The 56350-nt window shown below is 65.5% G+C and carries 55 protein-coding genes (2 of these 55 only partly in view); 32 read left to right on the top strand and 23 right to left on the bottom strand.

All coding sequences use genetic code 11. The annotated features are described in order from the left end of the window. Positions 1-1627, bottom strand: partial view of a DNA mismatch repair endonuclease MutL gene (mutL, locus tag BM115_RS25215; protein ID WP_092301044.1) — the 5' portion only. Its footprint begins 332 nt before the window's first position; only the first 1627 of its 1959 coding nucleotides appear in the window; the start codon lies at positions 1625-1627; its stop codon lies off the left edge, out of view. Between the two features lie 110 nt (positions 1628-1737). On the opposite strand from mutL, the gene BM115_RS25210 reads away from it, so the two are divergent. Then, positions 1738-2403, top strand: a complete 666-nt coding sequence (locus tag BM115_RS25210) for a VTT domain-containing protein (protein ID WP_092301041.1) — start codon at positions 1738-1740, stop codon at positions 2401-2403. An 18-nt stretch (positions 2404-2421) separates the two neighbouring features. On the opposite strand, the gene BM115_RS25205 is transcribed toward BM115_RS25210, so the two are convergent. Next, complete coding sequence (locus BM115_RS25205; RefSeq protein ID WP_092301038.1) at positions 2422-3270, bottom strand: SirB1 family protein; 849 nt, start codon at positions 3268-3270, stop codon at positions 2422-2424. A 13-nt stretch (positions 3271-3283) separates the two neighbouring features. Next, positions 3284-4834: a murein biosynthesis integral membrane protein MurJ gene (murJ, locus tag BM115_RS25200; RefSeq protein WP_092301035.1), complete on the bottom strand. Its 1551-nt coding sequence runs from the start codon at positions 4832-4834 to the stop codon at positions 3284-3286. A gap of 285 nt (positions 4835-5119) precedes the next feature. Here murJ and rpsT point away from each other — a divergent pair, with 285 nt between their 5' ends. Continuing rightward, positions 5120-5386: a 30S ribosomal protein S20 gene (rpsT, locus tag BM115_RS25195; RefSeq protein WP_092301032.1), complete on the top strand. Its 267-nt coding sequence runs from the start codon at positions 5120-5122 to the stop codon at positions 5384-5386. A gap of 159 nt (positions 5387-5545) precedes the next feature. Here rpsT and BM115_RS25190 read toward each other — a convergent pair whose 3' ends face one another. Beyond that, on the bottom strand, positions 5546-5851 hold the full coding sequence (locus tag BM115_RS25190; protein WP_092301029.1) for a DUF3579 domain-containing protein: 306 nt from the start codon (positions 5849-5851) through the stop codon (positions 5546-5548). A 424-nt stretch (positions 5852-6275) separates the two neighbouring features. Here BM115_RS25190 and argF point away from each other — a divergent pair, with 424 nt between their 5' ends. Both argF and BM115_RS25180 read left to right on the top strand, forming a co-directional pair. Then, on the top strand, positions 6276-7199 hold the full coding sequence (gene argF / locus BM115_RS25185) for an ornithine carbamoyltransferase (protein WP_092301026.1): 924 nt from the start codon (positions 6276-6278) through the stop codon (positions 7197-7199). A 77-nt stretch (positions 7200-7276) separates the two neighbouring features. After that, on the top strand, positions 7277-7588 hold the full coding sequence (locus tag BM115_RS25180) for a pyrimidine/purine nucleoside phosphorylase (protein WP_092301023.1): 312 nt from the start codon (positions 7277-7279) through the stop codon (positions 7586-7588). A gap of 31 nt (positions 7589-7619) precedes the next feature. On the opposite strand, the gene murB is transcribed toward BM115_RS25180, so the two are convergent. Next, entirely contained in the window at positions 7620-8630 is a 1011-nt protein-coding gene (gene murB, locus BM115_RS25175; RefSeq protein WP_092301020.1) for a UDP-N-acetylmuramate dehydrogenase, read from the bottom strand. A gap of 78 nt (positions 8631-8708) precedes the next feature. Here murB and BM115_RS25170 point away from each other — a divergent pair, with 78 nt between their 5' ends. Next, the gene (locus BM115_RS25170; RefSeq protein WP_092301017.1) at positions 8709-9194 is read left to right on the top strand and encodes a YajQ family cyclic di-GMP-binding protein; all 486 of its coding nucleotides are present in this window, start codon (positions 8709-8711) and stop codon (positions 9192-9194) included. Between the two features lie 42 nt (positions 9195-9236). On the opposite strand, the gene BM115_RS25165 is transcribed toward BM115_RS25170, so the two are convergent. The 3 genes from BM115_RS25165 to BM115_RS25155 form a co-directional block, all read right to left on the bottom strand. Then, positions 9237-9698 carry a DUF192 domain-containing protein gene (locus BM115_RS25165; protein WP_092301014.1) on the bottom strand — a complete coding sequence of 154 codons (462 nt, stop codon included), beginning with the start codon at positions 9696-9698 and terminating at the stop codon, positions 9237-9239. Between the two features lie 168 nt (positions 9699-9866). After that, the gene (locus BM115_RS25160; protein WP_092301011.1) at positions 9867-10058 is read right to left on the bottom strand and encodes a hypothetical protein; all 192 of its coding nucleotides are present in this window, start codon (positions 10056-10058) and stop codon (positions 9867-9869) included. Between the two features lie 110 nt (positions 10059-10168). Then, positions 10169-10795 (bottom strand): pseudouridine synthase, encoded by a 627-nt coding sequence (locus BM115_RS25155; RefSeq protein WP_092301008.1) that lies wholly within the window; start codon positions 10793-10795, stop codon positions 10169-10171. A 238-nt stretch (positions 10796-11033) separates the two neighbouring features. On the opposite strand from BM115_RS25155, the gene icd reads away from it, so the two are divergent. Then, a complete protein-coding gene (gene icd, locus BM115_RS25150) occupies positions 11034-12284 on the top strand; it encodes an NADP-dependent isocitrate dehydrogenase (RefSeq protein WP_092301005.1) in 1251 nt (416 codons plus the stop codon). 90 nt (positions 12285-12374) lie between these two features. Here icd and BM115_RS25145 read toward each other — a convergent pair whose 3' ends face one another. After that, a complete protein-coding gene (locus BM115_RS25145) occupies positions 12375-13106 on the bottom strand; it encodes a carbonic anhydrase (RefSeq protein WP_092301002.1) in 732 nt (243 codons plus the stop codon). Between the two features lie 200 nt (positions 13107-13306). Between BM115_RS25145 and BM115_RS25140 the strand changes: the two genes are divergently transcribed. Next, positions 13307-13771 (top strand): VOC family protein, encoded by a 465-nt coding sequence (locus BM115_RS25140; RefSeq protein ID WP_092300999.1) that lies wholly within the window; start codon positions 13307-13309, stop codon positions 13769-13771. A gap of 206 nt (positions 13772-13977) precedes the next feature. Here BM115_RS25140 and BM115_RS25135 read toward each other — a convergent pair whose 3' ends face one another. Further along, positions 13978-14184, bottom strand: a complete 207-nt coding sequence (locus BM115_RS25135; protein WP_092300996.1) for a cold-shock protein — start codon at positions 14182-14184, stop codon at positions 13978-13980. 538 nt (positions 14185-14722) lie between these two features. Here BM115_RS25135 and clpS point away from each other — a divergent pair. The 4 genes from clpS (at position 14723) to BM115_RS25115 (ending at position 19384) form a co-directional block, all read left to right on the top strand. After that, positions 14723-15049, top strand: a complete 327-nt coding sequence (clpS, locus tag BM115_RS25130; RefSeq protein WP_008644942.1) for an ATP-dependent Clp protease adapter ClpS — start codon at positions 14723-14725, stop codon at positions 15047-15049. Beyond that, complete coding sequence (gene clpA, locus BM115_RS25125; protein WP_092300994.1) at positions 15046-17343, top strand: ATP-dependent Clp protease ATP-binding subunit ClpA; 2298 nt, start codon at positions 15046-15048, stop codon at positions 17341-17343. Before clpS ends, clpA begins: the two co-directional genes overlap by 4 nt. A 184-nt stretch (positions 17344-17527) precedes the next feature. Further along, a complete protein-coding gene (locus BM115_RS25120; RefSeq protein ID WP_092300991.1) occupies positions 17528-18535 on the top strand; it encodes a tripartite tricarboxylate transporter substrate binding protein in 1008 nt (335 codons plus the stop codon). Between the two features lie 3 nt (positions 18536-18538). Further along, positions 18539-19384 (top strand): VOC family protein, encoded by an 846-nt coding sequence (locus BM115_RS25115; RefSeq protein ID WP_092300988.1) that lies wholly within the window; start codon positions 18539-18541, stop codon positions 19382-19384. 22 nt (positions 19385-19406) lie between these two features. Here BM115_RS25115 and dut read toward each other — a convergent pair whose 3' ends face one another. The 6 genes from dut to BM115_RS25085 form a co-directional block, all read right to left on the bottom strand. Then, the gene (gene dut, locus BM115_RS25110) at positions 19407-19904 is read right to left on the bottom strand and encodes a dUTP diphosphatase (protein WP_092300984.1); all 498 of its coding nucleotides are present in this window, start codon (positions 19902-19904) and stop codon (positions 19407-19409) included. 84 nt (positions 19905-19988) lie between these two features. Then, the gene (locus BM115_RS25105) at positions 19989-21023 is read right to left on the bottom strand and encodes an LLM class flavin-dependent oxidoreductase (protein WP_092300981.1); all 1035 of its coding nucleotides are present in this window, start codon (positions 21021-21023) and stop codon (positions 19989-19991) included. 12 nt (positions 21024-21035) lie between these two features. Beyond that, a complete protein-coding gene (gene coaBC, locus BM115_RS25100) occupies positions 21036-22235 on the bottom strand; it encodes a bifunctional phosphopantothenoylcysteine decarboxylase/phosphopantothenate--cysteine ligase CoaBC (RefSeq protein WP_092300978.1) in 1200 nt (399 codons plus the stop codon). 22 nt (positions 22236-22257) lie between these two features. Then, entirely contained in the window at positions 22258-22800 is a 543-nt protein-coding gene (gene lspA / locus BM115_RS25095; protein ID WP_092300975.1) for a signal peptidase II, read from the bottom strand. Beyond that, entirely contained in the window at positions 22800-25679 is a 2880-nt protein-coding gene (gene ileS, locus BM115_RS25090) for an isoleucine--tRNA ligase (protein ID WP_092300972.1), read from the bottom strand. The genes lspA and ileS overlap by 1 nt, the downstream gene beginning before the upstream one ends. Before the next feature lie 113 nt (positions 25680-25792). Continuing rightward, positions 25793-26791 carry a bifunctional riboflavin kinase/FAD synthetase gene (locus BM115_RS25085; RefSeq protein ID WP_092300969.1) on the bottom strand — a complete coding sequence of 333 codons (999 nt, stop codon included), beginning with the start codon at positions 26789-26791 and terminating at the stop codon, positions 25793-25795. Between the two features lie 190 nt (positions 26792-26981). Between BM115_RS25085 and BM115_RS25080 the strand changes: the two genes are divergently transcribed. Further along, positions 26982-28787: an ATP-binding response regulator gene (locus BM115_RS25080; RefSeq protein WP_092301064.1), complete on the top strand. Its 1806-nt coding sequence runs from the start codon at positions 26982-26984 to the stop codon at positions 28785-28787. Between the two features lie 69 nt (positions 28788-28856). Here BM115_RS25080 and BM115_RS25075 read toward each other — a convergent pair whose 3' ends face one another. Further along, complete coding sequence (locus BM115_RS25075) at positions 28857-29516, bottom strand: response regulator (RefSeq protein ID WP_092300966.1); 660 nt, start codon at positions 29514-29516, stop codon at positions 28857-28859. A gap of 234 nt (positions 29517-29750) precedes the next feature. On the opposite strand from BM115_RS25075, the gene purN reads away from it, so the two are divergent. The 6 genes from purN (at position 29751) to nadC (ending at position 36780) form a co-directional block, all read left to right on the top strand. Beyond that, entirely contained in the window at positions 29751-30410 is a 660-nt protein-coding gene (gene purN, locus BM115_RS25070; protein ID WP_092300963.1) for a phosphoribosylglycinamide formyltransferase, read from the top strand. Beyond that, positions 30407-31807 carry an RsmB/NOP family class I SAM-dependent RNA methyltransferase gene (locus BM115_RS25065; RefSeq protein WP_092300960.1) on the top strand — a complete coding sequence of 467 codons (1401 nt, stop codon included), beginning with the start codon at positions 30407-30409 and terminating at the stop codon, positions 31805-31807. The genes purN and BM115_RS25065 overlap by 4 nt, the downstream gene beginning before the upstream one ends. 12 nt (positions 31808-31819) lie before the next feature. Further along, positions 31820-33133, top strand: a complete 1314-nt coding sequence (locus tag BM115_RS25060; protein WP_092300957.1) for a mechanosensitive ion channel family protein — start codon at positions 31820-31822, stop codon at positions 33131-33133. A gap of 302 nt (positions 33134-33435) precedes the next feature. Continuing rightward, positions 33436-34626 carry a DesA family fatty acid desaturase gene (locus BM115_RS25055; protein WP_092300954.1) on the top strand — a complete coding sequence of 397 codons (1191 nt, stop codon included), beginning with the start codon at positions 33436-33438 and terminating at the stop codon, positions 34624-34626. Between the two features lie 139 nt (positions 34627-34765). Beyond that, positions 34766-35920, top strand: a complete 1155-nt coding sequence (gene nadA, locus BM115_RS25050; RefSeq protein ID WP_092300951.1) for a quinolinate synthase NadA — start codon at positions 34766-34768, stop codon at positions 35918-35920. Next, complete coding sequence (nadC, locus tag BM115_RS25045; RefSeq protein ID WP_092300948.1) at positions 35917-36780, top strand: carboxylating nicotinate-nucleotide diphosphorylase; 864 nt, start codon at positions 35917-35919, stop codon at positions 36778-36780. The genes nadA and nadC overlap by 4 nt, the downstream gene beginning before the upstream one ends. A 58-nt stretch (positions 36781-36838) precedes the next feature. On the opposite strand, the gene nadB is transcribed toward nadC, so the two are convergent. The 4 genes from nadB to radC form a co-directional block, all read right to left on the bottom strand. Then, positions 36839-38458, bottom strand: coding sequence for an L-aspartate oxidase (gene nadB / locus BM115_RS25040; RefSeq protein ID WP_092300945.1), 1620 nt, complete (start codon positions 38456-38458; stop codon positions 36839-36841). A gap of 180 nt (positions 38459-38638) precedes the next feature. Then, positions 38639-38809 (bottom strand): 50S ribosomal protein L33, encoded by a 171-nt coding sequence (gene rpmG, locus BM115_RS25035; RefSeq protein WP_008644909.1) that lies wholly within the window; start codon positions 38807-38809, stop codon positions 38639-38641. A gap of 13 nt (positions 38810-38822) precedes the next feature. Then, a complete protein-coding gene (rpmB, locus tag BM115_RS25030) occupies positions 38823-39056 on the bottom strand; it encodes a 50S ribosomal protein L28 (RefSeq protein ID WP_006575661.1) in 234 nt (77 codons plus the stop codon). A gap of 204 nt (positions 39057-39260) precedes the next feature. Next, complete coding sequence (gene radC, locus BM115_RS25025) at positions 39261-39953, bottom strand: RadC family protein (RefSeq protein ID WP_092301061.1); 693 nt, start codon at positions 39951-39953, stop codon at positions 39261-39263. Positions 39954-40071: 118 nt separating this feature from the next. Between radC and BM115_RS25020 the strand changes: the two genes are divergently transcribed. From BM115_RS25020 to BM115_RS24990, 7 genes are all read left to right on the top strand, one after another. After that, positions 40072-40563: an FKBP-type peptidyl-prolyl cis-trans isomerase gene (locus BM115_RS25020; RefSeq protein ID WP_092300942.1), complete on the top strand. Its 492-nt coding sequence runs from the start codon at positions 40072-40074 to the stop codon at positions 40561-40563. Between the two features lie 26 nt (positions 40564-40589). Next, entirely contained in the window at positions 40590-41555 is a 966-nt protein-coding gene (gene ispH / locus BM115_RS25015; RefSeq protein ID WP_177220010.1) for a 4-hydroxy-3-methylbut-2-enyl diphosphate reductase, read from the top strand. Between the two features lie 677 nt (positions 41556-42232). Continuing rightward, a complete protein-coding gene (locus tag BM115_RS25010; protein WP_092300936.1) occupies positions 42233-43435 on the top strand; it encodes a branched-chain amino acid ABC transporter substrate-binding protein in 1203 nt (400 codons plus the stop codon). Between the two features lie 218 nt (positions 43436-43653). Continuing rightward, the gene (locus BM115_RS25005) at positions 43654-44589 is read left to right on the top strand and encodes a branched-chain amino acid ABC transporter permease (protein WP_092300933.1); all 936 of its coding nucleotides are present in this window, start codon (positions 43654-43656) and stop codon (positions 44587-44589) included. Positions 44590-44602: 13 nt separating this feature from the next. Further along, a complete protein-coding gene (locus BM115_RS25000; RefSeq protein WP_092300930.1) occupies positions 44603-45757 on the top strand; it encodes an ABC transporter permease subunit in 1155 nt (384 codons plus the stop codon). Positions 45758-45770: 13 nt separating this feature from the next. Beyond that, positions 45771-46547 (top strand): ABC transporter ATP-binding protein, encoded by a 777-nt coding sequence (locus tag BM115_RS24995; protein ID WP_092300927.1) that lies wholly within the window; start codon positions 45771-45773, stop codon positions 46545-46547. Positions 46548-46564: 17 nt separating this feature from the next. Beyond that, entirely contained in the window at positions 46565-47281 is a 717-nt protein-coding gene (locus BM115_RS24990; protein WP_092300924.1) for an ABC transporter ATP-binding protein, read from the top strand. 78 nt (positions 47282-47359) lie between these two features. On the opposite strand, the gene BM115_RS24985 is transcribed toward BM115_RS24990, so the two are convergent. Both BM115_RS24985 and BM115_RS24980 read right to left on the bottom strand, forming a co-directional pair. Next, complete coding sequence (locus BM115_RS24985) at positions 47360-48547, bottom strand: acetylornithine transaminase (protein ID WP_092300921.1); 1188 nt, start codon at positions 48545-48547, stop codon at positions 47360-47362. A gap of 278 nt (positions 48548-48825) precedes the next feature. Next, positions 48826-49881 (bottom strand): CDP-6-deoxy-delta-3,4-glucoseen reductase, encoded by a 1056-nt coding sequence (locus BM115_RS24980; RefSeq protein ID WP_092300918.1) that lies wholly within the window; start codon positions 49879-49881, stop codon positions 48826-48828. 10 nt (positions 49882-49891) lie between these two features. Here BM115_RS24980 and BM115_RS24975 point away from each other — a divergent pair, with 10 nt between their 5' ends. The 7 genes from BM115_RS24975 to hutU form a co-directional block, all read left to right on the top strand. Next, entirely contained in the window at positions 49892-50920 is a 1029-nt protein-coding gene (locus BM115_RS24975) for an NAD-dependent epimerase/dehydratase family protein (protein WP_092300915.1), read from the top strand. Between the two features lie 217 nt (positions 50921-51137). Next, on the top strand, positions 51138-52100 hold the full coding sequence (locus tag BM115_RS24970; RefSeq protein ID WP_092300912.1) for an ABC transporter substrate-binding protein: 963 nt from the start codon (positions 51138-51140) through the stop codon (positions 52098-52100). 52 nt (positions 52101-52152) lie between these two features. Then, positions 52153-52998: an ABC transporter permease gene (locus BM115_RS24965; protein WP_092301058.1), complete on the top strand. Its 846-nt coding sequence runs from the start codon at positions 52153-52155 to the stop codon at positions 52996-52998. Next, entirely contained in the window at positions 52995-53774 is a 780-nt protein-coding gene (locus tag BM115_RS24960) for an ABC transporter ATP-binding protein (RefSeq protein ID WP_092300909.1), read from the top strand. Before BM115_RS24965 ends, BM115_RS24960 begins: the two co-directional genes overlap by 4 nt. A 5-nt stretch (positions 53775-53779) precedes the next feature. Further along, positions 53780-54553 carry a histidine utilization repressor gene (gene hutC / locus BM115_RS24955; protein WP_092300906.1) on the top strand — a complete coding sequence of 258 codons (774 nt, stop codon included), beginning with the start codon at positions 53780-53782 and terminating at the stop codon, positions 54551-54553. 145 nt (positions 54554-54698) lie between these two features. Continuing rightward, positions 54699-56261: a histidine ammonia-lyase gene (gene hutH, locus BM115_RS24950; protein WP_092301056.1), complete on the top strand. Its 1563-nt coding sequence runs from the start codon at positions 54699-54701 to the stop codon at positions 56259-56261. 57 nt (positions 56262-56318) lie between these two features. Then, positions 56319-56350 carry the 5' portion of a urocanate hydratase gene (gene hutU, locus BM115_RS24945; protein ID WP_092300903.1) on the top strand. It continues 1663 nt past the right edge of the window, so only the first 32 of its 1695 coding nucleotides appear in the window; it begins with the start codon at positions 56319-56321; its stop codon lies off the right edge, out of view.

The raw sequence follows: 56350 nt of genomic DNA, 5'->3' as shown, positions 1-56350 counted from the left end.
TGTCGAAACCGAGCAGGGTCAGCGTTTCCTGATGTTCCTCGGCCGCGCCGATCTCGACCGGGCTGGCCGGCAGCGTGACCGGGATCAGCAGCGGCTGTACGGCCAGTTCACGCGCTTCGAGTGCCATCTTGATCTGCTCGTACAGGATGCGTTCGTGCGCGGCATGCATGTCCACCAGCACCAGCCCGCGCGCGTTCTGCGCCAGCACGTAGATGCCGTGGAGCTGGGCCACCGCGTAGCCGAGCGGGTGATCGGCCTCGGCGCCGTCCGTATCGTGCTGGACGAAGGGCGAGGAGGTGCCCATCGGCAGGCGATCGAGCAGGCTGGGCGGTTCGTCGGCCCGGGCGGCCTGGGCATCGGCCAGCCAGGCGGGCGGCTGCGCGGACGGCTGCCAGGCGCGGCCGGCGCCATCGCCGGTGGCCTCGCGCACCATGCCGAGATAGGCCTGACGCGGCTGAGCGATGCCGAGTTCGGTCTGGCGGCCTGCGGAGTAGTTAACCCACTGCGGCGCCGCGCCGGGTACGCCGCCGGCCATGCCGCTGCCCCCGATCGGGCTTGCGTTCGGCATCATGGCGCCATCCGCTGCATCGGTATGCAGGCTGTCGCCCTGTTCGCCGGCCTGCCGCGCCAGGCAGCGCTGCACGGCGTGGTAGACGAACTGGTGCACCGCGCGGGATTCGCGGAAGCGCACCTCGATCTTCGACGGATGCACGTTCACATCGACCATTTCCGGCGGCAGGTCCAGGCACAGCACGTACGACGGGAAGCGGTCGCCATGCAGGACGTCCTGATAGGCGCTACGCACGGCGTGGTTGAGCAGCTTGTCGCGCACAAAACGGCCGTTGACGAAGAAGTACTGCTGGTCCGGCCGCCCCCGGGACGCCGTGGGCAGCCCCGCGAAGCCATAGAGGTGCAGCGTGCCGGCTTCCTCGTCCAGCGCGAGTCGGGCGCGTGCGAAGTCGGTGCCGAGCACCTGCGCGGTGCGCGTGGCCACGTCGCCGCCGTTCCAGTGCTCGAGCGGCTTGCCGTTGTGATGGACCGAAATTGTGACATCGGGCCGCGCCAGCGCCGCCCGCCGGATCATCTCCAGGCAGTGTCCCAGCTCGGTTTGTTCCGTTTTAAGGAACTTTCGGCGCGCTGGCGTGTTGAAGTACAGGTGCTGCACATCGACCATCGTGCCGACCCCGCCCGAGGCGGGCTGGAGATGGCCGGTGTCGGCGCTGACCTGGGTGGCATGGGCGGCATCGGCGGTGCGGCTGGTCAGCACGAGGTGCGAGACCGAGGCGATGGACGCGAGCGCCTCGCCCCGGAAGCCCAGCGTGAGCACCGACTCCAGTTCGTCGAGCGAGGCGATCTTGCTGGTGGCGTGGCGCGTCAGCGCGACGGGCAGTTCGTCGGCGGGAATGCCGCAGCCGTTGTCCGTGATGACCATGCGCCGCACGCCGCCTTCTTCGAGCCGGATGGCCAGCTGCGTGGCGCCGGCATCGAGTGCATTTTCGAGCAATTCCTTGACCACCGAGGCGGGCCGTTCCACCACCTCGCCGGCGGCGATCTGGCTGATCAACTGGTCCGGCAGGGCGCGGATGGGGCGGCTGGGCTGGGTGGTGCGGAGGGCGTCGGCAGGCATGCGGCGATTATACGTGCGGCCGGACACCTTTTCGGCACACTTGGGCCGCCCGGGTGACGGACGCGCCCGGCGGCTCTTGTATCATGGGGACCTTCTTCTAGGGGATCAGTTTGGACACCGTATTGCAACTGCTGGACATGGTCCTGCACATCGACAAATTCCTCGGCCAGTTCGTTCAGGACTATGGCGTCTGGGTGTACGGCATCCTGTTCGCCATCGTCTTCGCCGAGACCGGCCTGGTGGTGCTGCCGTTCCTGCCCGGCGACTCCCTGCTGTTCATTGCCGGCGCCATGTGCGCCACCGGCGCGATGAACGAGTGGGTGCTTTGCGGCCTGCTGTTGGTGGCCGCGATCACGGGCAACACGGTCAACTACTTCGTGGGGAGCTGGATCGGGCCGAAGGTGTTCGACCACCAATGGCGCTTCCTGGACCAGAAGGCGCTGCGCAAGACGCACGACTTCTACGAGCGCCACGGTGGCAAGACGCTGGTGATGGCGCGTTTCATCCCGATCGTGCGGACTTTCGCGCCGTTCGTGGCGGGGGTGTCGCAGATGACGTTCGCGCGCTTCCAGATGTTCAACGTGCTTGGCGCGGTGGCCTGGGTCTGCGGACTGGTGTTCGCCGGCTACTTCTTCGGCAATTTGCCCTTCATCAAGCAGTACCTGAACCTGATCGTGCTGGCGGGCATTGGTGCGGCGGTGGTGCCGCTGGTGCTGGGCGGGCTGTGGAAGCTGGTACGCGGCAAGCCGCGCACCCGTGCGGATCTCAAGGACTGATGGGGATGAGCCCAGCGATTAGCTGAGGCTCCGGCTCATCATCCGCAGCGCCGGCATGCGGTCGCGGATCTGGGTCGTATCGGCCGCATCGGGACGGGCCTGGACGTAGGCTTCCAGGTCCTCCAGCGCCGGCCGGAAGCACTCCAGGTTGGCGTACGCCAGCCCCCGATCGCGCACTTCCTCGATCGAATTCGGCAACAGGATCACCAGGCGGTTCTGCACCGCCAGCAGCCGTTGCCAGCGCGATTCCTGCAGGTAGATCGCCTTCAGGTTGCGCAGCAGGCGGGCGACGATCTCGCGGTGGCTCGCCACCTGCAGAAACAGCCCCAGCGGCACCTGGTTCGGGTCCGAAATCCCCTCCCGTTCGAGGTAGGGGTCCAGCATCTCCTGCAGTTGCTCCTTCGACAGCGTCTCCCCGGTGAGCGGGTCCAGCACCACCTCGCCGGCGGGGATGGTCATGCGCACGAGGAAATGATTCGGGAACGACACGCCCTTGAGCGGCAGCCCGATCTGCTGCCCCAACTCCATATAGAGCACGGCCAGCGTGATCGGAATGCCGCGCCGCTGGCGCAGCACCACGTTCAGGTAGGAATTGTCCGGATCGTAGTAGTCGTTGGCGTTGGCGCCGAAACCGAGATCGCGGTAGAAGAAATGATTGAGCAGGCGCAGGCGCTGGATGGCGGGCGTGCCCTCGGCAATCCGCCGCTTGAGCCGCAGCGCGAGTACGTCGAGGGAGGCCAGTTCGGCTTGGAGGTCGAGGTCCGGGTACGCGTCCTGGGCGATGGAGAGCGCGGTTTCCGTCAGCGGGATGCCGTTTTCGTCGGCCACGAGGCTGGCGAAGTAATCCAGGACTTTCGTGGATGTCATTGCGGGTTCCTGACTAGCCGGCGCGGCGCCGGAAGGCGGCGTAACGCAGCCCCATGATCCACAGTGTACCGAAGTAGACCACCGCCGCAAGTACCAGGCACGACGCCATCAGCGCGATGCGCGCAAGCGGCGTGGCGCCCATCGCCACCCAGTCGAAGTTCCGGGCGAACCACAGCAGCATGCCCGCCAGGATCAGCACCGCCGCGAGCAGCCGGGCGAGAAACAGGCCCCAGCCCGGGGCCGGCCGGTAGAAGCCGCGCCGGCGCAGGCCGAAGAACAGCAGCAGGGCGTTGACGGTGGCGCCGAAGCTGATCGACAGCGCCAGCCCGGCGTGGCCCAGCAGCGGCACGAAGACGTAGTTCGACGCCTGCGTGATGACCAGCACCAGCAGCGCGATCTTCACCGGCGTGCGGATGTCCTGCCGCGCGTAGAAGCCCGGCGTCAGGATCTTGATCAGGATCAGCGCCACCAGGCCGGTGCCGTACGACACCAGCGCCTGGCGCGTCATTTCCACCGCGTGGGCGTCGAACTTGCCGTAGTGGAACAGCACGGCCGTCAGCGGCGTGCCGAACACGAACAGGCCCACAGCGGCGGGCACGGCCAGCAGGAAGGTCAGGCGCAGGCCCCAGTCGAGCAGGCCCGAGTACTCCTCGCGGTCGTCCGTGGCGCTGGCGCGCGAGAGGCTCGGCAGCAGGATGGTGCCCAGCGCCACGCCCAGCAGCGCGGTCGGGAATTCCATCAGGCGGTCCGCATAGGTCAGGTACGAGACGCTGCCGGCGGCCAGGTGCGAGGCGATATTCGTGTTGATGATCAGGCTGATCTGCGCCACCGACACGGCCAGCAGCGCCGGCAGCATCTGACGGATCACGCGCCGCACGCCGGCGTCCGACCAGGCCGCGCGCAGGTTGAACGAGAGCCGCGGCATCACGCCGAGCCGGCGCAGCGCCGGCACCTGGATGACTAGCTGGAGCACGCCGCCCGCCAGCACGCCCCAGGCCTGGGCATAGATCGGCTGGCTCATGTGCGGGCCGACGAACAGCGCCGCCACGATCAGGCAAAGGTTCAGCAGCACCGGCGTGAAGGCCGGCACGGCGAAGTTGCGCCAGGTATTGAGGATGCCCGACGCCAGCGCCACCATCGAGATCAGGCCGATGTACGGGAACATGACGCGCGTCATGAACACTGCCGAGTTGTAGGTCTCGGAGTCGCCCCGGAAGCCGGTGGCCACCACCGTCATCACCACCGGGGCGCCGATCACGCCCAGCACGGACACCGCCACGAGCACCCAGGACATCACCGTGGCCACCGCGTCGATCAGGTGGTGGGTCTCGTCCGGCCCGCGCTTGCCGTGGTATTCGTTCAGGATCGGGACGAAAGCCTGCGAGAATGCGCCCTCGGCAAAGACCCGGCGCAGCAGGTTAGGTATGCGAAACGCCACATTGAAGGCGTCGGTCATGTCCGAGGCGCCGAACGCCCGGGCAATCAGGATTTCGCGCACCAGCCCCGTGATGCGGGAGAGCATGGTCAGGCTGCTGATGGTGGCGAGCGCTTTGAGCAGGTTCAAGATGGGCCGTGAAAGTTGCTGCGGCGCCACGTATGAGGCGGGGGCCGGCTGGGAATGTGGCGGCTATTATACGGATCGGGCCGCGCGGCACGCTCAGGATGCGGCAGGTGCGTATCGGTCTTGCCCACCGTGCCGGCATGTGTGTATAATCGCCGATTCGCAAAGGACAGTCGCGTTCCGGATTCGTGTGTCAGAGCATCCCGGGTCGCACGATGTGACTTAATTGTTGCGTCCCAAATTATTGCGTCGCCCCGGGCGCGCATTCTGAATTCAGGAAGAAATTACATGGCAAATTCCGCACAAGCCCGCAAGCGCGCGCGCCAGGCCGTCGCCCAGAACGCTCACAACTCGAGCCTGCGTTCGCGTCTGCGCACCGCCGTCAAGGCCGTTCGCAAGGCAATCAACGCTGGTGACAAGGCCGCCGCTGCCGAGATCTTCAAGCAGTCGCAGACCGTGATCGACAGCATCGCCGACAAGAAGATCGTGCACAAGAACAAGGCTGCACGTCACAAGTCGCGCCTGTCGGCTGCCATCAAGTCGATGGCTGCCTGATTGCCGCACGGGCCGCTTCGGCGGTCCTGTAGCAGTCCGAGTGGTACCGCAGTGCGCCGGATCGGCATCGGTCCGGCATGAAAAAAGCTCGTCAATGCGACGAGCTTTTTTGCGTTCTGACGCCAGCTTGGCCCGGGTGTCCGGGCCGGGCAGGGATCTTCAGTCGTTCAGGAAGCAGGCTTCCACCACCTGGAGGTTGTTGTCGCGGGCGAAGTTGAGGACGAAGTCGAGCGCCTTCGGCTCGATGTCGCGCAGGCGGGTGTCGACCACCACGTTCTTCACGCCGGCCACGATCACGGGCCGCACATAGGGCGAGTAGGTCAGGCGGGGATCGCCAGTGTCGCCCTCGGGGCGAAATTGCGCCATCACGCCACACAGCCGCTCCGCCCAATCGCTCGGTCGAAAGGTCTTGCCTTCCTTGGTGACGCCTTGGATGAAGTATTCGCGAACGTTGGGGGTGGTCATGGGACTGCGGGGATAAGACGGTGACTCGACGGTAAACCCGCTGGACGGGCGCCCGTTTGACGTGTCCGGCCGGCGATTGGTTCGCACGCATCCGGATGGGAGAGCGGGGCGCTTTGTCTGCGGGGGCACTTTTGATGCCGACGGCGGGCGGTGGCATGGGTATGCCGGGGCCCCGCGTGAATCAGCGAGTATTATATCTTATATAAGACCTGCGCATAGGGGCGAATCCTGTCGGGAAGCTGTCAGCGCGAGCATGCGGGCCGATCTGCCCGGGCTCGCCAAAGCTGGAATAATCCCTTATGATTCTTGCAATTACATTGCGTAAGCGACGCGAAAGGCGGCTCCGCGACACGCTCCGACCCTCAGGGACAGCCAGTACCGGCTTCCGGGTTGCGTGTCCTGATCGAGCCGCCTTCTTTGTTTTATGAGCCCAACCCCGATCAAGCATTACCTCCAGTTCAGCGATTTCGGACCCGAAGAGTACGAATACCTGCTGGACCGCGCGCGGATCCTCAAGGCCAAGTTCAAGAACTACGAGACATGGCACCCGCTGCACGACCGCACGCTGGCCATGATCTTCGAGAAGAATTCCACGCGCACGCGCCTGTCGTTCGAAGCCGGCATCCACCAGCTCGGCGGCCATGCGGTGTTCCTGAACACGCGTGACTCCCAGCTGGGCCGCGGCGAGCCGATCGAGGACGCCGCGCAGGTGATCTCGCGCATGGTCGACATCATCATGATCCGCACGTTCGGCCAGGAGATCCTGGAGCGTTTTGCCGCGCATTCGCGCGTGCCGGTCATCAACGGGCTCACCAACGAATACCACCCGTGCCAGGTGCTGGCCGATATCTTCACCTACATCGAGCAGCGCGGCAGCATTGCCGGCAAGACGGTGGCGTGGATCGGCGATGCCAACAACATGGCGTACACCTGGATCCAGGCCGCCGAGCGCCTGGGTTTCACGTTCCATTTCTCGGCGCCGCCGGGATACCAGCTCGATCCGGCCATGGTGCCGGCCACGGCCGCACACCTCGTCAAGGTGTTCGATAATCCGCTCGATGCCTGCCAGGGCGCGCACCTGGTGACCACCGATGTCTGGACCAGCATGGGCTTCGAGGCCGAGAACGACGTGCGCAAGCGCGCGTTCCAGGACTGGATGGTGACCACGGCGATGATGGACCGCGCCACCGATGACGCGCTGTTCATGCACTGCCTGCCCGCCCACCGTGGCGAGGAAGTGGAAGCGGCGGTCATCGACGGCCCGCGCAGCGTGGTCTGGGAGGAAGCCGAGAACCGCCTCCACGTGCAGAAGGCGCTGATGGAATTCCTGCTCTGCGGCCGCTACTGAACACCGCGCCACACCCGACGAAATGGGGCCTGCAAGGGCCCCGTTTTTACGTCCAAATCCCTGAGGAGAATGAACAAATGAGTCAGTTCGACAATGTTTCCGTCGTCAAGAAGGCCAACCTGTACTTCGACGGCAAGTGCGTGAGCCACACGGTGGTGTTTCCCGATGGCACGCGCAAGACGCTGGGCGTGATCTTCCCGGCCACGCTGAACTTCAATACCGGCGCGCCGGAGATCATGGAGATCAACGGCGGTAGCTGCCGCGTGCGTCTGGCCGGTTCGGAGGAATGGAAGACCTATGCTGCGGGCCAGCAGTTCGACGTGCCAGGCAACAGCAATTTCGATATCGAAGTGACCGAGACGCTGGACTACGTCTGCCAATTTGGCTGATTTGCCGGGGTGAGGGGGCCGCGCAGCGGCCTCAGAGGATCACCGGCTCCGGCTCGATCCGCACGCCGAAGCGCGCCTGGACCGTATCGACGATGCGGTCCGCCAGCTTCAGCAGCGCGGCACCCGTGCCGCCGCCGTGGTGTACCAGCACCAGCGCCTGTTTACCGTAGACGCCCACCGGGCCGTCGTCCAACCCCTTGAACCCGCACTGATCGATCAGCCAGCCCGCCGCGAGCTTGTAGCCGCCATCGGGCTGTGGATAACTGACCAGCGACGGGTGCGCGGCCAGCAGCGCGTTGCGCAGCGCGGCATCGACCACAGGATTCTTGAAGAAACTGCCAGCGTTGCCGATCTTGGCCGGGTCCGGCAGCTTGCGCGAGCGAATGGCCACCACGGCATCGCGGACCCGGGCCGCATCGGGCGCCGCCACGGGGTCCAACTCGCGCGCCAGTTCGCCATAGTTGAGCACCGGCACCCATGCCTTCGGCAGGCGCAGCGTGACGGCGGTGATCAGGTAGCGCTCGCGCCCCTCGCGCTTGAACAGGCTGTCCCGGTAGCCGAATGCGCACTGTTCGCGATCCAGGGTGACGAAGACGCCAGTCTGGCGGTCATAGGCGCGCAGGCTGGCGAAGCGCTCGCGCAACTCCACGCCATAGGCGCCGATGTTCTGGATCGGCGCCGCGCCGGCCGTGCCGGGGATCAGGGCGAGGTTTTCCAGCCCGGGGTGGCCGTCCGCGATGGTGCGGCCCACCAGCCCGTGCCAGTTCTCGCCGGCGCCGGCGGTGACCAGCCAGTCGTCGCCGTCTTCCGCCACCGCGTAGCCGGGAATTTCCATCAGCAGCACCAGCGCGTCGAGGTCGCCAGTCAGCACCACGTTGCTGCCGCCGCCCAGCACCACCAGCGGCAGGCCCTGCGCGCGCGGGTCGGCCAGCGCGGCCAGCAGGTCGGCTTCGGAGCGAATGTGGGCCGCGAGGCGCGCCCGGACATCGAAACCGAATGTATTGTGCCGGCGCAGGGGATAGAATTCGTGGAAATCTGCCATCAAGGGAAGGGTTTGCGGCCGCCGCGGCGGGCGACCCGGACTGCGGGGTAGGCCCGATTATACGTAGGAGAATCGAAAATGCCGTCGTTCGACGTAGTGTGTGAAGCCAATATGGTGGAAGTGAAGAACGCCGTGGAGCAGTCCAACAAGGAAATCTCCACGCGCTTCGACTTCAAGGGCTCCGACGCCCGTGTGGAGCAGAAGGAAGGCGAGCTGACCGCGTTTGCCGACGATGACTTCAAGCTCGGCCAGGTCAAGGACGTACTCATCAACAAGATGGCCAAGCGCAACGTGGACGTGCGCTTCCTCGACTACGGCAAGACCGAGAAGATGAGCGGCGACAAGCTCAAGCAGGTCATCACGATCAAGAAGGGCGTGACTGGCGACCTGGCCAAGAAGATCGTCCGCATGATCAAGGACAGCAAGATCAAGGTGCAGGCCAGCATCCAGGGCGACGCCGTGCGCGTCTCCGGCACCAAGCGCGACGACCTGCAGTCGGTGATCGCGCTGCTGCGCAAGGATGTTTCCGACGCGCCGCTGGACTTCAACAACTTCCGCGACTAAGCGCCCGCCGGCGCGGCGGCATGCGCCGCGCCGAGACCTGTCTTATTGCGCCTGCCGCGCCTGCTGCGGCAGGCCGCCAATCTTCGCGCCCGGCTTGATGCCCTTCTGCGCGAACCATCCCTTGTTCATCTCGAGCGCATAGCGCACCGCCGCGCGCGGGCAGTGGTTGTCTTCGCTCTGCGGGGCCATGTCCTCGATGTTCACGATGCTGCCGTCGTCGGCCAGGAAGGCGATCGAGAGCGGCAGGTTCGTGTTCTTCATCCAGAAGCAGTGACCCGCCTTCTCATCGAAGACGAACAGCATGCCGGCGTTGGCGGGCATGGTCTTGCGATACATCAGGCCACGCTCGCGCGCCTCCGGGGAGGCGGCCACTTCGGCCTGGATGGCATACATGCCGGCCGTCAGCGGGATCACGGGCAGCGCGGCCTGCGCCTGGGCGAGGCTGGCGAAGGACGTCAGCGCGGCGGCGCCGGCGGCCAGCAGAATCTTGGGCACGAGTTGCATGGCTTGGGAGAGGATTTGGATGTTCGACCGCCGAGAGCATAGCGCAGCCCGGCGCCACCGCGCTTGCGCGGACACATCGGCGCAAGAAAAAAGGCAGGCCGCCGATGCGCGCCTGCCTTTCCGAGGGGTGGCGCGCCGGGCTTGCGCCGGGCCGCCGCAGCACCGCCCTTACTGGGTGGTGGTTGCCGAAGCTGCCTTCTTGGTGGAGGCGTGCTTCGTGTGCTTTTTCTTGCTGGTCTTCGCGGGCTTGGTGGCTTCCTTGGCGGCCGGTGCAGCGTCCGTGGCGGGAGCGGCCGGAGCCTGGGCAAACGCGCCAGTGGCGAACAGTCCGACAACCAGGGCAGCGATCAGTTTTTTCATTGCGAGTACCTCAAAGTGGGTTCTGCGTAGGGAAATCGACGGGACCGTGGCTGTCCCGTCTGCCCTCTGAAACGGCGCGCGCAATCGCGCCGTTGACGTCGCGCTTGTCACTATTTGTAACGGCGCCTTACCGGTGGACGAGCCTGCGGGCGAGGGGATGGCCTTGGCGACGACTGCGGCAGGCCGAGCACGGCCGGGTCGATCTCGCACCAGGCGCCAGGCGCCAGTCCCAGCTCGGGCAAGGCCAGCGCGCCGATGCCCACGCGCACCAGCCGCAGCGTGGGAAACCCCACGGCGGCGGTCATCCGCCTGACCTGGCGATTCTTGCCCTCGCGGATCTGCAATTCCACCCAGGTGGTGGGGATGGCCGCGCGGAACCGGATTGGCGGATCGCGGGTCCAGAGCCAGTTGGGTTCGTCGACGATGCGCGCCGAGGCGGGCAGCGTGCGGAAATCGCCAAGATCGACGCCGGCGCGCAGCGTGGCCAGCGCGGCGGCATCCGGCACCCCTTCGACCTGCGCCAGGTAGGTCTTGGCCAGCTTGTGGTGCGGGTCCGCGATGCGGGCCTGGAGCGCGCCATCATCGGTCAGCAGCAGCAGGCCCTCGCTGTCGGCATCCAGCCGGCCGGCCGGATAGACGCCGGGCACGCGCACGCAGTCGGCCAGCGTCGGCCGCGTAGGGTGCGCGGAGAACTGGCTCATCGTGTTGAACGGCTTGTTCAGGGCAATCAAGGTCATGGGCGCGAAGTATGCCAGCGCGGGCGGACTGCGGACAGCGGCCCGATTTGGCGAATCCCAAATCCATGTTGCATAATAATAAGACTAGTCTTATGTCTTATATAAGACTCATTTGACAATATCCATGCGAACCGAGCAGCGAGGCGGGCTTCCCCTCTACAATGCCTCGCATCAGTCACGCATTGGCGTTGCCGGGCACCGGCCGGGCAGCGGACACAACCCGCAAGTGGAGACGTTCATGTACCAGCACATCAAGGTCCCGGCAGGCGAGAAGATCACGGTCAACGCCGACTCCTCGCTCAACGTGCCGGACAATCCCATCATTCCGTATATCGAGGGCGACGGCACGGGTGTGGATATCACCCCGGTGATGCTCAAGGTGGTGGACGCAGCCGTGGAAAAGGCCTACGGCGGCAAGCGCAAGCTGGCCTGGATGGAGATCTACGCCGGCGAGAAGTCCACGCGCCTCTACGGCCCGGACGTGTGGCTGCCGGACGAGACGTTGCAGGTGGTGAAGGACTACGTGGTGTCGATCAAGGGTCCGCTGACCACGCCGGTGGGCGGCGGCATCCGCTCCCTGAACGTGGCGCTGCGCCAGCAGCTCGACCTTTACCTCTGCCTGCGCCCGGTACGCTACTTCAAGGGCGTGCCCTCGCCGGTGCGCGAGCCGGAGAAGATCGACATGGTGATCTTCCGCGAGAATTCGGAAGATATCTATGCCGGCATCGAGTGGGAGGCTGGCAGCGAAGGCGCCAAGAAGCTGATCAAGTTCCTGCAGGACGAGATGGGCGTCAAGAAAATCCGATTCCCGGAGACGTCGGGCATCGGCGTGAAGCCGGTTTCGCGCGAGGGCACGCAGCGGCTGGTGCGCAAGGCGATCCAGTATGCAATCGACAACGACAAGCCGTCGGTCACGCTGGTGCACAAGGGCAACATCATGAAGTTCACCGAGGGTGGCTTCCGTGACTGGGGCTATGAGCTGGCGCTGCAGGAATTCGGCGCGGAGCTGGTCGACGGCGGCCCGTGGTGCAAGCTGAAGAATCCGAAGACGGGCCGCGATATCGTCATCAAGGACGCGATTGCCGATGCCTTCCTGCAGCAGATCCTGCTGCGTCCGGCCGAGTATTCGGTCATCGCCACGCTGAACCTGAACGGCGATTATGTCTCTGACGCGCTGGCGGCCCAGGTGGGCGGCATCGGCATTGCGCCGGGCGCGAATATGTCCGACACCGTGGCCATGTTCGAAGCCACCCACGGCACTGCGCCGAAATATGCCGGCAAGGATTATGTGAATCCAGGCTCGGAAATCCTCTCGGCAGAAATGATGCTGCGCCACATGGGCTGGACCGAAGCGGCCGACCTGATCATCCGGTCGATGGAAAAATCGATCCAGTCGAAAAAGGTGACCTACGACTTCGCGCGGCTGCTGGAAGGCGCCACGCAGGTGTCCTGCTCGGGGTTCGGACAGGTGATGATCGACAATATGTAAGGGCGGTTCCGGCCTCACTGGCCGAAGTCGAAGACAAAACCCCGGTGGCTGAAAGGCCGCCGGGGTTTTTTGTTGGATTGCGGGTACCCCTTACTGACTCAATCCAATCGTCCGCCCATTCAACGGCTGTACCGGCCGGGCGTTCATTGGATAAAGCGCCTTGAATGCCGCGATCTGCGCCGCCGAGATTCCTACCGGCTGCTTTATCACGTGCCACAGCACGCCCTCGCTGCATGGCGGCGTGGTCAAGCTGCCGGTGTAGGCAAAATAGGTGCGATCCTTCGGCAGCAATGCCTCCGGGTTCAACGTGCCAGCCAGTTTCACCGGCTCGGCGCCGTGGGCCGGCATGGACGAGAAAACCTGTTCGATGATTGGATTGGCGCCGCCCTCCTCGAATAGCACGGCCACGACGGCGAGTTGCCCGGTACTGTTCATATGGACCATGTGCGCGACCATCGGATAGGTCTTGCCGTCGATGACCTCTTCGCTCGGGGTATGGAAGTGGAACTGGATGAGTTCGTAGTCGCCCGAAGGCAGGTGCGCCTTGCTGCCGCTCTCTGGCCGGACGGCGATGGTGTGGCCGTTGTTGAGCACCTTGGCACTGCCGGCGGCGTACGCGAAGCGGATCGGCTTGAACCCGCCGGGCACGGCACCGCGGATGTCAATCGGCGATTGTTCCTTGCCGAGCTTGCAAGTCGCGTATTCGGCGTCCAGGTCGCCCCAGGCGGGGCTTTCGTAGGTCCACGGTGCGTGATGCGGCGCTGCCGCAATCGCGCTCAAGGCGCACGTGGATAAGAGGGCGGCGGACAGCAACTGTTTCATGTGAAATTCCGTTTCTGAGGGGCGCGGCGCGCAGTCTACCGGCTCGCGTGCCGGACCAGAACGTCAAGACGGTATTTTCAGAAATGCACGATGTGCATGCCGCCGCGCCATATGCATTGCACCGCGACATGGACCCTTCTGGCGATTGACCTCGCCATCCGCTACAACATCAGAACTCAGTGTTTTACGAGGAGACCTTCATGGATGACCCGTTTGGAAGACGCGCGCTCGGGGCGGCGCTCTTCTACAAGGATCCGCTGACCGCGCTCGACTGGCTCGAACGCGCGTTTGGCTTCGAGCGCGTGATGGTGATTACCGACAAGGAGGGCCATCTCGTGCATTCGGAGATGCGCTATCGCGACAGTTACCTGATGGTGGGGAGCGAGTGGGCCGACTACACGGCCAGCCCGGCGTCGGTTGGCGGCAAGAACACGCAGGCGGTGCACGTGCACATGCCGGACGGTCTCGACGACCATTGCGAGCGGGCGCGCGCCGCCGGCGCGGTGATCGTGCGCGAGCCGGAAGACCAGTTCTACGGCGATCGCGTCTATTCGGCGCGCGACCCGGAGGGCCATGTCTGGAGTTTCGGGCAGTCGGTGCGCAAGGTCAGCCGCGAGGCGGCCGAGCTGTCCAGCGGGCTGAATATCGAGGGGTGGACTGGCTGACGCATGCCGCGCCGACCGTGCAAAACAAGAAGCCCGGTTTTCACCGGGCTTCTTGTTGGATGCGTGGCGTGTCGCTTGTGAACCGCTACTGCAGCGTGCCGCGCTGGCGGACCAGCGTGGCACAGGATCCCGTTCCGGGGGAGCGCGTCCCCCCGCATCCGTTTGACCGCCGCGGCTCTGAGGCCCGTACGGTCGCGGCGCGACTTTTACTGCGCGTCCTGGATATTCGTGGCCTGCTTGCCCTTAGGGCCCTGCACCACCTCGAACTCCACGCGCTGGCCTTCCTTCAGCGTCTTGAAACCCGCCATCTGGATTGCCGAAAAGTGCGCAAACAGTTCTTCCTCGCCATCGTCCGGCTTGATAAAACCGAAACCCTTGGCGTCATTGAACCATTTGACGATACCGCTAGCCATAAACTCCCCCAACGAAAAAACAGATTTTCAAGCGGGGAAACCTGTGGCCAGCCGCATGACGCCGGCGCGCCCGCCGGGCCGATCCTTGTCGGATTCGGCCGGTGGAATCGCCGGGTCTTGTGGAGCGCGTGGCAAGACATTGCGATCCGCCTGATAATCAGGTGGAAAACGTCGTGCCGACGCCGGTCGTGGGCCTCCCTGCTCACGGAATCATCCGGGCCGGCCTTGTACGTTTGGCTCGCCGGTCGGGCCTGGATGTGCGACCGATTTTTCTGGCAAACCACCATACTGTCAAGCTGGCAGATTCCCCACTCGGCGTAGGGTGTGGCGGGATTGAAACGGCGCGGAATGGTACCTTTGCGACAGGCGTGCAGCCTGCCCGAAGGCCGGGCGCGCCGTGCACCACGGACGTGCGGCGTAAGTCGTTTGCGGCATTTCCGTGCGTTCGGACACGTTGGAACTTTCCGAAGGTGTGGCCCTTGAATACGTGGCCATTTCCCCAAATTGCAGACTTGTGAGTAAGGGTTAGAATAAAGCCATGGCGACACGGCTGGCGAATACCCCACAACGCGAGACAGGCACCGTCATCGAACGGAAGGAGCAACAGCTCAAACCCCCGGCGATGTACAAGGTGGTCCTGCTCAACGACGACTACACACCGATGGAGTTCGTCGTGATGATCCTGCAGCAGTATTTCAGCAGGGACCGGGAAACGGCGACGCAGATCATGCTCACCGTCCACCGGGAAGGCAAGGGCGTTTGCGGTATCTACACGCGGGATATCGCGGCGACCAAGGTCGAGCTTGTATCAACCCATGCGCGGCAGGCGGGCCACCCGTTGCAGTGCGTGATGGAGGAAGCATGATTGCGCAAGAATTGGAAGTAAGCCTGCACATGGCTTTTGTCGAAGCCCGCCAGGCGCGCCACGAGTTCATTACCGTGGAACACCTGCTGCTGGCGTTGCTCGACAACCCGACGGCAGCCGAAGTGCTGCGCGCGTGCGCAGCCAATATCGAGGACTTGCGCACCAGCCTGAAGAACTTCATTGCCGATAACACCCCAGTCGTACCGGGGTCGGACGAGGTGGACACGCAACCCACGCTGGGCTTCCAGCGGGTGATCCAGCGCGCCATCATGCACGTGCAGTCCACGTCCAACGGCAAGAAGGAAGTCACTGGCGCCAATGTTCTGGTGGCTATCTTCGGCGAAAAGGACTCACATGCGGTCTACTACCTGCAACAGCAGGGAGTGACGCGCCTCGATGTCGTCAATTTCATCAGCCACGGCATCCGCAAGGACCAGTCCGAGCCGGCCAAGCACGGCGAGGGTAATGCCGAGGGCGAGGGTGGCGACGGCAAGGAAAGTCCGCTCGAGCAGTACACCCAGAACCTGAACGCCCTGGCCAAGGCCGGCAAGATCGATCCACTGATTGGCCGGGATTCCGAGGTGGAGCGCGTGGTGCAGGTGCTGTGCCGCCGACGCAAGAACAACCCGCTGCTGGTGGGCGAGGCTGGCGTGGGCAAGACCGCCATCGCCGAGGGTCTGGCGTGGCGCATCACCAAGAACGAGGTGCCTGACATCCTGGAAAAGGCTGTCGTGTACTCGCTCGACATGGGCGCGCTGCTGGCCGGCACCAAGTATCGGGGCGATTTCGAACAACGCCTGAAGGGCGTGCTGAAGTCGCTCAAGGACAATCCGAACGCGATCCTGTTCATCGACGAAATCCACACGCTGATCGGCGCAGGCGCCGCCTCGGGCGGCACGCTGGACGCCAGCAACCTGCTCAAGCCGGCGCTGTCGTCTGGGGCGCTCAAGTGCGTCGGTGCGACCACGTTCACCGAATATCGCGGCATTTTCGAGAAAGATGCGGCCTTGTCGCGGCGTTTCCAGAAGATCGACGTGGTCGAGCCCTCGGTAGACCAGACCGTGCAGATCCTGCGTGGCCTGAAGTCGCGGTTCGAGGAGCACCACGGCGTCAAGTACGCCGCCGCGGCACTGACTGCTGCAGCCGAACTGTCGGCGCGCTTCATCACCGACCGTCATCTGCCGGACAAGGCGATTGATGTGATCGATGAGGCAGGTGCTGCGCAGCGCATCCTGCCGAAGTCGAAGCAGAAGAAGACCATTGGCAAGGGCGAGATCGAGGACATCGTCTCGCGCATCGCGCGGATCCCGCCGCAGAGCGTGAACCAGGACGATCGCAGCAAGCTGCAGACGCTGGATCGCGACCTGAAGTCGGTGGTGTTCGGGCAAGACCCGGCCATCGAGGCGCTGTCGTCGGCCATCAAGATGTCGCGGGCTGGCCTGGGCAAGACGGACAAGCCGATCGGCTCGTTCCTGTTCTCGGGCCCGACCGGTGTCGGCAAGACCGAAGTCGCCAAGCAGCTCGCCTTCATCATGGGCATCGAGTTGCTCCGCTTCGACATGTCCGAATACATGGAGCGCCACGCGGTCAGCCGCCTGATCGGTGCGCCTCCGGGCTATGTCGGCTTCGATCAGGGTGGTTTGCTGACCGAGGCGGTGACGAAGAAGCCGCACTGCGTGCTGCTGCTCGATGAGATCGAAAAGGCGCATCCGGATATTTTCAATATCCTGCTGCAGGTGATGGACCATGGGGCGCTGACCGATAACAACGGCCGGCGCGCTGACTTCCGCAACGTGATCATCATCATGACCACGAACGCGGGGGCGGAGACCATGAACCGCGCCACGATCGGCTTCACGAGCGCGCGCGAGCAGGGCGACGAAATGGCGGACATCAAGCGTATGTTCACGCCGGAGTTCCGCAACCGCCTGGACGCGACCATCAGCTTCCGTTCGCTGGATGAGGAAATCATCCTGCGCGTGGTGGACAAGTTCCTGATGCAACTGGAAGAGCAGTTGCACGAGAAGAAGGTGGAAGCGAGCTTCACCGAGACCCTGCGCAAGTTCCTGGCCAAGAAGGGCTTCGATCCGCTGATGGGTGCGCGGCCGATGCAGCGCCTGATCCAGGACATGATCCGCAAGGCACTTGCCGACGAACTGCTGTTCGGCAAGCTGGTGACCGGCGGCAAGGTGGTCGTGGACCTGGACGAGGGCGATCAGATCAAGCTGACGTTCTCCGAGGCCGATCCGGAACCGCCGGAGGCACCGGAAAGCGAACAGCGCGCCGAGGCCTGAACCTGACGAGGCGTTGCGGGCCGGCCTCAGTGCCGGCCCGTTTGTTCCTGGATTGTTCCATTTCTGGGCGATCAACGATGCCCGCGCCAGCAACGTGGGCGATCATCGGGCAAAATAGAGGGTGGCGGCGTGCCGCCCTTTCTTTTTTGTACGCGGTCGGTTGACCGCCCAGCCTGAGTTATCGATGTCTTCTCCCGAACGCGCGCGGCTCCGCCGCCTGCTGCTCAAGACGCTGCCGATGGGGGCCATGCCCGCGTCCCTGGCGTCCTTCGCTGCCGTGACCCATGCCGACACCGGTATCGGCAACCGGCCGATTGCGATGGTGTTGCCGTTCCCACCGGGTGGCAGCGTGGACATCGTCGCGCGCCAGCTGCAACCGGGGCTGAAGACTGGCCTCGGCCAGACCGTCGTGGTCGACAACAAGCCCGGCGCGGGCGGCCTGATCGCCAGCAGCACCGTGGCGCGCGCCAAGCCGGACGGCACGACGCTGCTGATGGCGTTCGATACGCACGCGATCAACCCATTTGCGTACAAGAACCTCCCGTACGACACCTTCAAAGACTTCACGCCGATTACCCAGTTGGTGCGTTTTCCGCTGGTCATTGCCGCGAACCCGGGCGTGGGTGCATCGAACGTCAAGGAATTGATCGAGCTGGCCAAGGCCAAGCCGGGCGGCATCCGCTACGCCTCGTCGGGCATCGGCAGCCTGAATCAGCTTGCCGCCGAGGCGCTGGCCACCGAGGCGGGCGTGCAGTTCCTCCACGTGCCCTACAAGGGCGGCGGCCCTGCCGTGCAGGCCGTGCTGGCGGGCGAGGTGGACGTGTTCTTCAGCAGCTTCGCGGCAGTGCAGGCGCACGTCGCGGCCAAGACCATCAAGGTGCTTGGCGTGACTGGCACGAGCCGCATCCGCCAGTTGCCGCAGGTGCCGACCGTGGCCGAGCAGGGCTTCAAGGGCTTCGAGGCCTATTCGTGGATCGGCGTGTTCGGCCCGGCCGGCATGCAGCCCGCCACGGTGATGCGACTGCACGACGCGTTGGCGGAATCGATCCGTCAGCCCAAGGTGGTCGAGGCGCTGTCGGCACAGGGGTTCGAGATCGCCGTGGGTACGCCGGCGGACCTCGGCAACCTGGTGCGGCACGAGCACGACAAATGGCAGGCCGTGGCCCGCAAGGCCAATATCCAGTTCGAATAAGCGATGACGGCTGTCTCCGAACCGTTCGATCACGCCGTGGTGGTCTGCGGCGATCTTGATGCCGCCGCCGCCAATTGGCGTGCACTCGGCTTCACATTGACCCCGCGCGGCTATCACACGCTTGGTTCGCAGAACCACTGCATCATGCTGGCGCGCGATTATCTCGAGCTGCTCCACGTGACCGCGCCGAGCCCGAGCCGCCAGTATTACTGGGACGCCCAGCAGCGCGGCGACGGTTGCGCGGCGATGTCCTGCAAGAGCCGCGATGCGTTTGCCACGGCGGCACGACTGCGTGCGGCGGGCTACAAGACATCCGATCCGATCGAATTCTCTCGGCCGGTGCGGCTGGACAATGGTTCGGAGCATCCGGCCACCTTCCGCGTGACGGCCCTCGACGACGCCCCCGGCGCGCGTTACTTCGTCTGCGAGCACCGCACGCCCGAGCTGCTGTGGCGTCCGGAATGGCTGGCGCACGCAAACGGCGCCACCGCCATCGAGGCAGCCTACTTGGTTGTGGAAGCGGGGCAGGTGGGGGCGGCGGCTGCCGCCTATGTGGAGATCACGGCCGGCAAGCTGATTGCCGCCGATGATCGCGTCGCGCGCATCGCGGTGGATGGCGCCGAACTGGTTATCTCGACGGCCGACGCGCTCGCCGAGGTGACGGGTACGCTACAAATCACCGCCGAATCGACGGGCTATGCCGCGATCCGGCTCAGGACCTCGGATCTGGCGAAAGCGCGCACTTACTGGGGCACGCAGTCGATTGCCACCGTGGACCTTGGCCCGCAGGCCACACTGATCCCGGCGGCCAGCGCCAACGGCGTGGCGCTGATCTTCGCGCAGGCCTGATCGAGCCTTACAGGTTCGGCGCTCAGCCGGCCTTGGCGTGATGCACGCCGGTCGAGCCGAAGCCGCCCGCGCCGCGGGCGGTGTCCGCCGAGAACTCGGTCACGGTCGTGAATACGGGCCGCAGCACCGGCACGAACATCATCTGGGCGATGCGCTCGCCGGGCTGGATCACGATCGGCTCGGTGCCGGGCGCATTGCGATTCCACACACTCACCATGATTTGGCCTTGGTAATCGGCGTCGATCACCCCGATCGTATTGCCGAGCACGAGACCTTTCTTATGTCCCAGGCCCGAACGCGGCACGATGGTGGCGGCCATGTACGGATTGCCCATGTGCACGGCGATGCCGGCCGGCACCAGTTGCGCGGCGGTGCCGGGGGCGATGCTGACCGGGCCGTCCACGCAAGCATGCAGGTCGATGGCGGCGGCCATGTCGCTCTGGTAGGCCGGCAGGCCCCAGTCATTGAGGCGGGTGTCCAGGACCTTGATTTCGACGGCGGGGTTCAGGGGTGCGGTCATGTGCAAATCCGGGTAGTTGGCTCAGGAAAGAGCCAGGAAAGTATCTGAAGAAGGCGGGATGGGATGATACCGCGCGTGCGCGGCTCAGCCGGCCGACGCGCCGGAGAGGTCGAACGCCTCGGCGAGCAACTGGTAGGTGCGCAGCCGCGCCGCGTACGAAGCCGTCACGCTCAGCACCACCAGCTCATCGGCCGCGAAGCGCTCGCGCAGCGCCAGCATGCGCTCGGCCACCACCTCGGGCGTGCCGCAGATGGTGCGCGGACGTTCGCGCTCGATGATCATGCGATCGCGCTCGCTCGGCGTGAAATCGGCCGCCTGGGCCAGCGAGGGGATCGGCGCGTTGACGCCATACGCCATCTGCAGGCGGCGGATGTCCACGGCGCGCTCCAGTTCTGCCGCTTCCGCCTCGGTATCGGCGCAGATCACGAAGACCGCCGCCGCGCTGTAGGGGGCATCCTCATAGCCGGGTTCGAAGCCGGCCCGGTACTGCTGCGCCACGGCGTGCCCGCCATGGGCATTGATGAAGTGGGCGAAGGCAAAGCGGAGGCCGAGCTTGGCGGCCAGCGCGCCGCCGAAATCGCTTGAGCCGAGCACCCAGAGTTCGGGCCGGGTGTCGATGGCCGGCTGCAGCAGCACGCCTTCGGCCACGTGGCCGGGCGGCACCTCGCCGCGCAGCAGCCAGGCCAGGTCCTGCACCTGCTGGGGAAACTGGTCGCCCCGGTTGTACTGGCCCATGGACACGGCCTGCGCCGTGCGCATGTCGCCGCCGGGCGCGCGGCCCACGCCCAGATCGATCCGGTTCGGGAACAGGCCTTCGAGCATGCGGAACTGCTCGGCCACCTTGAAGGGGCTGTAGTAGGGCAGCATCACGCCGCCCGAGCCGAGCCGGATACGGTTTGTCACACTGCCGAGCCGCGCCAGCATGACCTCGGGCGCCGGGTTGCACACGCCCTGCAGGCCATGGTGCTCGGCGCACCAGTAGCGGGTGTAGCCGAGGTCGTCGGCGAGTTGGGCCAGTTCGACGGTGGCGGCCAGCGCGTCGCGCGCGCTGTAGCCGGCAATCACCGGGCTCTGGTCGAGCACGGACAGGCGCAATTTGGGACGATTCACAGCAGTCATGCTTACGAAGGCTCAGACGGGTTTGCGCGGCAGGCGTTGGCCGATGGCGGCCACGAGGTCGCGTGCGAGCGAGAGCTTGTCCGCGCGCGGCAGCCGGGTCATGCCGCCCGCATCGAACAGCACGATCTCGTTGTCGTCCATACCGAAGGTGTGGTGGCCGATGTTGCCCACCAGCAGCGGCACGCCCTTGCGCTGGCGCTTCTGCTCGCCGTACTGCTCCAGGTTCTCGCTTTCGGCGGCGAACCCCACGCAATAGGGCGCATCGGCGCGCGCGGCCACGGCGGCCAGGATGTCCGGATTCTGGATGAACTGCAGCGTTGGCGTGTCGGTGTCGTTGGCCTTCTTGATCTTCTGCCGGGAGACCTCGGCGGGGCGCCAGTCGGCCACCGCTGCCACGGCGACGAAGACGTCGACATCACGCAACTGCGCCATCACCGTGTCGTGCATCTGCTGGGCGCTGCGCACGTCGGTGCGCACCACGCCGCGCGGCGTGTCCAGCGCGGTGGGGCCGGCCACGAGCAGGACATCGGCGCCGGCCTCGCGAGCGGCGCGGGCAATCGAGAAGCCCATCTTGCCCGACGACAGGTTGGTGATGCCGCGCACAGGATCGATCGCCTCGAAAGTCGGCCCAGCCGTGATCAGCACGCGCTTGCCGGCGAGCGGCTTGGGCTGGAAGAAGGCGACGAGATCCTCGACGATCTCCGCCGGGTCCAGCATCCGACCGTCGCCAATCTCGCCGCACGCCTGGTCGCCGGTGCCCGGGCCGAGGATCGCCACGCCGTCCGCGCGCAGTTGCGCGGCGTTGCGCTGCGTGGGCGCGGCGGCCCACATCTGGCGGTTCATCGCCGGCGCCACCAGTAGCGGGCATTCACGCGCGATGCAGAGCGTTGTCAGCAGATCGTCGCACAGGCCGTTGGCCACCTTGGCCAGGAAATCGGTGGAGGCTGGGGCGATCAGGATGGCATCGGCCTCGCGCGAGAGGTCGATGTGGGCCATGTTGTTATCGATGCGCGCGTCCCACTGCGACAGGAACACGGGTCGCCCCGAGAGCGCCTGCATGGTCACGGGCGTGATGAAGTGCGTTGCCGCCTCGGTCATCGCCACCTGCACGGTGGCCCCGGCCTTGGTCAGCAGGCGGACCAGCTCGGCCGACTTGTAGCAGGCGATGCCGCCGGTCAGGCCAAGGACGATGTGCTTGCCTCGCAGATCCATGGGTAGGCTCTCAGGGTTCCAGTCAGTGACGACGAACGCGTCGCAGTTCGTCCAGAATCAGCAGCACCGCGCCGACCGTGATGGCGCAATCGGCCACGTTGAACGCCGGGAAATGCATGTTGCGCCAGTGGAAGTCGAGGAAGTCGATCACATGGCCGTACAGCACGCGATCCACGACGTTGCCGATGGCGCCGCCCAGGATCAGGGACACCGCCAGGCAGAACAGCTTCTGTCCCGTATGGCGGTACAGCAGCCAGACGATGAACCCGCCCACCACCACGCCCAGCAGCGTGAAGAACCAGCGCTGCCAGCCGCCGGCATCGGCCAGGAAGCTGAACGCCGCGCCCTTGTTATAGACCAGCACGAGGTTGAAGAAGCGCGTGACCGGGCGCGACTCGCCGTACTGGAACGACCGCGTGATCAGGATCTTGAAGAACTGGTCGATCAGGACCACCAGCAGCGCGAAGGCCATCCAGAGCCACGGCGTGACGTTGGCACTGCCACGGCTCTTGGAGGTTTTGCGGGCCGGCGTGGCGCGCGTCGATCGGGTGGAGGACGATGCCATCAGGCGTGGCTCCTGTGTTCACCGGCGCCGAACAGGTTGCTGTCGCAGCGGCCGCAAAGGGTCGGATGTTCGGGGTTATGGCCCACATCGGCGCGGTAATGCCAGCAACGCTCGCACTTTGCGTGCGCCGACGGCGTGACTGTGACGAGCAGGTCGCCGCCTTCCGGCGCGGCCGTGACCTTGGCCGCAGAGGTCAGCAGCACGAAGCGCAGGTCGTCGTGCAGGCTTTGCAGGGCCTCCAGCACCGGGCCGCCGGCCGCGATCGTGACTTCGGCCTGCAGCGACGAGCCGATCTCGCCTTCCACACGCACCGACTCCAGCTGCTTGGTCACTTCCGCGCGCACGGCGCGGATTTCGTGCCACTTTTGCAGGAGATCGTCGGCGTTGTCGACGGCGGGCACCGCGTAGTACGTGCTCGTGAAGATGGTGTCCGTGTGCGCGGTGCCGTGGGCGAAGATCTGCCATGCTTCCTCGGCCGTGAACGACAGGAACGGCGCCATCCAGTGCAGCATGGCCTGGGTGATGTGATACAGCGCGTTCTGGGCGGCGCGGCGGGCCTGCGAGTCGGGCGCCGTGGTGTACAGGCGGTCCTTGAGCACGTCCAGGTAGAAGCCGCCCAGGTCTTCCGAGCAGAAGGTCTGGAGCTTGGCCACCACCGGGTGGAACTCGTACGCCTGGTAGTGCGACAGCACTTCCTTCTGCAGGCGGTCCGTCAGGGCCACGGCGTAGCGGTCGATCTCGAGCCATTCCGAGGCCGGCAGCGCATGCTTGGCGTGATCGTAGTCGGTCAGGTTCGACAGCAGGAATCGCAGCGTATTACGAATCCGGCGATAGCCTTCCACCACGCGCTTCAGGATTTCGTCCGAGATCGACAGTTCGCCGGAGTAGTCCGTGGAAGCCACCCACAGGCGGATGATCTCGGCACCCATCTTATTGGAGATGTCCTGCGGCGACACGGTGTTGCCGACCGATTTGGACATCTTGCGACCTTCGCCGTCCACGGTGAAGCCGTGGGTCAGCAGCGCCTTGTAGGGCGGCTTGCCGTACAGCATCGAGGCGGTCAGCAGCGACGAGTGGAACCAGCCGCGGTGCTGGTCCGAGCCTTCGAGGTACAGGTCTGCCAGACGGCCATCGGGGGTATCGGCGGACGGATCGTAGAGGTCGTCACGGTGCGAGCCACGGATCACGGTCCAGTGCGTGGTGCCGGAGTCGAACCAGACGTCGAGCGTGTCGCGGTTCTTCTCGTAGACGGCGGCCTCATCGCTTAGCAATTCCTTCGGATCGAGCGCCTGCCAGGCCTCGATGCCGTGCTGCTCCACGCGCTGGGCGATCTGCTCCAGCAGCTCCGGCGTGCGCGGATGCAGGGCGCCCGTTTCCTTGTGGACGAAGAACGCCATCGGCACGCCCCATTGGCGCTGGCGCGAGAGCGTCCAGTCCGGGCGGTTGGCGATCATATTGTGCAGCCGCTGCTTGCCCCAGGCGGGGAAGAACTCGGTGGCCTCGATGCCGGCCAGCGCGGTTGCGCGCAGCGTGGGGCCGTTGTCGACCGGGTTCACGTCCATCCCCGCGAACCACTGCGAGGTGGCGCGGTAGATGATCGGCGTCTTGTGACGCCAGCAGTGCATGTAGCTGTGCTCGTACTTATGCGAGTTGAACAGGTTTCCAGACTCGCGCAGCACCTCCACGATCTTGGGGTTCGCGGCCCAGATCGACAGCCCGCCGAACAGCGGCAGCGTGCTGGCGTAGACGCCATCGCCCATCACCGGGCTGATGATGTCCGCGTCGGGCATGCCGTGCGCCTTGCACGACTGGAAGTCTTCCACGCCATAGGCCGGCGCCGAGTGGACGATGCCGGTACCGGTATCGGTGGTCACGTAGTCGCCGAGGTAGACCGGCGAGGTGCGCGCGTAGCCGGCATCGATCTTGGCCAGCGGGTGGTGGAAGCGGATTTCCGACAGCGCGTCGCCGCGCGCGGTGGCCACCACGCTGCCTTCCAGCGCGTAGGTCTTGAGCTGTTCCTCGACGCGGTCCTTGGCCAGGATCAGGAAGCCGCGCGGCGTGTCCACCAGCGCGTATTCCACTTCCGGGTGCATGTTCAGCGCCTGGTTGCTCGGGATGGTCCACGGCGTGGTGGTCCAGATCACCACCCAGCCGGGCTTGCCTTCGAGCTGCGCCACCGGCACGTGGAAGGCGCGCGCGAGCTTGTCGACTTCCGCGAACGGGAAGCCCACGTCGATCGACAGGTCGGTCTTGTCCTTGTACTCGACCTCAGCTTCGGCCAGCGCCGAACCGCAGTCGAAACACCAGTTCACGGGCTTCAGGCCGCGGAACACGTAACCCTTCTCCATGATCTTGCCCAGCGCACGCAGCTCATCGGCTTCGTTGCTGAAGTTCATGGTCAGGTAGGGGTGGTCCCAGTCGCCCAGCACGCCCAGGCGCTCGAAGTCCACCTTCTGGCGGGCGATCTGTTCGGTGGCGTAGGCGCGGGCCTTGGCCTGCACTTCCTGCACCGGCAGGCCCTTGCCGAATTTCTTCTCGATCTGGATCTCGATCGGCATGCCGTGGCAGTCCCAGCCCGGCACATACACGGCGTCCAGCCCTGTCAGCCCGCGCGCCTTGATGATCATGTCCTTGAGGACCTTGTTCACGGCGTGGCCAATGTGGATGTCGCCGTTGGCATACGGGGGGCCATCGTGCAGCACGAACTTCTTCGCGCCCTTGCGCGCGGCGCGAATCTTCTTGTAGAGCTGCTTGTCCTGCCACTGCTTCACCCATTGCGGCTCGCGCTTGGGCAGGTCGCCACGCATGGGGAAGGGGGTATCCAGCAGGTTCACCGGATACTTGCTTTTCTCGGGCTTGGCGCGTTTCTCGTCGGACATGTTCGATTCTCGGGGCAATTCAGTGGGGCGCGGCGGGTGGAATGGCCGGCGCGCTGGTCATGGGGTATGGCGGGGCGGGTCCCGGCTGCTGCACCTTCGGCAGCGGCCGGCCGCTAGCTAATTCGGTCGGTGGCGGAGGTGGCGAAGTCGCGCCGGCCCGGGCCGGCCTCGGTGCCGCCGGGGGCGGCCAGGCCGAAGAAGGCGCGGGCGTCGAGGGTGTCCTGGGCGATGGCCGCCGTCAGGGCCTCGAGCGTGTCGAAGCGCGCTTCATCGCGCAGCTTCTTCATGAATTCCACGCGGACCAGCTTGCCGTAAAGGTTCTCGTTGAAGTCGAACAGATGCACTTCCAGCAGCACGCGGCCGGCATCCTCGACGGTGGGGCGCACGCCGATGCTGGCCACGCCGGGCAGCGGATGATCGGCCAGCCCGTGCACCTGCACCACGAAGATGCCGTTCACGGCGGGCCGCTTGTGCGAGATCTTGAGGTTCAGCGTCGGGAAACCGAGGTCGCGGCCGAGCTTGCGGCCGTGGATCACGTGGCCGCTGATGGCGTAGCCATGGCCCAGCAGGCGTCGGGCGTGTTCGAGGTCGCCATCGGCCAGCGCCTGGCGCACGGCCGAGCTGGAGATGCGGATACCGCCTTCGGAGACGGAGCCCATTTGTTCGACGTCGACGCCGAACTGGCGGCCCGCTTCCTCAAGATAGGCAAAGTCGCCGGCGCGGCGGGCGCCGAAGCGGAAATCATCGCCCACCAGCACCCAGCGCGCGTGCAGCCCGTGCCAGAGCACGTTCTCGACGAAGGCTTGCGGAGACTGGGCGGCGAAATGGGCGTTGAAGTGTTCCACCACCACGCGGTCCACCCCGTTGCGGCGCAGGGCGTCGAGCTTGTCGCGCAACAGCGCGATGCGCGTGGGCGCGCGCTCGGGTGTGAAGAATTCGCGCGGATGCGGCTCGAACGTCATTACACAGAGCGGCAGGCCGCGGGCATCCGCGGCGGCGCGCGCGCGCGCGAGCAACGACTGGTGGCCGCGATGCACACCGTCGAAATTGCCGATGGTGAGCGCGCAGGGCGCCCGGCTTTCGGCGTTGGGCAGGCCGCGGAAGACTTTCACGAGGACGGCGGACTAAGCGTTTTGGGGAAAGGGGGCATTATAAGGCGAATGGGGCGGCTTGCCCCGCTTTGGGGGCGGACCGGGGCGGGCAGGGCGGCGCCTTGCCCGCAAGCGTTGACTTTGTGCGTCATCCGGCCCGCCAGGCGTGGCGCCCTCAGGCAAAAGGCGGCATGATATGCGCGACTCCGACATGCCACGGCCCCCTTTGAACGCGCTGCTCAACAAGATCTTGCCCCCGCCCGGGCCACAACTGGACACCGAGACGCGGGCCAAGCTGCTTGCCACGGTGCACCGCGTTTCGCCCACCGGCATCGCCGCGTCGGTCCTGCTACCGTGGCTGACCGCCGCTGCCTTCTGGAGCGAGGCCAACCACTTCGCCCTGCTGGCCTGGTGCGCGATCATGGCGGTCCTGACCGCCGGCGGCACCTGGTTCTACCTTGGCTACCAGCGCGACGCCGGCAAAATGAGCCGTTCGGCGCACACGCGCAAGTGGTGGAACCACATGCGCGCGATTGCCTTCCTCACCGGCCTGACCTGGGGCAGCTCCGCGCTGCTCCATCTGTATTCCAGCTCCGTGGTGTTCTCGAGCGTGCTGTACCTGCTCACGCTCGGCGTGCTGGCGGGCGGCGCCACCTCGCAGTCGCCTATCCCGTCGAACCTTGTCTTCGCGGGCGTCCCGATCCTCGTGCCGAATGTCTTGCTGGCCGATTTCGCCTTCCCGAACCATGGCGGCTACGTGCAGGTGCTGCTCGCCCTGTACGCGCTGATGCTGGCGCGGCACGCGCTGAACCTGCAGCAGACGCTGGTGCGCGCCATCCAGCTGGAGAGCGAAAGCCGCCGGCTGGCCAAGCAGTTCCAGGAGGAAAAGGAGCGCGCGCTCCACGCCAGCGAGGAGAAATCCCGCTTCCTGGCCGCTGCCAGCCACGACCTGCGCCAGCCCGTGCATGCGCTGGTCATGCTCGTGGAAGCGTTGCGTGCGCGCAACCAGTCGAGCTCGCTCCATCCGCTGGTGGAGCAGGTGGCGGCCGGCACGCAGACCATCGACCTGCTGTTCCGGTCCTTGCTCGACCTCTCCAAGCTCGAAGGCCGCAAGGTGCTGCCGACGCTGGAGCCCTGCGAGCTGAGTTCGCTGATCAACGATGTCATGAGCCAGTTCGCCGCCGATGCGCGCGACAGCGGCCTGACCCTGAGCCCGCGCGTGCCGAGCGAGCTGTACGCGATGGCCGAGCCGGTGCTGCTGCGCCGCGCGCTGTTCAACCTCGTGCAGAACGCGCTGCGCTATACCAAGCGCGGCGGCGTGCTGGTGACGGCGCGGCAGCGGCGCAAGCACATCCGGCTCGAAGTCTGGGACACCGGCGCCGGCATCACGCCCGAGCACCTGCCGGACATTTTCTCGCCGTATTACCAGGTCCATAACCCGCAGCGCGACCCCTCGCAGGGCCTGGGGCTGGGTCTGGCGATCTTCAAGGAATGCGTGCGGTTGATGCGCGGCACCTACGGCGTGCGCTCGGTGCCGGGCAAGGGCTCGGTGTTCTGGTTCGCGCTGGCGCCGGTGCCGGCGGAGACCATCGAAGCCGTGCGCGCCATGCGCGCCAACGTCCAGGCGCAGGAGGCCAAGCCGGAACGGCTGCGCGGCACCGTGCTCGTGGTGGACGACGACAGCCAGATCCGCAAGGCCTGGATCGCGCTGATGGAGGCGTGGGGCATCCGCGTGGCCTGCGCCGCCCATGGCGCCGAGGCCGACGCGCTGTTCGCCAAGGGGCTGAAGCCGGACATCATCTTCTGCGACCTGCGCCTGCCCGGCAGCGAAAACGGGCTGGACCTGCTCGAACGCTGGCAGACCACGCAGCCCCAGGCGCGCAGCGCGCTGCTGACCGGCGACCTGAAATCGGCGGCGCTCCAGGCGGCCGAGGAGGCGGGCTACTTCGTGCTGCCCAAGCCGGTGGACCCGAGCAACCTGCGCATGCTGCTGCGGCGCTGGCTCCATCCGGCCTGATCGCTGTTCTGCAATGCAAAACGCCACCGCTAGGGGGGTGGCGTTATTGCTTGAAGATCCTACGATGAATTACTGGCGAAGCCGGAACCGTTCCATGCGCGACATGACCTGCATCCGCGTGCGCACGCCCAGCCGTTGCAGAATGGCGGAGACGTGCTCCTTGACCGTATTCTCGGTGAGGCCCAGCTTGCGGGCGATGACCTTGTTCGGCAGTCCTTCCAGCACCAGCGCGAGCACCGAGCCCTGGCGCGGCGTCAGGCCCAGTTCGGCCGGCGTCACGGGAATGCCGTGGGCGGGGCCGAAGGACTGGGAGCGGCCGGAGAGCGCCTCGTCGGTCGGGAAGCTGGTATCGCCGGCCAGCACTTTGCGCACGGCGGCCGTGAACGCGTTGGCATCGAGGTGCTTGCCCACGAAGCCGCAGGCGGAGAGCGCCCGCGCGCGGCCCACGATCTCTGGCGTGGCCTCGGCGGACATGAAGATGAAGCGCGCGCTCGGGATCACGGTCTTGAATGCCAGCATGGCATCGAAGCCGGTACCGTCGTTCAGCCAGATATCGAGCAGCACGATATCGGGGCGCAATCCCTGGTTTAGCGAGTGGAGGGCTTCCTTGGCACTGCCCGCCGCGTGGACGGCGACATCGGGCATCACCTCCGCGAGAAATGCGGTGGTGCCTGAGAGGGCCATAGGATGATCATCGACCACCAACAAAGTCGGTGCAGCGTTCGACATGCGTATTCCCGTCTAATTTCCCGTCTCGTCCTTGTTGTCACCTACTTGCACAGTGGCGCGTGGACGTAGTGACCACTCTATCAGAGCGGGGGAGGCGTCACAATCCATCACACAGGGGTATATGCATCGTACTGGGCGCCGCGCGCCCGCTCCGGAGGCCGGTTTCGCGTGAATTAAGTACCTAATGTGCTCGCTTTGCAAGCGTTTGGACCACAGCTTGGTAGAATCGCGCCGATGAAAAATATTGTGATCCTGATTTCCGGGCGTGGCAGCAACATGGAAGCCATCGTCCGGGCCTGCGCCGCGGAGCAGTGGCCGGGGCGCGTGGCGGCGGTGCTATCGAACCGTCCCGACGCCAGCGGTCTGGCGTTTGCGGGGGAACACGGCATTGCCACGGGCGTGGTGGACCACAAGCAGTACCCCGATCGTGCCGGTTTCGATGCGGCGATGCGCGATGCCATCGACGCGCACCAGCCCGATCTCGTTGTGCTGGCGGGCTTCATGCGCATCCTGACGCCCGAATTCGTGGAGCATTACGCGGGCCGGATGCTGAATATCCACCCGTCGCTGCTGCCCAGTTTCCCGGGTCTCCATACCCATCGCCAGGCCCTTGAGGCCGGCGTCAAGTTTCACGGGGCGACAGTCCATTTCGTCACTCCGGAGCTCGATCATGGTCCGATCGTGCTGCAAGCAGCACTCGATGTTCTGCCTGGCGACACTCCCGAGTCGCTCGCCACGCGTTTGCTCGACTGCGAGCATGTGATGTATCCCCGCGCCGTCCGCTGGTTTGTGGAAGACCGTCTGCAGGTACGAGACGGCGTGGTTCAAGTTCAACCGGCCGAACCGCAGTGGTTCCTGGCCCTCTCCGCTCCGGCGGCAGGCATCTCTCAATGAGTCGTAATCCCGCAACACCTCAGGACAAAAGCCAGCGTTCGCGCGGCAGCAAAGGCAAGGGCAGCCCGATCCGCATGGCCCCCACGCCGCGCCCGCAAGGGGTGGATGGCGCACATGGACGCTCGGGTAGCCTGCAGGCTTTCCACCTGCAACACATCGAACGGCTGCTGGGCAAGGTGCTGCTGTTCGCACGCCCGGCCGACGCCGTGGTCAGCTACTACTTCCGCGAGAACGCGAAACTCGGTCATCGGGATCGCGGCATCATTGCCGAGGCGATCTATGCAGTGTTGCGCCGACGCGTCGAATTCGGCCAATTCGCCGAAAGTGGCACCGGTGCGGCCACCCGCCGACTGGGCCTGCTGGGCCTCGCCGCGACGCTGGGCCGCGATGTCCTGAGCCCGTTCCTTTACCCGGATGAAGCCGAGTGGCTGGACCGTCTGACGACGATCGAGCGCTCCAGCCTCTCGCCGCGCGTGCGGGCGAACCTGCCGGAATGGCTCTACGACGACCTCGTCGCGCACCATGGCGAAGCCTTCACCACCGCCCTCGGCGATGCGTGGCTGCGTCCCGCGCCGCTGGATCTGCGCGTGAACACGGCCAAGATCTCCCGCGAAGAAGCGCTGGCCGAACTGGAAACGGCTGGCATCGCCGCCGAAGTCGCCCCGATGTCGCCCGCCGGCATCCGCCTCAAGGGCAAGCCCGCGCTGAACCAGTTGCCGCTGTTTATCAACGGCGGCGTGGAAGTGCAGGACGAAGGCAGCCAACTGCTGTGCCACCTCGTGGCGCCCAAGCGTGGCGAGATGGTTGTGGATTTCTGCGCCGGCGCGGGTGGCAAGACGCTGTCGCTGGGCGCCGCCATGCGCTCGACCGGCCGGCTCTACGCCTTCGACGTCTCCGAGAAGCGTCTGGCCAACCTGAAGCCGCGCCTGGCGCGCAGCGGGCTGTCGAACGTCCATCCGGTGCTGATCGATTCCGAACGCGACGCCAAGATCAAGCGTCTGGCTGGCAAGATCGACCGCGTACTGGTGGATGCGCCTTGCAGCGGCCTCGGCACCCTGCGCCGCAACCCGGACCTGAAGTGGCGCCAGTCGCCGGAGTCGGTGGTTGAGCTGACCGCGAAGCAGTCGGCCATCCTTGACTCGGCGGCCCGCCTGGTGAAGGGCGGCGGACGAGTCGTATATGCGACTTGCAGCGTGCTGGAAGCTGAAAACGAGGCAATCGTCCGCGATTTCCTGGCAACCCACGAGAATTTCCGCCTCGTGCCGGTGGCTGAAGTGCTGGCCGAGCAAAAGATCGAAGTGCCCCAGTTGCCGGCAGAAGGCGGCATGTTGGCGCTGTTTCCGCATATCCATCAGACCGATGGCTTCTTCGCGGCGGTGTTGGAACGCACCCGATAAGCCCCGGCGCCCATGGAGCATTCCGGATTTGGCAAGATGCTGGACGACCTGCTCCGCGATGCAGGCGGGCCGGGCTTCTTCTGGCAGCTTGGGGTGCTGGCCGCCTGCCTGGTGGTGGCATGGCCGCTCGCGCGCCATGTGACCCGCCGGCTGGAAGCGCGCTACGAATCCTCGAGTTTCTCGCTCCGGCTGGCCGCCGTCAGCCTTGAGCGGGCGATGTTTCCGCTGATTGGCTGGCTGCTGGTCCTGGCCGCGCGCTTCGCGCTGGCGCCGTTCCTGTCGATCAGCGTGCTGCGGCTGGCGCTGGTGCCGCTGTTCGGCATCACCTCGCTTTATGTCGGCTTCTATATCCTGCGGCGCGTATTGTCGGGCAACGGGCAGTTGCACGGCATGCTGGTGCTGGTGGAGAAGGTGCTGACCACGGTGGTCTGGCTCGGCATGGCGCTGTACGTGCTGGGCGTGCTGTCCGACGTGATGGCGTGGATGCATGCGGTGCGCTTCTCGATCGGCGGCAAGCACGACGTCAGCCTGGCCAGCACGCTGATGGCCGTGGTCTGGATTCTGCTGACCGTGCTCGCGGCGATGTGGTTTGGCTCGTGGCTCGAGGAGCGGCTGATGCGCGCGCCGAGCCTCGATTCGAACCTGAAGGTGGTGCTTACGCGCATCGCCAAGGCGTTGCTGCTGCTGGTGTCGCTGCTGCTGAGCCTGTCGCTGGTCGGCATCGATCTGACCGTGCTGTCGGTATTCGGCGGCGCGCTGGGCGTGGGCCTCGGCCTGGGCCTGCAGAAGATTGCCAGCAACTACATCTCGGGCTTCATCATTCTGCTGGACCGCTCGGTCAAGCTCGGCGACCAGATCACGGTGGACAAGTACACCGGCATCGTCTCGCAGATCCGCACCCGCTACACCGTGGTGCGTAATGGTGACGGCGAGACGCTGGTGCCGAATGAGCAACTTGTCGCCCAATCGGTGCAGAACCATTCGTTTTCAGGGACAAATGTGCGCGTAGCGACACGCGTGCAGGCCGACTACGCCGCCGACCCCGAAACGGTGATCACGCTGCTCCAGGATTGCGTGCGCGGCCTGCCGCGTGTGCTGCCCGAGCCGGCCCCGGCTGCGTTTCTTGTCATGTTTGCGGACAGCGGCATCGAGTACGAGGTGGCGGTCAACATTGCCGACCCGCAAAACGGCAAGCTCGGGGTGCAATCGGCGATGAATCGTGCTATTTGGCGCACTTTCCGCGAACATGGCATCGCGATCCCGTATCCCCAGCGGGAGATGCGCGTGCTGGCATCCCAGGCGGCGCCTGCGCCACCCCTCGCATGAAAGGGGAACGAAAGCCATAGGGGGCACTCAAAGTCGGGGAAAAAGCGGATGTTCGAGTGGCGCCGATCCGGTAGAATACCGGGTTGACGCGCGCTTGCAGAGCAAGCCGCAGCCCCACACAAAACAGCCGCCAGATTGCAGCGGCTCGTGCCTTCGCCCGGCTCCCATACTGTTTCGACAGGTTGCGCCAGGCGCCAGTAATAATCGCAATCGCCTGATTTCGCAGTCTTTTTTCTGCGCGTTCGCCGTGCCGCACCATTGTGCCGCGCTGCAAGACCTTCGATTCACAGACGGAGAACAGTTTGTTCGACTCAATTCTTGACTGGGCCGCCAACGGCCTTGCCAACTGGTCCTGGTGGGAGATCGTGATCTTCACCCTCGTGGTGACGCATATCACGATCGCCGGCGTGACCATTTTCCTGCACCGCTGCATGGCGCACCGGTCGCTGGACCTGCACCCAATTGCGCAACACTTCTTCCGCTTTTGGCTCTGGCTGACGACGGGCATGGTGACCAAGGAATGGACCGCCATCCACCGCAAGCACCACGCCAAGTGCGAGACCGAGGACGATCCGCACAGCCCGCAGACCCGCGGCATCCGCAAGGTGCTGCTGGAAGGCGCGGAGCTGTATCGCGAGGAAGCCAAGAACAAGGAAACCGTCGCCAAGTTCGGCCATGGCACGCCTGACGACTGGGTCGAGCGCAACGTGTACTCGCGCTTCGCCTGGCAGGGCGTTGGCCTGATGCTGATCATCGACGTGGCGCTGTTCGGCGTGATCGGCCTGTCGGTCTGGGCCGTGCAGATGCTCTGGATCCCGATCCACGCGGCCGGCATCATCAACGGCCTGGGCCACTGGTGGGGCTATCGCAACTACGATTGCGAGGATGCTTCGACCAACGTGTCGCCGTGGGGCTTTATCATCGGCGGCGAAGAGCTGCACAACAACCACCACACGTATCCGACGTCGGCCAAGTTCTCGATCAAGTGGTACGAGATCGATGTGGGCTGGTGGTACATCCGTGCGATGCAGTCCGTGGGCCTGGCCAAGGTCAAGAAGACCCCGCCCAAGGCGCGTCTGGTGGATGCCCGCCCGGTGGACCACAACACGCTGGAAGCGATCATCGCCAACCGCTACGACGTTATGGCGCGCTACGCCAAGGCCGTGAAGAGCGCATACAACGAGGAACTGGAGAAGCTGAAGGAAGGCCGTGCGGCCGACTACAGCCACTTCAAGCTCGCCCGCAAGTGGTTCCATCGCGAGGAAGGCAAGCTGGCCGCGCCGCAGCGCCAGCAACTGGCCAGCATCGTCGAGCAGAACAAGGCGCTGCATACCTTCGTGGAAATGCGCCGCGAACTCGCCGCGATCTGGGGTCGTTCGAGCCTCACGCGCGAGCAGCTGCTCCAGCAACTGCAGGCGTGGTGCCATCGCGCCGAAGCCAGCGGAATCCAGGCCCTGCAAGAGTTTTCGCTGCGCCTGCGCCGGTACGCCTGATACAATTCTCGTCGCGCCCGCATGGTAAAAGCCCCGCCCCTGGCGGGGCTTTTCTTTTCGCTACACTCCCCCATGTCCAGGTCAGACCGCGTGCTTCCAAGCGCGGCGGCCCACGGGTGCCCCGAGGAGTACTGCTGAGATGACCCCACAAACGATCAAGTCCATCGAGTTCGAGAAACCGAACCTGACGGATACCGAAAGCGCAGCCGGCGGCAGTTGCGTGGCCCATGCCTGGGCCAAGGTACCGCCCGCGCTGACCCCCGACGAGCGCCAGGCACTCAAGGCCCGCATCCGCAAGCTGCTCAAGGAGCGCAACGCGGTGCTCGTGGCGCACTATTACGTCGATGCCGACCTGCAGGACCTGGCCGAGGAAACCGGCGGCTGCGTGTCGGACTCGCTGGAAATGGCGCGCTTCGGCCGCGATCATGCGGCTCAGACGCTGGTCGTGGCCGGCGTGCGCTTCATGGGCGAGACCGCCAAGATCCTGAGCCCCGAGAAGACCATCCTGATGCCGGACCTCGACGCCACGTGCTCGCTGGATCTCGGCTGCCCGGCTGACGAATTCTCGGCATTCTGCGACGCCCACCCGGATCGCACGGTGGTGGTCTATGCCAATACCAGTGCGGCCGTGAAGGCCCGTGCGGATTGGATGGTGACGTCGAGCATCGGCCTGAAAATCGTCGAACATCTACACGCGCGCGGCGAGAAAATTCTTTGGGCACCGGACAAGCACCTCGGCGGCTACATCCAGAAGGAAACCGGCGCCGACATGCTGCTGTGGCAGGGCTCCTGCCTGGTGCATGACGAGTTCAAAGGCATCGAGCTGGACCTGCTGCGCAAGGACTATCCGAATGCCAAGATCCTGGTGCACCCGGAATCCCCGGCCAATGTGGTGGCGCAGGCGGACGTGGTGGGTTCCACGAGCCAACTGATCGCGGCGGCCCAGCACCTCGACGCCAACGAGTTCATCGTGGCCACCGACAACGGCATCCTGCACAAGATGCGGATGGCCGCGCCGGGCAAGCACTTCATCGAGGCTCCCACGGCCGGCAACAGCGCCACCTGCAAGAGCTGCGCGCATTGCCCGTGGATGGCCATGAATGCGCTGACCAATCTGGCCGAAGTGCTGGAAACGGGGCGCAACGAGATCCAAGTGGACCCGATCATCGGCCAGCGCGCCGTTACCTGCATTGATCGGATGCTCAACTTCGCCGCGCAGCAGAAGGCCAATGTGCGGCCGGCCAGCGATCTGGCCCAGACGGGCGCGCTGTTCCAGGGAGTGGGCCCGGCATGACTGTGAATTCCGTGTTCGATAGTTACGGCCCGGCGCTGCCCGCGGCGCTGGCAGCCAACGTGCAGGCCGCGATTGCCGAGGATGTGGGCACCGGCGACCTGACGGGCCTGCTGATTCCGGCCGACAAACCCGTGCAGGCGCGCGTGATCGTGCGCGAGAGCGCGGTGCTGTGCGGCCAGCCCTGGTTTGAGGCGTGTATGGCGGCCGTCGATGCGCGGCTCCAGGTGCGCTGGCTCAAGGAGGAGGGCGCGCGGATGGCCCCCGATGATGTGGTGTGCGAGATTGCCGGCCCGGCCCGTGCGCTGCTGACGGCGGAGCGGCCATCGCTGAACTTCCTGCAACTGCTGTCCGGCGTGGCCACGGCCACCCGGCGCTATGCGGATCTGATTGCCGGCACGCGGGCCCGCGTGCTCGACACCCGCAAGACGCTGCCCGGCCTGCGCCTGGCGCAGAAGTACGCGGTGCGCATCGGCGGCGGCGAGAATCAGCGGCTGGCGCTCTATGACGGCATCCTGATCAAGGAAAACCATATCGCGGCGGCGGGCAGCATCACGGCGGCCATGCAGGCTGCGCTGGCGCTGGGCACGGACGCCTCGGTGCAGATCGAGGTGGAGTCAATCGCCGAACTGGAAGAGGCACTCGCTGCCTGCGCCAAATCGGTCCTGATCGACAACTTTACGGTGCCGATGATGCGCGAAGCGGTGGAAATCAACCGTGGTCGGGCGCTGCTGGAGGTGTCGGGCGGCGTCAATGCCGAGTCGATTCGGGAATTCGCCGAAACGGGCGTGGACCGGATCTCGGTGGGCGCGCTGACCAAGGATGTGCGCGCGACCGACTATTCGCTGCGGATCGTTGGGTAACGCGCAAAGCGCATCGCAAAAGGGAAGGGGCCGTATCGGCCCCTTTTTCACGTCTGTTTTACGACTTTTGCTTGTTCTGTCGATGCTGCGCCGCGCGGCCCAGCAGCGGCTGGAGCACGGTCGGCAACGCCTTGGGCAGCGTGTCGGGGTAGTCGCGGCTGAAGTGGAGGCCCCGGCTTTCGTGGCGCGAGTACGCGCTGTCGACGATCAGCGCCGCCACTTCGACCAGATTGCGCAGTTCCAGCAGGTCGCGCGTGACGCGGAAGTTGGCGTAGTACTCGGCAATTTCCTCGCGTAACAGACCAATCCGGTGCTGGGCGCGCTCGAGGCGCTTGTCCGTGCGGACGATGCCGACGTAGTTCCACATCATGCGGCGCAGTTCGTCCCAGTTGTGGGACACCACCACTTCCTCGTCCGCATCGGCCACGCGGCTGGCATCCCAGGCGGGCAGGCTGATATCCGGCGCGCCGGCCTTGTCCTGCCGGGCGATGTCCTCGGCGGCTGCGCGACCGATCACCATGCATTCGAGCAGCGAGTTGGAGGCCAGCCGGTTTGCGCCGTGCAGGCCGGTGCAGGCGGTCTCGCCCACGGCATAGAGGTTCGACAGGTCCGTGCGACCCGCAGTGTCGGTCACCACGCCGCCGCACGTGTAGTGGGCGGCCGGTACCACGGGAATCGGCTCGCGGGTGATATCGATGCCCAACTCCAGGCAACGTGCGTAGATCGTCGGGAAATGTTCCTTCAGGAACGCTTCCGGCTGGTGCGTGATGTCGAGGTAGACGCAGTCGAGGCCGCGCTTCTTCATCTCGAAGTCGATCGCGCGCGCCACCACGTCGCGCGGTGCCAGTTCGGCACGCGGATCGTGGTCGGGCATGAAGCGGGTGCCGTCGGGCAACTTCAGCAGGCCACCTTCGCCACGTACCGCCTCGGAAATCAGGAACGACTTGGCGTAGGGGTGGTAGAGGCAGGTCGGGTGGAACTGGATAAATTCCATGTTCGACACCCGGCAGCCGGCGCGCCACGCCATGGCGATGCCGTCGCCGGTTGCGGTGTCGGGGTTGGTCGTATAGAGATAGACCTTGCCCGCGCCGCCGGCGGCCAGCACCGTGTGGGTGGCCGTGATGGTACGCACGGCGCCCGTGGTGTCGTCGAGCACATAGAGGCCGTAGCAGCGGTTGCCTGGCAGGCCGAGCTTGGTGGCCGTGATCAGGTCGATCGCGAAGTGGTCCTCGATGATCGTGATGTTCGGGTGCTGGCGTGCCTGCTCGGTCAGCGTGGTGACCACGGCGTGGCCCGTGGCGTCCGCCGCGTGGATGATGCGGCGCCGGCTGTGGCCGCCTTCGCGCGTCAGGTGGAAGCCCAGTTCTGCCTGGGCATCGCGGGTGAAGGGCACGCCCCGGTCGATTAGCCACTGGATGGCCTCGCGTCCATGCTCCACGATGTAGCGCGTCGCGCCTTCGTCGCACAGGCCGGCGCCGGCGACCAGCGTGTCCTGCGTGTGTTCGTCGTGGCTGTCGCCGGAGTCGAGCACTGCGGCGATGCCGCCCTGGGCCCAGTCGCTGGCGCCATGCGTCATGGCGCGCTTGCTGAGGATGACAACCCGGTGGCTATCGGCCAGTTGCAGCGCGACGGTGAGGCCGGCCAGCCCGCTGCCGACGATCGCGACGTCGAAGTTCATGGTGCAGGGTTCGCGCGGAGCGAATGCGCGTCAGGGAAAGCTGGAAAGTGTACACCCGCATACCGGTTCGCGGACGCCCCAGCCCTTGCCGCATAAGGGTTTGCGGTCAATAAAAACGGGCAACAAAAAACCCCGCGAAGCGAGGTGCTCGGCGGGGTTCTTCATCGGAGACCGGATCAATTACTTGATCTTGGTTTCCTTGTAAGGCACGTGCTTACGGGCGACGGGATCGAACTTCGAGATCTCCATCTTTTCCGGCATGGTGCGCTTGTTCTTGGTGGTCGTGTAGAAATGACCCGTACCTGCGGTCGATTCCAGCTTGATCTTGTCGCGTCCGCCTTTGCTGGCCATGTTGTACTCCTATTTAGACTTCGCCGCGTGCGCGCAGGTCGGCGAGCACGGAGTCGATGCCTTTCTTGTCGATCAGGCGCAGGCCGGCGTTCGAGACGCGCAGGCTCACCCAGCGGTTTTCCGATTCAACGAAGAAGCGGCGATTCTGCAGATTGGGCAGAAAACGGCGCTTGGTCTTGTTGTTTGCGTGGGAAACGTTGTTGCCGACCATCGGCGCTTTCCCGGTCACTTGACAGACGCGTGCCATGAAGCACTCCTAAATCTTATTCGTGGACAATGTTCGCAACAGATCAACAAAAGGCGCGCGGGCCCGGACTGCAGCGGATTGAGACTTCAGCAAAACGAACATTATAGACCGGAAACGACTGGCGAATCAACGCCTTCCGCGCTGAGGGGAAGACTTAGTGTTGTGCCGCAGGTTTGCCGTGCTGCCGGGATCACGTGGACGCGCTCACGTGGGCGGGACGGCGGGCAGCCGGTCATGCTCGGCGAACGAATAGATATCGCTGCCGGCGACAATGTAATGGTCCAGCAGCCCGATGTCCAGCACGGCGAGCGCCCGGGCGAGGTGCCGTGTGGTGGAAAGGTCAGCGAAGCTGGGTTCTACGGGGCCGTGCGGGTGGTTGTGGGCGACGATGACATGGGCGGCGTTGTATGAAAGCGCTTCGCGCGCCACTTCTCGTGGATAGACCGTGACGCCACCCAGGGATCCGCGTCCAAGCTCTACATTGGCGAGCAGGCGGTACGCACTATCCAGATAGAGGGCGATGAAGACCTCGTGCGGCAGGCGCGACAGCGTCAGCCGCAGGTAGGCGCGGACCGCGCGCTCGGAATCCAGGCCGCGCGGGGCCTTGAGCGTCTCGGCCAGCGCGCGCCGGGTCAGTTCCGGCACCACGCGCAGCTGGGCCTGCTTGGCGGCGCCCATGCCCTTGATCGTGGCAAGGGTATCGGTATCTGCGGCAAACAGCCGCGTCAGCGAGCCGAAGCGCCCCAGCAGCTCCCGGGCGAGGTCCACGGCGCTCTTGCCGGGGCTGCCCACACGTAGGAAAACAGCGAGTAATTCGGCGTCGGACAATGCTCCCGGGCCGCCCAGCGCCAGCTTTTCGCGGGGGCGCTCCTGGGCGGGCCAGCGGGGAATTGGCAGCATCGACATCGAATCGTCTCCAGAAATTGCCACACTAACTGTCATGCCGGCTGCGACGGAGGCCGGCGGCAGACGGGCCAGTCGAATACAATACGGGTTGTTGACCGGTTGATCACCCATGAATTTGCAAACTTTTGCGTCAGAAGCGGAAGGCGGCGGCGCGGCTGCCCGCAAGACAGTCCTGGCGGACTCCTTCCTGACCCTCCACTACAGCATCTCCCTCGAGAACGGCACCGAAGTCGTGAGCACGTTCGAGGAAAAACCCGCCACGCTGCTGCTTGGCCAGGGCCAGCTCGCGCCCAACCTCGAGGCGGCGCTGCTCGGCATGCCCGAGGGCCAGCGCATGACTTACCGCCTGGCGCCGGAGCATGCCTTCGGCCCGCGCAACCCCGAACTGCTGCAGTGGGTCTCGCTGGCCACGCTGCGCGAGAACAGCTCGTTCGAGGAAGACTATTCGCCCGGCGACCTCGTGGAATTCAATGCACCGAACGGCGGCAAGTACGCCGGCGTGCTAAAGGAATTCGGCGAGACCGCCGCGCTGTTCGACTTCAACCACCCGCTGGCCGGACAGACCATCCTGTTCGATGTCCAATTGATCGGAATTCTCTGATGTCAGCCGTTGTGACGGACCCCAGCATGCCCGAGCTCACCCTCCCCATCGACGCCGAGATCCTGATGGCGCAGCCGCGTGGCTTCTGCGCCGGCGTGGACCGCGCGATCGAGATCGTCGAACGCGCGCTGGCGCTGTTCGGCGCGCCGATCTACGTGCGCCACGAGATTGTCCACAATGCCTACGTGGTGGCCGATCTGCGCAACAAGGGCGCGGTGTTCGTCGACGAACTCGACGAAGTGCCACCCGGTTCGACCGTGATCTTCAGCGCGCATGGCGTGTCGAAGGAAGTGCGCGCAGACGCCACCGCGCGTGGCCTGACCGTGTTCGACGCCACCTGCCCGCTGGTGACCAAGGTGCACGTCGAGGTAGGCAAGATGCGCGCCGAAGGCTGCGAGATCATCATGATCGGCCACAAGGGGCACCCCGAGGTGGAAGGCACGATGGGCCAGGCCGAGCGCGGCATGCTGCTGGTGGAGTCGGTCGAGGACGTCAACCGTCTGGCCGTGTCCGACCCGTCGCAACTGGCCTACGTCACGCAGACCACGTTGTCGGTGGACGAGACTGCCGAGATCGTGGCGGCGCTGAAGGCGCGCTTCCCGGATATCCGCGAGCCCAAGAAACAAGACATCTGCTATGCCACGCAGAACCGCCAGGACGCCGTGAAGTTCATGGCGCCGCAGGTGGAAGTGGTGATCGTGGTGGGCAGCCCGAACAGCTCGAACTCGAACCGCCTGCGCGAGCTGGCGGACCGCCTCGGCGTGCCGGCCTACATGGTCGACGATCCTGACCAGCTCAAGCCCGAGTGGGTGGCAGGCAAGCGCCGGATCGGCCTGACCGCAGGGGCCTCGGCCCCCGAAGCACTGGCCCAGGCCATCGTCGAGCGCCTGCGCACGTTCGGCGTGCGCAGCGTGCGAGCGCTGGAAGGCGTGGAAGAGAACATGTCCTTCCCGCTGCCGCGCGGCCTCGCCAGCGTGTCCGTGCAGTCCTGATCCTGCCTGTTTCCGCCTGATTGCCGGACATCGACCTGAAGCGGGTCGGTGTCCGCGCCCGTCGTTCTCCCCGTCCCGCCGCTTCTTCTTCCTTCCCCGTTTTTCGCTGTTCTGCCATCGCACCGCGCTGGTGCGTATCGTTGCGTCCGCTATTTTTGTCGCGACGTGCGCTGCCGCACTATCGGAGACATTTAAGGACTTACAAAACCGCGCCCGGCGCCATAATGCCGCAATACGTGTCTTAACACCCAGACAATATCAGGGTAATCCCCGAGGATGGGGTTTTCCCTATTATGGTGCGGCGCTACATTCTGCACATTAGAGAGGCGGCCCGGTATTTGAAATGAAATACCTAATTAATACCTGGCCATTATATGTGGCGCGGCGCAGGCTTGTGACGTGGCGCAAGCGCCTCCGGCGAGACTCGGGCACGATTCTTGTAAGCACAGGTGACGGGTCTGCCAAATGGGCGGAGATTGCCCCAATCTGTGCATTGGGGAAATTCCCTAGCGCAATTGGTGGGTAAATGGTTCAGGTTGTTGCGTCGCGTATTGCATCCGCAAAGAAAGGGGATACAATGCGCGCGTTTCAAATTGAAACTAAACAAAGGGCGGTCCAGGGAATACGTCCGGGAGGCGTAGTATTTCCCTGTTTTTGTGAATCCTAGGAGATCACTCATGCAATTCACGTTTGCCAAGATTCTGCCGATCGCGGCCGCTGTGGCGCTGGTCGCTGCATGTGGCAAGAAAGAAGAAAAGCCGGCTGATGCGGCAGCATCGGCACCTGCCGCGGCGGCACCGGCTGCAGGTGGCGGTGAAACCATCGTCAAGATCGGCCACGCGGCTCCGCTGACGGGCGGCATTGCCCACCTTGGCAAGGACAACGAAAACGGCGCGCGCCTGGCCGTGGAAGAAGTCAACAAGACCGGTCTGGAAATCGGCGGCAAGAAGATCAAGCTGGAACTGGTGGGCGAAGACGACGCCGCCGATCCGAAGACCGGCACCGCCGTGGCCCAGAAGCTGGTGGACGCGAAGGTCGTCGCCGTGGTGGGTCACCTGAACTCGGGCGTCTCGATCCCGGCTTCGAAGATCTACAGCGATGCCGGCATCGTCCAGATCTCGCCGTCGTCGACCAACCCCGACTACACCAAGCAAGGCTTCAAGACCACGTACCGCGTGGTGGCTACCGACGCCCAGCAGGGTCCGGCACTGGCCAACTACGCCGCCAAGAGCCTGGGCGCCAAGAGCGTGGCCATCGTCGACGATGCCACCGCCTACGGCAAGGGCCTGGCCGACGAGTTCGAGAAGACCGCCAAGGCTTCGGGCGTGAACGTGGTGGCACGTGAAGCCACCAACGACAAGGCCACGGACTTCAAGGCCATCCTGACCAAGATCAAGGGCAAGAAGCCGGACGTGATCATGTACGGCGGCATGGATGCCACCGGCGGTCCGTTCGCCAAGCAGGCCAAGGAACTGGGCATCACCTCGAAGATCGTGGGCGGCGACGGCGTGTGTACCGACAAGGTGGCTGAGCTGGCCGGCGATGCCGTGACCAACATCATCTGCTCGGAAGCCGGTCTGGCCCTGTCGAAGATGGAAGCCGGCGACGACTTCCAGAAGCGCTACCAGGCACGTTTCAACGCCCCGGTGCAGATCTACGCACCGTTCACGTATGACGCCGTGATGGTGGTCGTCGATGCCATGAAGCGCGCCAACTCGTCCGAGCCGGCCGCCATCCTGGCCGAAATGCCCAAGACGAACTACAAGGGCGTGATCGGCAACATCGCCTTCGACGAAAAGGGCGACATGAAGGAAGGCACCATCACGCTGTACGAGTACAAGGACAAGAAGAAGTCCGTCCTCGACGTCGTGAAGATGTAATTCCGGGCTTACCGGCCCATCCGAACGGCACCGTGAGTATTTTGCGGTGCCGTTCTTTTTAGTCTCGCCAACGGTTGACAGCATCCTTACCATGGATGGAACAGGGCGGGCAGCACACCAGCAAGTCATCACCTCTCTACCCGACCCATCCAACATTACCGTCCCACCCACGGCATCCACACCATGCCGCGCGGCCTGGGGCTGAAGCAGGAGTTTTCATGGATATCTTTATCCAGCAGATCGTGAACGGTCTGGTGCTCGGCAGCATCTATGCGCTGATCGCACTGGGCTACACCATGGTCTACGGCATTCTGGGCATCATCAATTTCGCGCACGGCGACGTGCTGATGATTGGCGCGCTGACCGCGCTGTCGGCCATCATGGGGCTGCAGAAGTTCGCGCCCGGCCTGCCCGAGTGGCTGACGCTGGTGATCGCCACGCTGATCGCCATGCCCGTCTGTGCAGTACTGTCCTTTTCGATCGAGCGGATTGCCTACCGGCCGCTGCGCAACGCGCCGCGCCTGGCCCCGCTGATCACCGCCATCGGCGTCTCCATCATCCTCCAGACGATGGGCATGCTGATCTGGTCGCGCAACCCGCTGACCTTCCCGCAGCTGCTGCCCTCGAGCCCGATCGACATCGGTTCCACGGGCGCCACCATCACCGGCAAGGAAATCGTCATCATCGGCATGGCCGTGATGGTGATGGCTGGCCTGCTGGCCCTGGTCAACCGCACCAAGCTCGGCCGCGCGATGCGCGCCACCGCCGAGAACCAGAAGGTGGCGGGCCTGATGGGCGTGAACCCCAACTTCGTGATTTCGGCCACGTTCATGATCGGCGCCGCCCTGGCGGCGCTGGCAGGCGTGATGATGGCCACCAACTACGGCAACGCGCACTTCTACATGGGCTTCATCCCCGGGCTGAAGGCGTTCACCGCCGCGGTGCTGGGCGGCATCGGCAACCTGGCCGGGGCGATGGTCGGCGGCATGCTGCTGGGCCTGATCGAAGCACTGGGCGCCGGCTACATCGGCGACCTGACCAACGGGGTGTTCGGCTCGAATTACCAGGACGTGTTCGCGTTCGTCGTGCTGATTACCGTACTTGTGTTCCGTCCGTCCGGCATCATGGGCGAACGCGTGGCCGACCGCGCCTGAGGAGAGCGAATCCATGAATACTCCGATTCCATCCACGGCCGTCGCGGCACCGTCGCGCGTGCCGGCCAAGACGCTGGCGGCCCTGCTGGGCTTCCTCGTCGTGGCGCTGTGCGCGCCATTCTTCGTCCAGACCTTCGGCGGCAACTACTGGGTGCGCGTGCTCGACTTCGCGCTGCTCTACATCATGCTGGCGCTGGGCCTGAACATCGTGGTCGGCTTTGCCGGCCTGCTGGACCTGGGCTACATCGCGTTCTACGCGGTGGGCGCCTACCTCATGGCGCTGCTCGGTTCGCCGCACCTCGCCAACCAGTTCGAGTGGATCCACCAGCTGTTCCCGAACGGGCTGCATCTGTCGATGTGGTTCGTGCTGCCCATTGCACTTGGGGTGGCGGCGCTGTTCGGCGTCATGCTGGGCGCGCCTACCCTCAAGCTACGGGGCGACTACCTGGCCATCGTGACGCTGGGCTTCGGTGAGATCGTTCGTATTTTCATGAACAACCTGGACCGCCCGGTCAACATCACCAACGGCCCCAAGGGCATCACGGCGGTAGACCCGGTGCACATCTTCGGCTTCGACTTCTCGAAATCCCACGAGATCTTCGGGCTGAAGTTCACGCCGGTGTTCATGTACTACTACCTGCTGGTGTTCCTGGTCATCGTGATCGTGTTCATCTGCCTGCGCCTGCAGAACTCGCGGATCGGCCGGGCCTGGGTGGCGATTCGTGAAGACGAGATTGCCGCCAAGGCGATGGGCATCAACACCCGTAACGTGAAGCTGCTGGCGTTCGCCATGGGCGCCTCGTTCGGTGGTGTGTCGGGTGCTGTATTCGGCGCATTCCAGGGCTTTGTCTCGCCCGAGTCGTTCACGCTGTGGGAATCGATCTACATCCTGGCCATCGTGGTGCTGGGCGGCATGGGCCATATCCCGGGCGTGATCCTGGGCGGCATCCTGCTGGTGGGCTTCCAGGAACTGCTGCGCGTGGTGGCGGAGCCGATGCAGACCGGCCTGTTCGGCCATGTCATCGTCGATGCCGAGGTGCTGCGCCAGCTGATGTTCGGCCTGGCACTGGTGGGGGTGATGCTGTATCGCCCGGCCGGCATCTGGCCGTCGCCGCGCAAGGAAGATCGCCCGGTGGTGCGCCGGGCGGGCAGCGTTGGCCGTTTCTGACCAGGAGGACATCATGAGCAACAACGAATTCCTCCTGTCCGTACAGGGGGTCAACAAGCGCTTCGGCGGCCTGCAGGCCCTGTCCGACGTGGGCCTGCAGATCCGCAAGGGCGAGATCTACGGCCTGATCGGCCCCAACGGCGCCGGCAAGACCACGTTCTTCAACGTTATCACCGGCCTGTACACGCCCGATTCCGGCGAGTTCGTGCTGGGCGGCAGCGCCTACCAGCCGACGGCCGTGCATGAAGTGGCCCGGACCGGCATTGCCCGCACGTTCCAGAACATCCGCCTGTTCGGCGAGATGACCGCGCTGGAGAACGTGATGGTGGGCCGCCACGTGCGGACCAAGGCCGGCGTGCTCGGCGCGATCTTCCGTCCGCCCTCGGTACGGCGCGAGGAAGAGGGCATCGAGGACATGGCCCACGATCTGCTGGACTACGTCGGCATCGGCAAGTACGCCAACTTCACCGCGCGCAACCTCTCCTACGGCCACCAGCGCCGCCTGGAGATTGCCCGCGCGCTGGCCACCGAGCCCAAGCTGCTGGCGCTGGACGAGCCCGCGGCCGGCATGAACGCCACCGAGAAGGTGGAGTTGCGCGGCCTGCTCGACAAGATCCGCAACGACGGCCGCACCATCCTGCTGATCGAGCACGATGTGAAGCTGGTGATGGGCCTGTGCAACCAGATGACCGTGCTGGACTACGGCAAGGTCATCGCCCAGGGCCTGCCGCAAGACGTGCAGAACAATCCCGCGGTGATCGAGGCTTACCTCGGCGCATCGGCACACTAAGGCGGGAGAGACGCGCAATGAAACAGACAGTACTGAAGATTTCCGGCCTGAAGGTCGCCTACGGCGGCATCCAGGCCGTCAAGGGCGTGGACCTGGACATCCACGACGGCGAGCTGGTGACGCTGATCGGCGCCAACGGCGCGGGCAAGACCACCACCATGAAGGCCATCACCGGCCTGCAGGGCTGGGCCGGCGGCGACGTGGAGTACATGGGCAAGTCGATCAAGGGCGTGCCCAGCTACACGCTGCTGAAGCAGGGTCTGGCGATGGTGCCGGAAGGCCGCGGCGTGTTCGCGCGCATGACCATCACCGAGAACCTGCAGATGGGCGCGTACACGCGCAACGATGACGCGGGCATCAAGCGCGATATCGACCGCATGTTCGAGACCTTCCCGCGCCTGAAGGAGCGGGCGGACCAGCTGGCCGGCACGATGTCTGGCGGCGAGCAGCAGATGCTGGCCATGGCGCGCGCGCTGATGAGCCAGCCCAAGCTGCTGCTGCTGGACGAGCCGTCGATGGGTCTCTCGCCGATCATGGTCGAGAAAATCTTCGAGGTGGTCCGCACGGTGTCCGCGCAGGGCGTGACCGTACTGCTGGTGGAGCAGAACGCGCGCCTGGCGCTGCAGGCTGCCCACCGCGGCTACGTGATGGAGTCCGGCCTGATCACCATGAGCGGCGACGCCAAGCAGATGCTGGACGACCCCAAGGTGCGCGCGGCCTACCTGGGCGAGTAAACGCCCGGCAGCATCCCGGCCAGTAAAAAAGCCTCGCGATTCGCATCGCGAGGCTTTTTTATCGACCGAAGCCGGGGATCAGGCCAGCTTCTTCAGCAGCGTGCGCAGCATGCCGATCATCTGGTCGATCTCGCCGCGCGTGACGTTCAGCGCCGGCATGAAGCGCAGCAGGCCCGGACGCGGGGCGTTCAGCAGCAGTCCTTCCGGCCCCATGTCGCGCGCTTCTTCGACGATCTGCGCGCCGATCTCCTTGTTCAGCACGAGCGCGCGCAGCAGACCTTCGCCACGCTCGCCGCCCAGGCCGAATTCGGCCGACAGCGCCAGCAGCTGCTCGCGCAGGTACTCGGCCTTGGCCTTTACCTCGTCCAGGAAGCCCGGCGCGGTCAGCTGGGCGATCACGCTGCTGCCCACCGCCGTCATCAGCGGGTTGCCGTTGTAGGTGCCGCCCTGGTCGCCGGCCTCGAAGCTGGCCACCTCGGCCTTGCAGAGCAGGGCGGAGAGCGGCACGCCGCCGCCGATGCCCTTGCCCAGCGTCATGATGTCCGGCTCCACGCCCGACAGCTCGTAGGCGAACAGCGTGCCGCAGCGGCCGCAGCCGGTCTGCACTTCATCGACGATGAACAGCAGCTTGTGCTTGTCCGCCAGCGCGCGCAGGCCCTGCATGAACTCGCGCGTGGCGGGAATCACGCCGCCTTCGCCCTGCACCGGCTCCAGCATGATGCCGACGGTCTTGTCGGTGATCAGGGCCTCCACGGAAGCCAGGTCGTTCAGCTCCGCCTTCGGGAAGCCCGGCACCTGCGGCGCGAAGATGGTGTCCCAGCCGGCCTTGCCCGACGCGCTCATGGTGGCGAGCGTGCGGCCATGGAAGCTGTGGTCCATGGTGATGATCTCGTACGCGCCGTTCTTGTGCTTGCGCCCCCACTTGCGGGCCAGCTTGATGGCGCCTTCGTTGGCCTCGGCGCCGCTGTTGGCGAAGAAGACCTTGTCGAAGCAGCTGTTGTCGGTGAGCTGCTTGGACAGCACCAGCATCGGCTCGTTGTAGAAGGCGGGGCTCGGGTTCAGCAGCTTGCGGGCCTGCTTCTCCAGCGCCTCGATCATGCCTTCGTTCGAATGGCCCAGGCTGTTCACCGCCCAGCCCTGCACGAAGTCCAGGTATCGCTTGCCGTTATGGTCCGTCAGCCAGGAGCCCTTGCCTTCGGTGAAGACCAGCTCGGGGCGGTTGGTGATGTACATCAGGGATTGGACGGGAAAATCGGCAAATGCCATGGCGGACTCCTGGGTTCGGCGAGTAAGGGGTGAGAGGATCAGACCGGCAAAAACAAAAAGCCACGGGGGTTGCCCGTGGCTTGTCGACCTGAACAGATGCGATGGACGGTCAGCCGCGAGGCACCCTGAGAGGGAGCGACGTACGTGCGCGGCGTCGGAGCATGATCGTGTTCATGTCGGCCAATATAAGGCGCATGCACCCGGGTGTCAAAACCAAATGTGGAAAGTCTGGCAGACCCGGGTGGCATTGTTGTGTCGACGGAACGGCTTGGGGGTGGTCAGGCGGCCCCGGCCGGGTGCATGTCGGCCTCGGACGTGAACGAATCGGCGAAGAACGCGTCCTCGTGCAGTTTGCACTGGGCGGTGAAGTCCGTGCGGGCCGCGTTGACCATCACCGGGGCGCCGCAGGCGTAGACCTCGTGGCCGGACAGGTCCGGATGATCGTCGATCACGGCCTGGTGCACGAAGCCGGTGCGGCCAGCCCAGTTGTCGTCGGGCTGGGCGTTGGAGATCACCGGCACGTACTGGAAGTTCGGCAGGTCGCGCGCCCACTGCTCGCACAGCGTGTGCATGTAGAGGTCGGCCGGGCGGCGGCCGCCCCAGTACAGCGTCATCTTGCGGTCGATGCCGGTATAGGCGGCATGCTCGACGATGGCCTTGATCGGCGCGAAACCCGTGCCGGAGGCCAGCAGGATGATCGGCTTGTCCGAGTCCTCGCGCAGGAAGAAGCTGCCCAGCGGGCCTTCGAAGCGCAGGATGTCGCGCTCCTTCATGGCCGGGGCGCCTTCCTTGGCACCGAACACGTAGTCGGTGAACGCGCCGCCGGGCATATGGCGGATGTGCAGCTCGATCGGGCCTTCCTCGTGCGGCGGCGTGGCGATGGAGTAGCTGCGGCGCTTGCCGTCCCGCAGCAGGAATTCCACGTACTGGCCGGCCAGGTACTGCATGCGCTCGGTGGCGGGCAGTTGCAGGCGGATGGCGATGACGTCGTCCGCCAGGCGCTCCAGCGTGCTCACGCGGCAGGGAATCTTCTTGATGGGGATGTCACCGGCGCCGTGTACTTCGCGGCACTCGATGGTGATATCCGAAGTGGCGTTGGCGCAGCAGAACAGCGCGCGGCCTTCGGTCTTTTCCTGGGCCGTCAGGGCCGAGGCGGCATGGTCGCCCTGGACGAAGCTGCCTTCGACCACACGGCCCTTGCAGGAGCCACAGGCGCCGTTCTTGCAGCCGTAGGGCAGGCCGATGCTGTGGCGCAGGGCCGCGCCGAGGATGGTTTCATCGGCAGCCACCTCGAACTTGTGGCCGCTGGGCATGACGGTTACTTGATAAGCCATAATCAGGTCTATGAGCCAAATTCTGTCGCCGCATGCGGCATTGTCTTACTCCCGGGCGGGTCGCCGCCTGGGCCGTCCGCGCCTGCTGATCGTCGGCTGCGGTGATGTCGGTTCGCGGGTGCTGCGCCTGCTGGCGACGCGCATGCGCGTGTTCGCCGTGACGTCGCAGCCTGCCCGGCGGGCCGAGTTGCGCGCCGCGGGCGCGGTGCCGCTGGTGGCCGATCTGGACCGGCCTGCCACGCTGGCAAGGCTGCGTGGACTGGCGGACCGGGTCATCGACCTGGCCCCGCCGCCCGCGCAGGGGAATGGCGATCCGCGCACACGTGCCTTGCTGGCTGCGTTGCGCCGTACGGCATGGCGCCGCGCCCGGTCGGGGCGCATGGCTGCCCACGCCGCCAGCGAGGCCGCCATTCTACCCGAGCGAGGCTGGCACCGCGCGTTTGAGGCGGCGGCCCGGCATCAGTCCGCCGGAGCCTTTGTCTATGCCAGCACGACTGGCGTCTATGGCGATCGGGGCGGCGCCCGCGTCCAGGAATTCGACACCGTGCGGCCGAAGACGCCCCGGGCGCGCCGCCGCGTGGCGGCCGAGTCCGCCGTGCGCCAGTTCGGGCGCGACGCAGGCTGGCGCGCCAGCATCGTCCGCATTCCCGGCATCTACGCGGCGGACCGCCTGCCTGTAGCCCGCCTGCACAAGGGCACGCCGGCGCTGGCGCCGCAGGACGACGTCTACACCAGCCATATCCACGCCGACGACCTCGCCCGCACCATGATCGCGGCGCTCTGGCGCGGCCGGCCCCAGCGCGTGGTGCACGCCAGCGACGACACCGAGCTGCGCATGGCCGATTACTTCGACCTCGTGGCAGACCGCCGTGGCCTGCCCCGGCCCCCGCGCATCACCCGCGAGCAAGCGCGCGAGGTGATCGAACCGGCACTGCTGAGCTTCATGAGCGAATCGCGCCGGCTCGACAACGGCCGGCTCAAGCGCGAGTTGCGGCTGCGGCTGCGCTATCCCACCGTCACGGACTTCTTCGACGCCTGACTGGGCTCTGACCCAGCCTGCGGCTCCCCTGGCACACCGCTTGCGATCCCTATCGCCGCGGTGCTGCTGTCTATACAGGACTGTGCACAATCACCCCATAACGGTGCGATTCAAGGCGTATTCGGCGCTTTTTATAGGGCCTCGCCTAGTGCAAACCCCGCGTTGACTTGTATAGACAGGCATTGCACCATTGCCCGACCACAAAGGAGCCGACAGCATGACCCTGCATCGCCGCGCAACGCTCGCCGCCATCGCCCTCGCATCCCTCGTCACCACGCTCGCCGTCCCGGCCCACGCGCAGAACACGCCCGTGACCCTCGGCATGAGTGGCTGGACCGGCTTCGCCCCGCTCACGCTCGCCGACAAGGCCGGCATCTTCAAGAAGAACGGCGTGGACGTGGATATCAAGATGATTCCGCAGAAGGACCGTCACCTGGCGCTGGCCTCGGGCGCGATCCAGTGCGCGGCCACCACGGTGGAGACCCACGTGGCCTGGAATGCCAACGGCGTGCCGATCACGCAGATCGTGCAATTAGACAAGTCTTATGGCGCGGACGGCCTGGCCGTGCGCGGGGATGTGAAGTCCTTCGCGGACCTCAAGGGCAAGACCATCGGCGTGGATGCGCCGGGCACCGCGCCGTACTTCGGCCTGGCGTGGATGCTCAAGAAGAACGGCATGACGCTCAAGGACGTGAAGCTGACCACGCTGTCCCCGCAGGCCGCGGCGCAGGCTTTCGTGGCCGGGCAGAACGATGGCGCGATGACCTACGAGCCGTATCTGTCGACGGTGCGCGCCAATCCGGACAAGGGCAAGATCCTCGCCACCACGCTCGACTACCCGATGGTCACCGACACCCTCGGCTGCGCGCCGAAATGGCTCAAGGACAATCCCAAGGCCGCCCAGGCGCTGGTGGACAGCTACTTCGAGGCGCTTGAGATGATCCGCAAGGATCCGGCCAAGTCGAACGAGATCATGGGTGCGGCGGTCAAGCAGACCGGCGAGCAGTTCGCCAAGTCGTCGGCCTACCTGCGCTGGCAGGACAAGGACGCCAATCGCACCTTCTTCGCGGGCGAGCTGGCCAGCTTCAGCAAGGAGGCCGCGGCCGTGCTGCTCGATATCGGCGTGATCCGCCAGGCGCCGGACGTGACCACGCTCTATGACGCCCGATTCCTCAAGTAAGCCGGAGGCCGCCGTGAGCCAGATTTCCCAGGTTTCCACGCCCGTGGCGCGCATGCCCGCACCGGCGAACGGTGCAAGCGGCGATGACAGCACCGCCGCCGCGCGCCGCCGCCATCCGTGGCTGTCGCCGCTGGTGCCGGTGGGCGGCCACGCGCGCTGGCTGCTCGGCCTGTCGTTCTTCGCGGTCTTCTTCGCGGTGTGGGCGGCGGTCACGCTGGGCGGCTTCGTGCCGCGCACCTTCCTGGCCGACCCGCTGACCATGGCGCGCGAAGGCGTGGTCCTGTTCACGCAATACAACTTCCTCGGCGACATCGGCATGACGGTGTGGCGCGTGGTCGGCGGCTTCTTGCTGGCCGCCGTGCTGGCCGTACCGCTCGGCATCTTCATGGGCGCGTACAAGGCGGCGGAAGCGTTCTTCGAGCCCTTTGTCTCGTTCTGCCGCTACCTGCCGGCCTCGGCCTTTATCCCGCTGCTGATCCTCTGGGCCGGCATCGGCGAGACGCAGAAGCTGCTGGTGATCTTCATCGGCTCGTTCTTTCAGATTGTGCTGATGGTGGCGGTGACGGTGGGCGGGGCGCGCAAGGATCTGGTGGAGGCCGCCTACACGCTCGGCGCTACGCCGCGCGGCATCGTGCGGCGCGTGCTGATTCCGGGCGCGGCGCCGGAGATTGCCGAAATCCTGCGGCTGGTGCTGGGCTGGGCCTGGACCTATGTGATCGTGGCGGAGCTGATCGGCTCGTCGTCCGGCATCGGCCACATGATCACGGACAGCCAGGCGCTGCTCAACACCGGGCAGATCATCTTCGGGATCATCGTTATCGGCTGCATCGGGCTGGTGTCCGATCTCGTCTTCAAGCTGGCCAACCAGCGCCTGTTTCCGTGGAGTTCGATCAAATGAGCGCGCTGTCGATCCAGCAGGTTTCTCGTACTTTTTCGAATCCGCGCGGTGGCGTCACCCAGGCGCTGCTGCCGGTGGACTTCGATGTGCGCGATAACGACTTCGTCACCATCCTTGGCCCGTCAGGCTGCGGCAAGTCCACGCTGCTGCGCATCGTGGCAGGGCTGGACACGCCCTCGGGCGGGCGCGTGCTGCTCGACGGCCAGCCGGTGGCCGGGCCGGGCGCCGATCGCGGCATGGTGTTCCAGTCGTACACGCTCTTTCCGTGGCTGACCATCGAGCAGAACGTGCGCTTCGGCTTGCGTGAGCGCGGCATGAGCGCGGCGGACCAGAAGGAGCGGAGCGACTATTTCATGGCCCGCGTGGGGCTGCGCGGCTTCGAGCACCACTACCCGAAGCAGCTCTCGGGCGGCATGCAGCAGCGCACGGCGATTGCCCGCGCGTTGGCCAACGACCCCAAGATCCTGCTGCTCGACGAGCCCTTCGGCGCGCTGGACAACCAGACCCGCGTGCTGATGCAGGAGCTGCTGCTCGGCATCTGGGAGTCCGCGCGCAAAACGGTATTATTCGTCACGCACGATATCGACGAGGCCATCTTCATGGCCAACCGCGTGGCGGTGTTTTCCGCCAGACCGGGTCGGATCAAGAGCGAGATCGCGGTGGATTTCCCCCATCCGCGCCATTACACGATCAAGACTTCGCCCGAGTTCTCCGCGCTGAAGGCGCGGCTGACCGAGGAAATTCGTGCCGAGGCCATGGCCGCGGCCGAGCACTGACCGCCATGAATCACCCCGCTGCCGGCCCCATCCCGACCAACCCCTCCACGCCTTCGGCGCCCTCCGCGCTCTATCAGCAGGTGAAGGAGTACATCGCCCGCCAGATCCAGAGCGGCGCATGGCAGCCGGGCGACCGCGTGCCGTCGGAGCAGGAGCTGGTGACCCGGTTCTCGGTGTCGCGCATGACCGTCAACCGGGCGCTGCGCGAGCTGTCCGAGCAGGGCAGGGTGGTGCGCGTGGCCGGCGTGGGCACCTTCGTGGCGGAGCACAAGCCGCAATCGACGCTGCTCTCCGTGGTCAACTTGCAGGACGAGATCCGCATGCGCGGCCATGACTATGCGTGCGATGTGATCCTGGTGGAGCGCGTTTCGGCGTCGATCGAGGTGGCGGCGGCGCTCGAGCTGCGCACCGGCGAGTCGGTCTATCACTCGGTCTGCGTGCATCGCGAGGACGGCGTCCCGGTGCAGCTGGAAGACCGCTACGTCAATCCGCGCGTGGCGCCGGACTTCATCACCCAGGATTTCCGCGATACGCAGCCGGGCGAATACCTGCTGCGCAACGTGCCTTACGACCAGGTGGAACACGTGGTCGATGCGATTGCCGCTACCCCCGAGCAGGCCGCGCAACTGGAAATGCCGCCGACCCAACCGTGCCTGCTCCTGACGCGGCGCACCTGGACGAGTGGCGTGCCGGTCACGTTCGTGCGCTGCCTGCATCCGGGCAACCGCTATCGCCTCGGCAGCCGCTTCCGCGCCGACGGCAATCCGGCCTTCGGCTAAAACTGAGTAGCTGGGGCCAGTTAGTACTGGCCTTCGGCCCCCATTTTCGACTAACCTGTATAGACAGGCTCATACAACTGATTTTAGAACGCGGTTGAGCCGATTCTCAAAAGATCCCCAAAGATCCAACAGGACGATGCAGCACATGACCACTCCCGATTCCCGCCCCGACCTGACGCTGGACCCCGGCCACGTCACCCTGGCCGACCTGCGCCGCATCTACCGGGGCGAAGTGCGCCTGGTGATGGCGGACGCGGCCTGGGCCGGCGTGCGCGCGGCGCAGGCCACCGTGCAGGACATCATCGACGCCGACGCCGTCGTCTACGGCATCAACACCGGCTTCGGCAAGCTGGCCCAGTCGCGCATTCCGCATGACAAGCTGGCCGAGCTGCAACGCAACCTCGTGCTCTCCCACAGCGTGGGCACCGGCCCGGACCTCGCGGGGGACACCGTGCGCCTGATCCTGGCGATGAAGGCCATCAGCCTCGCGCGCGGCCATTCGGGCGTGCGCCCGGCCGTGATCGAGGCGCTGCTGGCGCTGGCCAACCACGGCGTGACGCCGTGTATCCCGGCCAAGGGCTCGGTGGGCGCCAGCGGCGACCTCGCCCCGTTGGCCCATATGTCGTGCACGCTGATCGGCGTGGGCGATGTCTATATAGATAGCCGCCGCGTGCCGGCGGCGCAGGGGCTGGCCCACGCCGGGCTGGAGACCTTCGCGCTCGGCCCCAAGGAAGGGCTGGCGCTGCTGAACGGCACGCAGGTCTCCACCGCGCTGGCGCTGGCCGGCCTGTTCGCCGCCGAAGACGCCTTCGCGGCCGGATTGGTGGCCGGGGCGCTCTCGCTCGAAGCCATCAAGGGCTCGGTCAAGCCGTTCGATGCGCGCATTCACGCCGCGCGGGGCCAGGTCGGCCAGATCGAGGTGGCCGGCGCGGTGCGGGCGATGCTCGACGGCAGCGAGATCGTCGATTCCCACAAGGGCTGCGGTCGCGTGCAGGACCCGTACTCGATCCGCTGCCAGCCGCAGGTGATGGGCGCCTGCCTGGACAACCTGACTCATGCCGCGCGCATCCTGCGCATCGAGGCCAACGCGGCGTCCGACAACCCGCTGGTCTTCCCCGAACAGGGCGACGTGGTCTCGGGCGGCAACTTCCACGCCGAGCCGGTGGCCTTCGCCGCCGACATCCTCGCGCTGGCCATCGCCGAGATTGGCGCGATTTCCGAACGCCGGCTGGCGCTGCTGCTCGATACCGGGCTGTCCGGCCTGCCGCCGTTCCTGGTGCGCGATGGCGGCCTGCACTCCGGTTTCATGATCGCGCAGGTGACGGCGGCGGCACTCGCCTCCGAGAACAAGTCGCTCTCGCATCCGTCCAGCGTGGACAGCCTGCCCACCTCCGCCAACCAGGAAGACCATGTGTCGATGGCCACCTACGGCGCGCGCCGGCTCGGCGAGATGGCGGCCAATACAGCGGTGATCGTCGGCATCGAGGCGATGGCCGCCGCGCAGGGCATCGAATTCCACCGGCCGCTGAAGTCGTCGCCGCTGGTGGAGCAGGAACTGGCGCGCATCCGCGCCCGCGTGGACTTTGTCGAGGGCGACCGCTACCTCGCGCCCGACATCGAGGCCATGAAGCAATGGGTCGTGCAGGGCGATGCCGGGGCCGGCTGGCCCGAGGCCGTGCGCGCGATCCTGCCGACGAATGCCAGCTGATTTCAGCCTCTGACCCTCATCTGACAAATTCGAATCTCCCAACGGAGCCCCCCGACCATGAACGCTAACGAACACCAATTCCAGCGCGG

This window comes from Cupriavidus sp. OV096, assembly GCF_900115455.1.
Taxonomy (GTDB): Bacteria; Pseudomonadota; Gammaproteobacteria; order Burkholderiales; family Burkholderiaceae; genus Cupriavidus.
Note: the sequence above shows the minus strand (reverse complement) of the source record. Positions and strands in the feature narration are given on the sequence as shown.

Bases quoted from the DNA above. Each gene is read 5' to 3' on its own strand.
- purN (WP_092300963.1), top strand. From the start codon at position 29,751: ATGAAAAATATTGTGATCCTGATTTCCGGGCGTGGCAGCAACATGGAA.
- BM115_RS25180 (WP_092301023.1), top strand. From the start codon at position 7,277: ATGAGTCAGTTCGACAATGTTTCCGTCGTCAAGAAGGCCAACCTGTAC.
- BM115_RS24995 (WP_092300927.1), top strand. From the start codon at position 45,771: ATGAGCAACAACGAATTCCTCCTGTCCGTACAGGGGGTCAACAAGCGC.
- BM115_RS24980 (WP_092300918.1), bottom strand. From the start codon at position 49,881: ATGGCTTATCAAGTAACCGTCATGCCCAGCGGCCACAAGTTCGAGGTG.
- icd (WP_092301005.1), top strand. From the start codon at position 11,034: ATGTACCAGCACATCAAGGTCCCGGCAGGCGAGAAGATCACGGTCAAC.
- BM115_RS25145 (WP_092301002.1), bottom strand. From the start codon at position 13,106: ATGAAACAGTTGCTGTCCGCCGCCCTCTTATCCACGTGCGCCTTGAGC.
- rpmG (WP_008644909.1), bottom strand. From the start codon at position 38,809: ATGGCCAGCAAAGGCGGACGCGACAAGATCAAGCTGGAATCGACCGCA.
- BM115_RS25155 (WP_092301008.1), bottom strand. From the start codon at position 10,795: ATGACCTTGATTGCCCTGAACAAGCCGTTCAACACGATGAGCCAGTTC.
- BM115_RS24965 (WP_092301058.1), top strand. From the start codon at position 52,153: ATGCCCGCACCGGCGAACGGTGCAAGCGGCGATGACAGCACCGCCGCC.
- clpA (WP_092300994.1), top strand. From the start codon at position 15,046: ATGATTGCGCAAGAATTGGAAGTAAGCCTGCACATGGCTTTTGTCGAA.
- BM115_RS25205 (WP_092301038.1), bottom strand. From the start codon at position 3,270: ATGACATCCACGAAAGTCCTGGATTACTTCGCCAGCCTCGTGGCCGAC.
- clpS (WP_008644942.1), top strand. From the start codon at position 14,723: ATGGCGACACGGCTGGCGAATACCCCACAACGCGAGACAGGCACCGTC.
- BM115_RS24990 (WP_092300924.1), top strand. From the start codon at position 46,565: ATGAAACAGACAGTACTGAAGATTTCCGGCCTGAAGGTCGCCTACGGC.
- BM115_RS25160 (WP_092301011.1), bottom strand. From the start codon at position 10,058: ATGAAAAAACTGATCGCTGCCCTGGTTGTCGGACTGTTCGCCACTGGC.
- hutC (WP_092300906.1), top strand. From the start codon at position 53,780: ATGAATCACCCCGCTGCCGGCCCCATCCCGACCAACCCCTCCACGCCT.
- hutH (WP_092301056.1), top strand. From the start codon at position 54,699: ATGACCACTCCCGATTCCCGCCCCGACCTGACGCTGGACCCCGGCCAC.
- coaBC (WP_092300978.1), bottom strand. From the start codon at position 22,235: ATGGATCTGCGAGGCAAGCACATCGTCCTTGGCCTGACCGGCGGCATC.
- BM115_RS25010 (WP_092300936.1), top strand. From the start codon at position 42,233: ATGCAATTCACGTTTGCCAAGATTCTGCCGATCGCGGCCGCTGTGGCG.
- BM115_RS25190 (WP_092301029.1), bottom strand. From the start codon at position 5,851: ATGACCACCCCCAACGTTCGCGAATACTTCATCCAAGGCGTCACCAAG.
- dut (WP_092300984.1), bottom strand. From the start codon at position 19,904: ATGACCGCACCCCTGAACCCCGCCGTCGAAATCAAGGTCCTGGACACC.
- rpmB (WP_006575661.1), bottom strand. From the start codon at position 39,056: ATGGCACGCGTCTGTCAAGTGACCGGGAAAGCGCCGATGGTCGGCAAC.
- BM115_RS25000 (WP_092300930.1), top strand. From the start codon at position 44,603: ATGAATACTCCGATTCCATCCACGGCCGTCGCGGCACCGTCGCGCGTG.
- BM115_RS25135 (WP_092300996.1), bottom strand. From the start codon at position 14,184: ATGGCTAGCGGTATCGTCAAATGGTTCAATGACGCCAAGGGTTTCGGT.
- nadC (WP_092300948.1), top strand. From the start codon at position 35,917: ATGACTGTGAATTCCGTGTTCGATAGTTACGGCCCGGCGCTGCCCGCG.
- rpsT (WP_092301032.1), top strand. From the start codon at position 5,120: ATGGCAAATTCCGCACAAGCCCGCAAGCGCGCGCGCCAGGCCGTCGCC.
- BM115_RS24985 (WP_092300921.1), bottom strand. From the start codon at position 48,547: ATGGCATTTGCCGATTTTCCCGTCCAATCCCTGATGTACATCACCAAC.
- BM115_RS25060 (WP_092300957.1), top strand. From the start codon at position 31,820: ATGGAGCATTCCGGATTTGGCAAGATGCTGGACGACCTGCTCCGCGAT.
- BM115_RS25020 (WP_092300942.1), top strand. From the start codon at position 40,072: ATGAATTTGCAAACTTTTGCGTCAGAAGCGGAAGGCGGCGGCGCGGCT.
- BM115_RS25065 (WP_092300960.1), top strand. From the start codon at position 30,407: ATGAGTCGTAATCCCGCAACACCTCAGGACAAAAGCCAGCGTTCGCGC.
- murB (WP_092301020.1), bottom strand. From the start codon at position 8,630: ATGGCAGATTTCCACGAATTCTATCCCCTGCGCCGGCACAATACATTC.
- nadB (WP_092300945.1), bottom strand. From the start codon at position 38,458: ATGAACTTCGACGTCGCGATCGTCGGCAGCGGGCTGGCCGGCCTCACC.
- BM115_RS25170 (WP_092301017.1), top strand. From the start codon at position 8,709: ATGCCGTCGTTCGACGTAGTGTGTGAAGCCAATATGGTGGAAGTGAAG.
- BM115_RS25105 (WP_092300981.1), bottom strand. From the start codon at position 21,023: ATGACTGCTGTGAATCGTCCCAAATTGCGCCTGTCCGTGCTCGACCAG.
- lspA (WP_092300975.1), bottom strand. From the start codon at position 22,800: ATGGCATCGTCCTCCACCCGATCGACGCGCGCCACGCCGGCCCGCAAA.
- nadA (WP_092300951.1), top strand. From the start codon at position 34,766: ATGACCCCACAAACGATCAAGTCCATCGAGTTCGAGAAACCGAACCTG.
- BM115_RS24975 (WP_092300915.1), top strand. From the start codon at position 49,892: ATGAGCCAAATTCTGTCGCCGCATGCGGCATTGTCTTACTCCCGGGCG.
- argF (WP_092301026.1), top strand. From the start codon at position 6,276: ATGAGCCCAACCCCGATCAAGCATTACCTCCAGTTCAGCGATTTCGGA.
- ispH (WP_177220010.1), top strand. From the start codon at position 40,590: ATGCCCGAGCTCACCCTCCCCATCGACGCCGAGATCCTGATGGCGCAG.
- BM115_RS25165 (WP_092301014.1), bottom strand. From the start codon at position 9,698: ATGCAACTCGTGCCCAAGATTCTGCTGGCCGCCGGCGCCGCCGCGCTG.
- ileS (WP_092300972.1), bottom strand. From the start codon at position 25,679: ATGTCCGACGAGAAACGCGCCAAGCCCGAGAAAAGCAAGTATCCGGTG.
- BM115_RS25005 (WP_092300933.1), top strand. From the start codon at position 43,654: ATGGATATCTTTATCCAGCAGATCGTGAACGGTCTGGTGCTCGGCAGC.
- BM115_RS25080 (WP_092301064.1), top strand. From the start codon at position 26,982: ATGCCACGGCCCCCTTTGAACGCGCTGCTCAACAAGATCTTGCCCCCG.
- BM115_RS25115 (WP_092300988.1), top strand. From the start codon at position 18,539: ATGACGGCTGTCTCCGAACCGTTCGATCACGCCGTGGTGGTCTGCGGC.
- BM115_RS25075 (WP_092300966.1), bottom strand. From the start codon at position 29,516: ATGTCGAACGCTGCACCGACTTTGTTGGTGGTCGATGATCATCCTATG.
- BM115_RS25140 (WP_092300999.1), top strand. From the start codon at position 13,307: ATGGATGACCCGTTTGGAAGACGCGCGCTCGGGGCGGCGCTCTTCTAC.
- BM115_RS25120 (WP_092300991.1), top strand. From the start codon at position 17,528: ATGTCTTCTCCCGAACGCGCGCGGCTCCGCCGCCTGCTGCTCAAGACG.
- BM115_RS24970 (WP_092300912.1), top strand. From the start codon at position 51,138: ATGACCCTGCATCGCCGCGCAACGCTCGCCGCCATCGCCCTCGCATCC.
- BM115_RS24960 (WP_092300909.1), top strand. From the start codon at position 52,995: ATGAGCGCGCTGTCGATCCAGCAGGTTTCTCGTACTTTTTCGAATCCG.